Origin of the sequence: Desulfopila inferna (assembly GCF_016919005.1) — a bacterium.
In the GTDB taxonomy this organism is placed as follows: Bacteria; Desulfobacterota; Desulfobulbia; order Desulfobulbales; family Desulfocapsaceae; genus Desulfopila_A; species Desulfopila_A inferna.
The window spans coordinates 807400-865070 of record NZ_JAFFQE010000001.1; the positions used below are offsets into that span (position 1 = coordinate 807400).

42 protein-coding genes (2 of these 42 only partly in view) are annotated in these 57671 nt (G+C 48.0%); 11 read left to right on the forward strand and 31 right to left on the reverse strand.

All coding sequences use genetic code 11. The features are described from left to right. Positions 1-231 carry the 3' portion of a hypothetical protein gene (locus tag JWG88_RS03445; protein ID WP_205232290.1) on the forward strand. Its footprint begins 144 nt before the window's first position, so only the last 231 of its 375 coding nucleotides appear in the window; its start codon lies beyond the left edge, outside the window; the stop codon is at positions 229-231. A gap of 59 nt (positions 232-290) precedes the next feature. Here the strand turns inward: JWG88_RS03445 and JWG88_RS03450 are convergent, their stop codons facing one another. Then, the gene (locus JWG88_RS03450) at positions 291-644 is read right to left on the reverse strand and encodes a YajD family HNH nuclease (protein ID WP_337833100.1); all 354 of its coding nucleotides are present in this window, start codon (positions 642-644) and stop codon (positions 291-293) included. A gap of 677 nt (positions 645-1321) precedes the next feature. On the opposite strand from JWG88_RS03450, the gene acnA reads away from it, so the two are divergent. Next, on the forward strand, positions 1322-4060 hold the full coding sequence (gene acnA, locus JWG88_RS03455) for an aconitate hydratase AcnA (protein WP_205232292.1): 2739 nt from the start codon (positions 1322-1324) through the stop codon (positions 4058-4060). A gap of 90 nt (positions 4061-4150) precedes the next feature. Here acnA and JWG88_RS03460 read toward each other — a convergent pair whose 3' ends face one another. The 5 genes from JWG88_RS03460 to JWG88_RS03480 all read right to left on the reverse strand — a co-directional run bounded on the left by JWG88_RS03460 (position 4151) and on the right by JWG88_RS03480 (position 10607). Next, positions 4151-4801: a PAS domain-containing protein gene (locus JWG88_RS03460; RefSeq protein WP_205232293.1), complete on the reverse strand. Its 651-nt coding sequence runs from the start codon at positions 4799-4801 to the stop codon at positions 4151-4153. Positions 4802-5003: 202 nt separating this feature from the next. Further along, positions 5004-5819, reverse strand: a complete 816-nt coding sequence (locus tag JWG88_RS03465) for a ZIP family metal transporter (RefSeq protein WP_205232294.1) — start codon at positions 5817-5819, stop codon at positions 5004-5006. Positions 5820-6185: 366 nt separating this feature from the next. Further along, positions 6186-8447 carry a nitric oxide reductase activation protein NorD gene (locus JWG88_RS03470; protein WP_205232295.1) on the reverse strand — a complete coding sequence of 754 codons (2262 nt, stop codon included), beginning with the start codon at positions 8445-8447 and terminating at the stop codon, positions 6186-6188. A 222-nt stretch (positions 8448-8669) separates the two neighbouring features. After that, positions 8670-9485, reverse strand: coding sequence for a CbbQ/NirQ/NorQ/GpvN family protein (locus JWG88_RS03475; RefSeq protein WP_205232296.1), 816 nt, complete (start codon positions 9483-9485; stop codon positions 8670-8672). A gap of 297 nt (positions 9486-9782) precedes the next feature. Further along, positions 9783-10607: an aminotransferase class IV gene (locus JWG88_RS03480; RefSeq protein ID WP_205232297.1), complete on the reverse strand. Its 825-nt coding sequence runs from the start codon at positions 10605-10607 to the stop codon at positions 9783-9785. 430 nt (positions 10608-11037) lie between these two features. Here JWG88_RS03480 and rbr point away from each other — a divergent pair, with 430 nt between their 5' ends. Then, positions 11038-11613 (forward strand): rubrerythrin, encoded by a 576-nt coding sequence (gene rbr, locus JWG88_RS03485; RefSeq protein WP_205232298.1) that lies wholly within the window; start codon positions 11038-11040, stop codon positions 11611-11613. 108 nt (positions 11614-11721) lie between these two features. Here rbr and JWG88_RS03490 read toward each other — a convergent pair whose 3' ends face one another. Further along, on the reverse strand, positions 11722-13608 hold the full coding sequence (locus JWG88_RS03490; protein ID WP_205232299.1) for a GNAT family N-acetyltransferase: 1887 nt from the start codon (positions 13606-13608) through the stop codon (positions 11722-11724). Between the two features lie 747 nt (positions 13609-14355). On the opposite strand from JWG88_RS03490, the gene JWG88_RS03495 reads away from it, so the two are divergent. Further along, complete coding sequence (locus JWG88_RS03495) at positions 14356-15051, forward strand: TIGR04211 family SH3 domain-containing protein (RefSeq protein WP_205232300.1); 696 nt, start codon at positions 14356-14358, stop codon at positions 15049-15051. Positions 15052-15274: 223 nt separating this feature from the next. Here JWG88_RS03495 and JWG88_RS03500 read toward each other — a convergent pair whose 3' ends face one another. From JWG88_RS03500 to JWG88_RS03525, 6 genes are all read right to left on the reverse strand, one after another. Next, entirely contained in the window at positions 15275-16552 is a 1278-nt protein-coding gene (locus JWG88_RS03500) for a peptidoglycan -binding protein (protein ID WP_205232301.1), read from the reverse strand. Between the two features lie 10 nt (positions 16553-16562). Then, a complete protein-coding gene (locus tag JWG88_RS03505) occupies positions 16563-17438 on the reverse strand; it encodes a biopolymer transporter ExbB (protein WP_205232302.1) in 876 nt (291 codons plus the stop codon). 347 nt (positions 17439-17785) lie between these two features. Further along, positions 17786-18427 (reverse strand): LysE family translocator, encoded by a 642-nt coding sequence (locus tag JWG88_RS03510; protein WP_240194234.1) that lies wholly within the window; start codon positions 18425-18427, stop codon positions 17786-17788. After that, positions 18424-18894, reverse strand: coding sequence for a GNAT family N-acetyltransferase (locus JWG88_RS03515; protein ID WP_205232303.1), 471 nt, complete (start codon positions 18892-18894; stop codon positions 18424-18426). The genes JWG88_RS03510 and JWG88_RS03515 overlap by 4 nt, the downstream gene beginning before the upstream one ends. A gap of 198 nt (positions 18895-19092) precedes the next feature. Next, positions 19093-19443 (reverse strand): DsrE family protein, encoded by a 351-nt coding sequence (locus JWG88_RS03520; RefSeq protein ID WP_205232304.1) that lies wholly within the window; start codon positions 19441-19443, stop codon positions 19093-19095. A gap of 115 nt (positions 19444-19558) precedes the next feature. After that, positions 19559-19975 (reverse strand): hypothetical protein, encoded by a 417-nt coding sequence (locus JWG88_RS03525; RefSeq protein WP_205232305.1) that lies wholly within the window; start codon positions 19973-19975, stop codon positions 19559-19561. A 350-nt stretch (positions 19976-20325) separates the two neighbouring features. Between JWG88_RS03525 and lon the strand changes: the two genes are divergently transcribed. After that, positions 20326-22764: an endopeptidase La gene (gene lon / locus JWG88_RS03530; protein ID WP_205232306.1), complete on the forward strand. Its 2439-nt coding sequence runs from the start codon at positions 20326-20328 to the stop codon at positions 22762-22764. 390 nt (positions 22765-23154) lie between these two features. Then, the gene (locus JWG88_RS03535) at positions 23155-24276 is read left to right on the forward strand and encodes an AI-2E family transporter (protein WP_205232307.1); all 1122 of its coding nucleotides are present in this window, start codon (positions 23155-23157) and stop codon (positions 24274-24276) included. Between the two features lie 20 nt (positions 24277-24296). Here the strand turns inward: JWG88_RS03535 and JWG88_RS03540 are convergent, their stop codons facing one another. From JWG88_RS03540 to fumC, 3 genes are all read right to left on the reverse strand, one after another. Next, on the reverse strand, positions 24297-24536 hold the full coding sequence (locus JWG88_RS03540) for a hypothetical protein (RefSeq protein ID WP_205232308.1): 240 nt from the start codon (positions 24534-24536) through the stop codon (positions 24297-24299). Positions 24537-25030: 494 nt separating this feature from the next. Then, positions 25031-25192, reverse strand: coding sequence for a rubredoxin (gene rd, locus JWG88_RS03545; protein ID WP_205232309.1), 162 nt, complete (start codon positions 25190-25192; stop codon positions 25031-25033). Positions 25193-25361: 169 nt separating this feature from the next. After that, on the reverse strand, positions 25362-26756 hold the full coding sequence (gene fumC, locus JWG88_RS03550; protein ID WP_205232310.1) for a class II fumarate hydratase: 1395 nt from the start codon (positions 26754-26756) through the stop codon (positions 25362-25364). Between the two features lie 611 nt (positions 26757-27367). Here fumC and JWG88_RS03555 point away from each other — a divergent pair. Then, positions 27368-28171 carry a DUF3786 domain-containing protein gene (locus JWG88_RS03555; protein ID WP_205232311.1) on the forward strand — a complete coding sequence of 268 codons (804 nt, stop codon included), beginning with the start codon at positions 27368-27370 and terminating at the stop codon, positions 28169-28171. 105 nt (positions 28172-28276) lie between these two features. On the opposite strand, the gene JWG88_RS03560 is transcribed toward JWG88_RS03555, so the two are convergent. Next, entirely contained in the window at positions 28277-29521 is a 1245-nt protein-coding gene (locus JWG88_RS03560; protein ID WP_205232312.1) for an aminotransferase class I/II-fold pyridoxal phosphate-dependent enzyme, read from the reverse strand. A gap of 353 nt (positions 29522-29874) precedes the next feature. Between JWG88_RS03560 and pta the strand changes: the two genes are divergently transcribed. Both pta and JWG88_RS03570 read left to right on the forward strand, forming a co-directional pair. Further along, complete coding sequence (gene pta, locus JWG88_RS03565; protein WP_205232313.1) at positions 29875-32037, forward strand: phosphate acetyltransferase; 2163 nt, start codon at positions 29875-29877, stop codon at positions 32035-32037. Next, positions 32034-33242 carry an acetate kinase gene (locus JWG88_RS03570; protein WP_205232314.1) on the forward strand — a complete coding sequence of 403 codons (1209 nt, stop codon included), beginning with the start codon at positions 32034-32036 and terminating at the stop codon, positions 33240-33242. The genes pta and JWG88_RS03570 overlap by 4 nt, the downstream gene beginning before the upstream one ends. Before the next feature lie 28 nt (positions 33243-33270). On the opposite strand, the gene JWG88_RS03575 is transcribed toward JWG88_RS03570, so the two are convergent. The 9 genes from JWG88_RS03575 to JWG88_RS03615 form a co-directional block, all read right to left on the reverse strand. After that, positions 33271-34107, reverse strand: a complete 837-nt coding sequence (locus tag JWG88_RS03575) for a ComEC/Rec2 family competence protein (protein ID WP_205232315.1) — start codon at positions 34105-34107, stop codon at positions 33271-33273. Then, the gene (locus JWG88_RS03580; RefSeq protein ID WP_205232316.1) at positions 34086-34628 is read right to left on the reverse strand and encodes a VanZ family protein; all 543 of its coding nucleotides are present in this window, start codon (positions 34626-34628) and stop codon (positions 34086-34088) included. Before JWG88_RS03580 ends, JWG88_RS03575 begins: the two co-directional genes overlap by 22 nt. Before the next feature lie 355 nt (positions 34629-34983). Further along, positions 34984-37152 (reverse strand): L-lactate dehydrogenase (quinone) large subunit LdhH, encoded by a 2169-nt coding sequence (ldhH, locus tag JWG88_RS03585; RefSeq protein ID WP_205232317.1) that lies wholly within the window; start codon positions 37150-37152, stop codon positions 34984-34986. A 95-nt stretch (positions 37153-37247) separates the two neighbouring features. Next, complete coding sequence (locus JWG88_RS03590; RefSeq protein WP_205232318.1) at positions 37248-37814, reverse strand: LutC/YkgG family protein; 567 nt, start codon at positions 37812-37814, stop codon at positions 37248-37250. Positions 37815-38138: 324 nt separating this feature from the next. Next, complete coding sequence (locus tag JWG88_RS03595; protein ID WP_205232319.1) at positions 38139-39479, reverse strand: TRAP transporter large permease; 1341 nt, start codon at positions 39477-39479, stop codon at positions 38139-38141. A gap of 33 nt (positions 39480-39512) precedes the next feature. Continuing rightward, positions 39513-40004 (reverse strand): TRAP transporter small permease subunit, encoded by a 492-nt coding sequence (locus JWG88_RS03600; RefSeq protein WP_205232320.1) that lies wholly within the window; start codon positions 40002-40004, stop codon positions 39513-39515. Positions 40005-40096: 92 nt separating this feature from the next. Beyond that, positions 40097-41251: a TRAP transporter substrate-binding protein gene (locus JWG88_RS03605; RefSeq protein WP_205232321.1), complete on the reverse strand. Its 1155-nt coding sequence runs from the start codon at positions 41249-41251 to the stop codon at positions 40097-40099. 1041 nt (positions 41252-42292) lie between these two features. Next, positions 42293-43735: a sigma-54-dependent transcriptional regulator gene (locus JWG88_RS03610; protein WP_205232322.1), complete on the reverse strand. Its 1443-nt coding sequence runs from the start codon at positions 43733-43735 to the stop codon at positions 42293-42295. A 2-nt stretch (positions 43736-43737) separates the two neighbouring features. Further along, positions 43738-46365, reverse strand: coding sequence for a hybrid sensor histidine kinase/response regulator (locus tag JWG88_RS03615; protein ID WP_205232323.1), 2628 nt, complete (start codon positions 46363-46365; stop codon positions 43738-43740). Positions 46366-46628: 263 nt separating this feature from the next. On the opposite strand from JWG88_RS03615, the gene JWG88_RS03620 reads away from it, so the two are divergent. Beyond that, positions 46629-47156: a hypothetical protein gene (locus tag JWG88_RS03620; protein ID WP_205232324.1), complete on the forward strand. Its 528-nt coding sequence runs from the start codon at positions 46629-46631 to the stop codon at positions 47154-47156. A gap of 213 nt (positions 47157-47369) precedes the next feature. Here JWG88_RS03620 and JWG88_RS03625 read toward each other — a convergent pair whose 3' ends face one another. The 5 genes from JWG88_RS03625 to JWG88_RS03645 form a co-directional block, all read right to left on the reverse strand. After that, complete coding sequence (locus JWG88_RS03625; protein WP_205232325.1) at positions 47370-48623, reverse strand: cyclic nucleotide-binding domain-containing protein; 1254 nt, start codon at positions 48621-48623, stop codon at positions 47370-47372. A gap of 190 nt (positions 48624-48813) precedes the next feature. Beyond that, positions 48814-50436, reverse strand: coding sequence for an exodeoxyribonuclease V subunit alpha (gene recD / locus JWG88_RS03630; RefSeq protein WP_205232326.1), 1623 nt, complete (start codon positions 50434-50436; stop codon positions 48814-48816). Next, entirely contained in the window at positions 50436-53951 is a 3516-nt protein-coding gene (gene recB, locus JWG88_RS03635; RefSeq protein ID WP_205232327.1) for an exodeoxyribonuclease V subunit beta, read from the reverse strand. The genes recD and recB overlap by 1 nt, the downstream gene beginning before the upstream one ends. Next, positions 53941-57063, reverse strand: coding sequence for an exodeoxyribonuclease V subunit gamma (gene recC / locus JWG88_RS03640; protein ID WP_205232328.1), 3123 nt, complete (start codon positions 57061-57063; stop codon positions 53941-53943). Before recC ends, recB begins: the two co-directional genes overlap by 11 nt. Before the next feature lie 128 nt (positions 57064-57191). Further along, on the reverse strand, positions 57192-57488 hold the full coding sequence (locus JWG88_RS03645; RefSeq protein ID WP_205232329.1) for a hypothetical protein: 297 nt from the start codon (positions 57486-57488) through the stop codon (positions 57192-57194). On the opposite strand from JWG88_RS03645, the gene JWG88_RS03650 reads away from it, so the two are divergent. Continuing rightward, a protein-coding gene (locus tag JWG88_RS03650) for a hypothetical protein (protein ID WP_205232330.1) crosses the window boundary here: on the forward strand, positions 57489-57671 show its start. The gene runs 897 nt beyond the window's last position; only the first 183 of its 1080 coding nucleotides appear in the window; the start codon lies at positions 57489-57491; its stop codon lies beyond the right edge, outside the window. It abuts the gene before it with no gap.

Below are 57671 nucleotides of genomic sequence, written 5' to 3' on the forward strand. Positions count from 1 at the left end.
AGCCAACTGTGGACATCCTACAGCTATAAGGAAATTGAAAATTCGGCAATTCTTTTTTGCACCCACATTCTGAGCATGATGATGTTGCTGGGTACAGTATTTCTGGTCAGTGCAGTCTTAAACACCATATCCGACATCCTTGATCCTGTGGGTGTTTTTATGTTCCATGCGGTCGGCTGGACGGTAATAGCAGCATTGATAATGTATGATATCGTTGATTTTGGGAGATAGAGAATAAAGGCAATTTCCTTGTTGCTCTTCGCAATCCGTTTCTGTCTTCAAGATCTTTCTCAATCCTCTTCTGCATCTTTGCCGGTCTTGGACAACAAATTCTTGAGATCGGCAAACGGAGTATGTGTTGCAGTCTTCCCCTTCTCGGCATCCGGGTTTTCAGTAGCCAGCCATTGGGCATCAAGCAAACGGGAGTGTTCGTTGTCGTGGCAATAAATACACAGGAGTTCCCAATTGCTGCCGTCGGGGGGATTGTTTTTATAATTATGGTCCTTGTGATGTACTGTCAACTCCCGCAATTTCTTGCCGGTAAAATCCCGGCCACAACTCGCACAGACCCAGGGGAGGATCTTCAACGCCTGTTCCCGATATTCTATCTTTTTCATTCTCTTCTTCTCTGCAGTTGTAAACACCTTAAAAGCTCAGTTGCCTCGAACATGACCTGTCAGCATGATAGTCATAGTATCACATTTTCAGATAGCATGAAAATACTTCTGATTAAGGCTTGACCAATCAAAATCAGCTGTGCAGAGCCATAACCCTGGAAATCAGAAAAATCGCAAGCCCCAAACCCGTGCGGCGTCCGGTAAACCTGGCAGATAGGCTTAAAGAGAGGAAGCTTTTTTCCAAAACAATATTGCCTGTGATATAATCAATTTGAGCAGATGAGAATATTAAGGAAGAAGAACTCTTAAAAAGTTAACGAAGTCGAAGAGATGGCCTCTGCAATAAGGACCCATTCGGCCATAAACTCCGACTTCGGGAAAGTTCAACATACCAGGTGGAGTACCAGAGACGCGATTTGGCAATACATCAGTACGGCAAATCGCTGCTTCAGATCTGGAACGGCTTTGATCAAGCTTAATGAATCCATCAAGAATGTGCTTTTTACAGATAACTATTGAAAATAGCTATCGTTACAAGTATTTTTTACTGTTTTTACATATCATCCAAAAAACGCAGCGCCGTCAGAAATTCTTGCTCAAGCGCGTGATTACGTTCGACAGGGCAGAGACTGGGAACGTCTCTGCAGCGTCTACGCTTGTTGTATGCCATTCATGTTATCACACATACCAATAAGGAAAATGCCATGAACAGACAGGATTACCGCCGGACTTTAAAGGTCAACGGAAAGGAATACAGCTATTTCGATATCACACTCCTGCAGAAGAACAAGATCGCTGATATTGACCGACTGCCTTTTTCCATTCGTATACTGGTAGAAAATCTCTTGAGGAAACTTGATGATAATATTGTGAAACACGATGATATCCTGGAGATAGCCAACTGGAAAAAAAGTTATGCTTCCCCTGCGGAAATACCATATCACCCTGCCCGGGTACTCATGCAGGATTTTACCGGAGTACCGGCAGTTGTTGACCTTGCAGCAATGCGTGACGCCGTGAGGGATCTGGGCGGAGATCCGGCCAAGGTAAATCCCCTGGTCCCTGTCGAACTGGTGGTTGATCATTCTGTTCAGGTCGATTACTACGGCACCACGAAAAGCCTCACCCAAAATGTGGCAAAAGAGTATGAGCGCAACCATGAGCGCTATACCCTGCTGAAATGGGCGCAAATCAGCTTCGACAACTTCAATGTGGTTCCACCGAACTCCGGGATATGTCACCAGGTCAATCTTGAATATCTGGGTCGAGTTGTCATAGCCGACGACAAAGATATCGCCTATCCCGATACCGTTGTAGGCCTGGATTCTCATACTCCCATGATCAACGGTATTGGTGTTATGGCCTGGGGAGTCGGCGGCATAGAAGCCGAGGCGGTAATGCTTGGCCAACCATACTATATGTCTATCCCTCAGGTGGTCGGAGTAAGGCTTACCGGCAACCTCAAGGAAGGAACAACGGCCACCGATCTGGTCCTCACCGTTACAGAACTTTTGCGCAAAAATAACGTGGTTGAAAAATTCGTCGAGTTTTTTGGAACGGGTGTTGCCAATCTTTCCATTCCGGATCGTGCAACCATATCCAACATGACCCCGGAATATGGGGCAACCATGGGATTTTTTCCCATCGATGCCAAGACAATAGATTATCTTCGTCAGACAGGCAGAACCGATAAAGCTGAGTTGACGGAAGCATACGCCCGAGCCAACAAGCTCTTTCTGACAGAAGACGAGCAAAGGGAATACAGTCAGATAATCGAGCTTGAGCTTTCAACCGTCACCCCCTCACTTGCCGGGCCGGCCCGTCCCCAGGACCGCATTCCTCTGCCCAGGATAAAGGATAAATTTGAGGAGATTCTCGGCTGTGATTACGACAGGGACACCGGGCTGAAAAACATATCCGAATTTCATCAGGAATCAGGGAATCAAACGGTGCGGCCACGCAAGTGCGCCCCTGCACAAAAGAGAGTATTTACCCTCGATCTTGACGGCAAAAAGGTGGATATGGGTGATGGCAGCGTGGTTATTGCTGCGATTACTTCATGCACCAACACCTCGAATCCTCATGTTCTGATGGGAGCCGGTCTAATGGCTAAAAAGGCGGTAACCCTCGGATTACATGTACCATCCTACGTTAAGACATCTCTGGCGCCCGGTTCCAAGGTGGTCCGTAATTATTTGCAGGAGGCCGGATTGACACCCTATTTTGAGGCGCTCGGCTTTCATCTTGCAGCCTTTGGCTGCACCACCTGTATCGGCAACAGCGGCCCCTTATCGAAGAAAATAGATGACCTGATTGAAGAACATGACCTCAACGTTGCCGCGGTCCTTTCCGGCAACCGGAATTTCGAAGCCCGCATTCACCAGCGTATCAAGTCAAATTTTCTGATGTCTCCCATGTTGGTTATCGCCTTCGCTCTTGCCGGAAGGATCGATATCGACCTCACAGCTTCACCACTGGGACATACGCCTAATGGTGAACCTGTCTACCTTAAAGACCTCTGGCCGGCCAACGCTGAGATTGAAGCCCTGATAGCGGGACATGTCAGCCGGGAAGGTTACGAGAAGGTGTATTCCACCATTTTTGAGGGTGATGATTTCTGGAAAGGACTCGAGGTAACGGAAAGCACGACCTTTGCCTGGGATCCCAATTCCACCTATATCAAAAAGCCACCGTATTTTGATAACTTCACAACCGAAACCACAAAACCGGTGGATATCGAAGGCGCCCGTCCCCTTGCCCTCCTCGGCGATTCGGTAACCACGGATCATATTTCTCCCGCAGGTTCCATTCCCGTTGATTATCCGGCGGGAAAATATTTAATCTCCCAGAATGTTAAACCGGTAAATTTCAATTCCTATGGATCGCGGCGCGGCAATCACGAGATAATGATGCGCGGAACTTTCGGGAATATCAGGATTAAGAACAAGATGGTTTCGCCCAGGGAAGGAAGCTTCACCCTGAAGAAACCTGAAGAGAAGGAAATGTACATATACGATGCCGCCATGGAATATGCAGGGGAAAATATTCCGCTTGTTGTTCTTGGCGGCAAGGAATACGGTACCGGATCTTCACGGGACTGGGCGGCAAAAGGCACCAATCTGCTGGGCATCAAGGCGGTTCTGGCCCAATCCTATGAGCGCATTCACCGCAACAATCTTGTAGGAATGGGTATATTGCCTCTGGTTTTCAAGGCTGGTGACAGCCTCGAGAAATTTAAAATCAAAGGAAATGAGCTCTTCCGTATCGAGGGATTGCAGAATATGCGGCCACAGCAGGAATTAACCGTCCATGTTACTCGGGATGACGGCTTAGAATTTGATTTTAAGGTAAATTCACGACTCGACACCGACATAGATATTACCTATTACCAGCATGGCGGGATTCTTCCTTATGTGTTGAGAAAGATAATGGCACAAAAGTAAGGCTCCGGCATCTCAATCTCTGTGATAAATTTTTGAGAGCAACCGGTAAGCCACGCTTGAGACTCTCTAAGAGTCGGAACCGTTACTTATCTACCCCCCTTTGTGGGATGTTAGATATTGACCATAATGCTTATCCCTGCATTCCGGACAGATGCTATGGCTCAAATCCGCGCCGGAGTATCTGTGGATATAGACTTCAAGCTGATTCCAACAGCCGTTGTCGTCTCGAATCTTCTTGCAGTGAGAACAGATGGGCAGTATGCCTTTGAGGGTTTTAATTTCACTGGCGGCCCTTTGTAAATCCGCAATCAGTGACTCTTTTTCGCTCAGGGTTTTACGCAGTTCGGTAATATTGAAAGCAACCCAGACCACCATGCGCGGCTGATCCGCAATTGCGGCAACCGGCGATATATGGGCTTCAAACCACTGCTTCCCCTCGGGGCCGGCAAGATCCTCGGAACCCTGTATGTCGCCGGCAGACAGCTGGTAGACGTATGTGCGTACCTCATTTCCTTTAATGGCTTTTTGTATTTCGGCCACAAAGGCATCCGCCAGATGTTTCTCAATTACCTCGTGAATGCTCTTACCTATTAAATGCGAGCCCTGGTGATACTTCCTGCGATCAGCTCCACCTATGACCTGAACATAGCATCCATGTTCATCAAAAATAAAAAACGGTTCAGGAATAGCTGCAATAATTGCCGAACCTATATCAGATTCAATCTTTTCATAACATTGCACAACGGAGCCTCATACTCTCTTATCGTTCCATTTCAGGAAAGTTTCATTGCTACCCGGATATCCGGAATCACACACCTCAACGTAAACAAACCCTATAGAAAGAAATAATCAATGAGAATATTAGCAGGAAGAAAGAAACAGAGACCGTGGGCAATTGAATATTCAGTGCCATCCTCCGCCCATGCTCCTCCGGCACAGATTTTCAGCCTAAAGCAACATCAAGTATCATCATGACCGTGAAACCGCCCATGGTGGACATTGTCACAACATCTATATTGTCATAGCGCTTTTGAGACTCCGGAATCAGTTCCTCAACAACCACAAAGATCATGGCGCCGGCGGCGAAGCACAGTGCATACGGCAGAATATTCTGCATCTTTAAAACAAATAGTGCACCGAGAACACCGGCAAAAGGCTCCACCATGCCTGAGAATTGCCCAATGAAAAAACTTTTGCCTTTCGACATTCCTTCCCGTCTCAAGGGCATAGATACGGCAGTGCCCTCGGGAAAATTCTGGATACCAATACCGATGGCCAGTGCTATTGCTCCTCCAATTGTTGCCGAGGGAAGATCTGCCGCCACTGCACCAAAGGCGACTCCCACCGCCAGCCCTTCGGGTATATTATGGATGGTTATGGCCAGGACAAGAAGGGTACTGCGTTGCCATGAAGTTTTCACACCTTCTTTTTTATCCATGCTCAGGCCCGGATGAAGATGAGGCAGAAATTTATCCGTTACCCGCATGAAAATACCACCGCCCAGAAAGCCGACGGCTGCCGTCAGCCAGGGGATATGCCCCAAATTCTCGGCCATGATAATACCGGGAGAGAGAAGAGACCAGAAACTGGCGGCGATCATTACTCCGGCAGCAAAACCGAGCATTGAATCCATGAGCTTTTGCTTAATGTCTCTGGTGAAAAAAACCAGAGAGGCTCCGGCAGCAGTCACTCCCCAGGTAAACAGAGTAGCCATAAAGGCTTGCGTTACCGGACTGAACTGCAGCAAAAAATCAGCCATATTTCCTCCTGACTCCATTGTTCTTTTTGCAAAAACCGGGCGACAGCTTTAGTTTCACTGAACTACCCGAAAAAAAAATCAGTCCCCTCAATAATTCCAAGAAAAATCTAGGGATGCGCAGGCTCCGCTCTCTCTCCCGATTAAAAACATGGCTGCTGAGCTTCAGGGGTGATCAGATTTGCACATTCTTTTCCTGTTGTATTCACATGAGAAATACCCTCCTAAGAATATACCTTATAGTTAGGTGGAAAGGGAATTAGATTTTGTAGGAAATCAAACATGACATGATACGGCATGCAGACTTTAACATGTTGCACTATCCGTGATCCCGGCACATTAACTCCTACAAAGCTCCAGGACATTCTCCTATCTCGTCAGCAAACGGTAAATTTCCGTTAGCCGAGAAGGCAATTGCTCGATATTGTTCACATAGGTATAGTTTCCCCTGCCAAAGAGATGTTCGAGATAATCATGTGATTCCTGGTCGATGGTTATACAGTACGGATGAATACCCTGTCCTCTGGCTTCGGCCAGAGCTTTCCGCGTATCCTCAATGGCGTATTGACCTTTGTAATCGTCATAATCCTCTGGCTTACCATCGGAAATGATCAGAAGCAGCCTGCTTTTTCCCTCAATATCGGCAAAATATTTTATCATATGGCGGATAGGCGGTCCCATCCTGGTGTATTCCTTTGGTCCTATTGCGGCAATTCTCTCCTTGACCACCCGGCTGTAAGGCTCGGCGATATCTTTTATCTTATATACTTCCGAGCGCATCCGACGCATCCCGGAAAAACCGAAGATTCCATATCTGTCGCCCACAGTCTCCATAGCTTCACAGAGCAAGACCAGCGCCTCTTTTATGGCAATACCTATCCACCCTTCCGTTGAGTTGGACATGTCCACCAGGAAGTTGGTCGAGATGCTCCTCTGATTGCGTATCAGCCTGATGAAGACCTTTTCAGAAGGCGGCAATCCGGCGCTTTGATCACCCATTGATTCGACCAGGGCGTCGAGATCCAGATCATCGCCGTATCTTCGCCTCCTGGCGAAACGTTCCTGAGTCCGCATCATTTCAAATTGACGGCGAATCTTCAGAAGTACCTTTTTGTGCTTGACGAGGGTGCGCTCAACGAAATCCGATTTCACGCCTGTGAGAGTCCTTTGCCGCAGGCTGCACCAGTTTTTTCTATAGCCATGTCTGCGGTAATCCCACTCATCATATGGAATAAATCGTTCAACGGATTCTTCTACGATCTCTTCCATCTCTTCCTCACCTGCCGGTCTGCCCTGTCCGGCAATACCGAAAGCGGCAGAGACATAACCATCGGGCATTTTCCCGAGATCTGCCTGGATGCTGCCGATAAGTGCCTGGATCTCTTCGGGCAATTCGATGCTCTTGTTGTCGATGGTTATACTGGCACCGGCCCCGGTGTCATCTGTTCCACCTTCAGCTAATTGAAGACGAGCGCTGTCTCCCTGCTCCACTGTAGCATCAAAATCTAATCGGTCCAGTGAGATCTGCTCACTTTTTATCAGAAAATCTGCAAGCAGAGTTTCAAACTCTTTTTTGTTTTTCTCGATTCGTTTCTCGGTTACCTTCCCTACCTCGGAGAAGTTGAAAGCATCCATAAACGGATAGAAATTGAATGGTGCCCGGTTTTTCTCCCGCTCCGTGACATACTCATACATCTTCTTCAGTATTTCAGGGCCTTGCTGAGGGGTGTGCAGGAGTGACAGCAGTGTTGATTCGGGAGATATGCAACGGTCTTCCGGCAAGACTATGACCCGCAATAGATCTTCAAGAATGGTTTTCCTGCCCCACTGATTCACCTTACGAAGATGCAGCAACTGCCGTCTGATATGGGCGGTTTCCCTAATAAGGCCCGGGAAATCCCGGTACAGCAATTGGAAGGAGCGATACAACTCCTTCAACTGATAGAGTTCTGCGGCACATTGCCGATCATCGAATTTTTCAAAAGAAAAAATGGCCCCGGGGCTCCCCTTAATTTTTTCTTCCGGTCTCTGCGGCGCAGATCTCCACAATTGAAACGATTGACTATGGCCTAGGCTGCCCTGAAGGATAAAGCTTGTCTGCAGGCTTATAATGAGTTTATAGAAGAGCAGATTTTTATTGCTGTTGATGAAGAAATCTACTTCTTCGGGAAGATAGATCGTTTCTGTGTCGGTATAGATAAGCCCCGAACCCTGAAGCTTGATCTCAAGTCCGGATATTCCTCGGGCATAGGCGGTCAGACGGCCGAGATTTTCCGAAAGACGAACAACGGCAGGCTCGACCTCTTCAAGGAGCTGGTCAGGGTGAGACTCTGCCATATAGGCTCTGGCCTTCTTCAGTCCACCTTCCTCGTAATTGAAGAGAATTCTCCTTAGCCATTCTGCAAGGGTCTCGCTGTCAAGCTTTCCGGCGTGGCGAGCTCCCTCCTTGAGAAAAGAAAAAGAGAGACTGTGGCTGATCGGCCAAACCGTTGAAACGGCCTGCAGAAGAAAGCGCTGCTGCTCTTCATTCAGATCTTCCAGATCATAGAGCGCATCCTCGATATCCCATTCATTGGGTTGCGCCGGGTACACCTGCTCATGAAATATTTTCCGTAACTCTATGTAATCCATTTTTTTAACTGAGGAAAAGATCTAGCCTGGCTATTTCACGAGTCTGCCTTGTTTATGGACGAGGCGTCACGAGCGAAGCTGTAGCAATCTACCGCAGCTCGCGATAACGCGTCACATGGGCAGTCCGCCCGAAGGATGAAAAAGCTGATTTCAGCTTATGGTTACACTTTGTGCCACATAATAATTCATTAAATTTTTAAATGGTTTCATGAAATACTTGGGCTAGAAAACTGCTCGTGTCATATCCTCTAATGAGTCTATAAGTTCGCTGTCATCGGTCAGGCTTTCAATGATACCGGCCTTACAGGCGCGGCGGGTGCTGATGCCTGCTTTAACAAGAAAAGCCGTCTGGATAAGCAAACGCGTGGAAGCTCCTTCCGGCAATCCCGAATCCTTGAGGTTGCGTGTCATATGACCGATCTTCACCAGTTTTTCCGCAAGATCATTCTCAATGCCGGCCTCCCTGGCAACTATTTCTCTCTCAATCTCCCTTATCGGGTACTCAAAAGAGATGGAGACAAAACGCTGCCTCGTTGAAATTTTGAGATCCTTGACCACGCTCTGGTAGCCGGGATTATAGGAAACAGCCAGCATAAACTCCGGTGGCGCGGTGAGGATTTCACCGCGCTTCTCGATGGGAAGCTGCCGTCTGTCGTCTCCCAGTGGGTGTATCACCACGGTGGTATCCTTGCGTGCTTCAACGATTTCATCCAGGTAACAGATGGCACCATTTCTCACCGCTAAAGTCAGTGGCCCATCCATCCACACCGCTTCACTGCCTTTGACTAAATACCTGCCGACAAGATCGGAGGTCGACAAATCATCGTGACAGGATACCGTTATGATCGGAAGCTTCAACCGCCAGGCCAAAAAATGCATAAATCTGGTTTTACCGCAGCCTGTCGGTCCTTTCAACAGCAGCGGAAACTGATTTTCATAGGCGGCAAGGGCAATTTCTATTTCATTGCTCTGGGGTATATAAAAAGGTTCCTCGGCAATGACATGTTCTTCAATGCGCTCGCTTAATACTTTCTTCATAGTTCAATCCATTTTCCCGCTAATTTTCTCCGGGACAATCATTGATGATCCCACCAAAAAGTCATCGAAGTTGCCGGAATGGACAAGTCCATCCTCTATCGCTCTGGGAAACTATATGACAATAGTTACCAATATCAAGACAATATATGAGATGGCGATTTTCCTGCAGACTACTTTTAGAGGTAATTGTAAAAGCACCGGAACAGCTGTCGCGCTTCGGAAAATTCAATAACTGGTGAAGGAGTGGGAAAGTGATTCAAAGAAAAACCATCGATTGTCACAGGGCAGACCAGCCTATCACCACGAATCAGTATACTGCCGAAACAGCATAATTATACGTTGTGTGACTCTACCGGGTCTTTCAGAAAATTTAGTGTTATCTATCTGAACAACCGGCACGACTTCCTTGTTCGACGAAGTCAGGAATGCCTCGGTAAAATTTGCCAGATCCTGTCTTTTGATGATGCCTCGTTCTACAGAAAACTCCTTCCCGGCAAGCTGCAGCACGATTTCCCTGGTAACACCCGGTAATATGCCTTTCTCGGGGGTGACAATGCGGTTATCTTTCACAAGAAACAGGTTCGAAGTTGTCCCTTCCAGCAGATCGTCGTTTTCATTAACGTAAAGCGACTCGATGGCTCCGCACTCCCGGGCCCTCTTGAGTGCCAGTACGGCCTGGATATAGTTGGTGCTTTTCGATCCCGGAACATGCCGCGTCACATCGGCGGTAATGGCTTTGACTCCTTTACTGTACCATTCCTGAGGGAATTTTTTCAGCTGCGTTGCCATAATGACCAAGCGCGGTCGGTCCATGGGGGTAATGGAATCATCACTTTCGCCGCCTGTTATCAGAAAGCGGATATTCGCCTCACTGAAATTGTTGCGGTGGAGCAGTGTACCGACAATTTCCTTCAGATATTCATGAGACCAGGGACAGGCAATATTAAGAAGTGCCGCGGAATTGCGCAGTCGCAGCAGGTGATCCTCCAGATGAAAAGGCCTGCCGCCATAGGTCCGCAGATAATCAAATACTGCATAACCGCGCAGGATTGCCATATCATTAAGAGGAAGGACTGCTTCGGCTGCCTCGACATATTTACCATCGACATAGAATATAGACATTGCTCCCAGGCCTCTCAGCTGAAATGAAATGTACGGCAAATCGCCGTTTCAGATATTACAATGATGTAGATCGAGCTTCTAACAAATGCGTCAAACTTTTACTACCAGAAATGAAGGTAATCAGGCAATAATTAACTTTTCACTGCGATTTCCGGTAGTCTTCACCGAAGCAAACCCGCAGATCTGTTTTTCATCGGCAGATTCTTCGGACTACTGCATAAGCATTAGTAATAACGTGAACTATTCTTGACAACTTACCTGAAAGCGAGTATTGTGCATTAGCAACATTCCCTTGAGGAAGAGGACATACGCTTCCGTATTAAAACATTTAGCAATTCATATCAGAAACAGTCTTATTATCGAATTTTTTTTTAAGATTTCCTATCTTATTAATGATTAATCTACAAAATCACTTTAAAAGGAGCATTAAATGGGATCACTTAAAGGAACACAGACAGAACAGAATCTTCTGAAGGCCTTCGCCGGCGAATCACAGGCACGCAGCCGCTACACCTATGCCGCCTCCGTGGCCAAAAAGGAAGGCTATGAGCAGATTTCCGCGATTTTTCTTGAAACCGCGGAAAACGAGAAAGAGCACGCCAAGCGTTTCTTTAAATTTCTCGAAGGAGGAGATGTTGAGATTACGGCAAGCTATCCCGCCGGCACCATTGAAACAACTCTTGAAAATTTGAAGATGGCCGCTGCCGGTGAAAACGAGGAGCACAGCGTGCTCTATCCTGAATTTGCGCGCATTGCCGAAGTGGAAGGATTTCCAGAAATCACCGCCGCCTTCACCATGATTTCCAAGGTTGAAGTTGAACACGAGGCCCGTTATAACAAGCTCATAGCCAATTTAGAGAATGACGAAGTATTCAAAAAAGATAAATCAATCCGCTGGAAATGCAGGAATTGCGGGTATGTCCATGAAGGCGCTGAAGCCCCGAGTCTCTGTCCTGCCTGCGTTCATGAGCAAAAATATTTTGAGATCAAGGAAGAGACTTATTGACGGCTTCGCAGCACCGACACAGTTGCTTTATCACATTGATAAGATGCAGTAGGAATAAAGACAAAAAGGAGGGACTCTATCCCTCCTGTCTATTGGGGGATCTGAAAATTAGAGCAATCCCTCCCTGAGCTCGTTGAACTTGCAGGTCAACACCAGCGCATCATCTTCTATGGTCGTTTTGACCTTATACGGCAAGGTCTTGAAAAGCCCGATCATTGCTTTATTTTCCGGTACGGTATAGGCCATGAGTCCGGATATACCATTGCTCCTGGCAGCTTCCGAAAGTTTTTTCATAAATATTTTACCCAGCCCCATACCCTGATATTTCTTGTCGATAGAGAAGGCCACCTCGGCCATATTCTGCTCGACGATAAGCAAATATTCCGCTACACCGATCACCTCTTCGAAACCTATTTCCCCGACAGTAGCGATCAGTGTGAGATCCTTGATGTAATCTATATGAGACTTATTCTCCAGATCGGAACGGTTGAAGCTCTTTTTATCGTGGAAAAACCTGGAGAAGACATCCTTCTTTTCAAGTTTATAATAATGTTCCTGAATCCGTCTCTCGTCTACAGGCTTTGCCGGCCGGAGAGTGATGCGCTTGTCACCCCTGACGATGCTGTCTTCAAGTCCGACAGGATAGACGGCCCGTACCGCTTCGCCAAGAGTCCTCTCCTTGCCGATCATGCCCATGTCCTTGGCCACATCGAGAAGTTCATCGCGGAAGTCAGGGTGAGCGATGGTGATCATAGCCATTACCCTTTCCTGCATACTTTTTCCAAAAAGATTGGCAATTCCATATTCGGTGGCCACCCAGTGCACATCACCTCGCGGAAGAACAATCGGCACCCCTTCGGTGATGGGTATGATGGTACTCTTTTTGCCGTCCGCAGTGGTGGAAGGCAGGAATATGATCGATTTTCCCCCCTTTGATCTCTTGGCGCCCCTGACAAAATCAGGTATACCGCTGACCCCGGCATACAGGGTCTGGGCAGCGGCTTCCGCAGTTACCTGTCCCATCAGATCGATCGATCGTGCAACATTCATGGAAACCATGCGGTTGTGCTGGGCAATGATGAACGGATCATTGACATAGTCTGATGGATAAAACTCTATACCGGGATTGTCATGAAGAAATTCATAGAGGTTCTGGGTTCCGACGGCGGCAGAGGCCACCAGCTTTCCATCATTGAATCCTTTTTTACGATTGGTTATGACACCCTTGGAGTAGAGATGCATAACATCGACGGTAAGATACTGTGAATGCAGGCCAAGATCATTTTTATTAATCAGTGCCTGGACCGTTGCCTGGGAGGCGGCATCGAGTCCGACCTGCAGGGTGGATCCGTCCTCGATAAGACGTGAAATATTTTTGCCTATCTGAACGGCGACCTCTGACTGTTGCGGAGGTTCAATGGCAAGCAATTCCTCATCGTGCTCCACGATGACATCGACATCATTGACATGAATAAAACTGTGTCCCATGACTCTGGGCATTCGTGTATTGACCTGGGCGATCACATAATCCGCCGAGCTTGCAGCTGCGGAGGTAACATCAACGGAAACCCCCAGGCTCATCCAGCCGAAATCATCGGGCGGGGAGACCTGAATAAGGGCGACGTTGATCGGCATTTTTCTGCTCTTGAAGAGCAACGGAACATCGGACATATTCATCGGGGTGATGAATCTTTTGTTTCTGGCGAGAGTATCGATGCTCGCGGAACCCAGATAGATATTGCGGATGTTCATCGAGGCATCATGAGTTTTGTTGGCTATCTCCGAGAGAGGTACCGACTCCATACTCATCATGCGTACTATTTCCAGTCCCGAAAAGCGTACAGCATTGTCAGCCAGGCTGCGAACCAGCTGCTGTGGCTCACCACAGGCGGACCCGATAAAAACCCGCTGCCCCTGGCGTATCTTTCTTATGGCATCATCTGCACTGCATCGTTTCTCGACATATGAATCCGCCCAATAAATGTTCCTTGCCATCTGTTTTCTCCTTAAATAATTCCAAGTGGGTATTGCCTATACAGAATGTCGAGGCACGACCCTATAAAGCATTTCAATAGTATTTCTCTACCCCAATGCAGCTCTGTTTATTTGTTCGCCAGTTTCAAACACTCTATTATCAATACGTCAGTTGGCAATATTACACATATCAATAAAGATGATCTTGAGAAACGTGTTTCAGAGGGCTGGATAAAAAGTCATTTGAGATTTCCGAGATCCTTTTCTTGTAGATTTTTACACCCTGTTGTCTCTCTTTATTTGTATCAGTTTACTCCTCTTGAATCAATTGTTTTCGTGAACTTTGGAACAGCCCCCTTTTATCTGATATCTTTGAATTTTCCAATTGCAGCAGCATATCTATGACAGGTTAGCGCCTTAGAGACCTTCACGTCTTCATTTCTTTGTGAAAACAATCGACTGCCTTGTTCGAAATGATTCGGCTGGAGCCGCATACACTCCAATCCTGCGGGAAATCATCTTCACGAAAATGATTCGTAATATTTATACGAATGGGCTAAATTAATGAGCAGAACTAAAATCATAGCCGCAACGACGCACAGACGGTTGCCTTTTCTCAACCAATACCTATTAAGAGACTGTCCCCGGGAGTAAAGACCGGGATAAACGCTATTTGCTGATCGGCCGGATTGAGACTGATAATCGAGAGACAGACACTGTTTTTGCACGGCTTCAATTATATACCTCAGATGGAGATTTAAAAAAAAAATGAAGAAAGTAACTTCCAGACTACCTTTACATTTCAGTTTTATATCTGCTCTTTTTTGCTGCGCCCTTATTATGGTTATGTTTACTGAACTGGCAGCCGCACAAACCTGGTACATACGGCCTACAGCTGAAATTCCACTGCGCCGGGGCCAGGGAAGCGACTATAAGATTTTGGCTATTGTCCCTAACGGTACCGCTGTGGATGTCATTAAAGAAGAAGGCTCCTGGACGAATGTTGTCACCAAAGACGGCCAGGAAGGTTGGATTTTAGGGAGATACCTGACCACAGAACCTCCACTGGAAGAGAGCCTTGAGGCCCTGCAGAAGGAAAATGCCATATATAAAGAGAAGTCTGTTGTGCTGCAATCCAGGAATGAAGAGCTGAAAGCTTTAAACACAGCCCTGCAGAATACCCTCGAAAACAACAAAAATCAGCTCGTTGAAACCACGGCAAAATATCGGAAACTCACCGATGATACGGCTGATGTCATCGCCATTAGAAATAACCTCGACCAAAGCAGACAAACCATTACAAAGCTGCAGCAGGAGCTCGATTCCATTACCGCCGAAAACAAACGACTGAAGGCGAGCCAGAACATTAAATGGTTCCTGGCAGGTGTAGGGACTCTTATTTTCGGTGGTATCGTAGGCATGGCCGGCAGCAAATCAAAAAAGCGAAGATCCTCTCTTTATTAGTACCTTACTCCTTAGAAACTGCCAGAAAAAAACAAGAAAAGGAATAAGCATTTGATAACTGCGAATTGCTCTCTATATCCAAGGTACTCTTATCCAGCTCAGCTGGGTTAGTCCTTACAGATTGTTTTCTGAGTTTTTTCGCCAAGAAAACAGTCAGTCTAAGAGTCCAGTTCAGCTGAGTCGACTTCTGGTTCCTTCTCGCGCTGTCCCTAATGCAAAAGGGTCAGCGCGAGGTAAATTTGATTTCAATACGCCGGTTGCGACGATGGGCTTCCGGAGTATCCGCCGGATCAACGGGATGAAACTTACTGAAACCGGCGGCAGCCATGCGATTCTCCGGGATTCCCTGACCCGCAAGATATTGTACAACCGAAAGTGCCCTTGCTGCAGACAGCTCCCAGTTGGACGAGAAATTCGCCGTGGTTATTGGTATCCTGTCGGTATGGCCGTCCACCCGGAGAATCCACTGCAGGTCATCGGGTATTGCCGGAAGTACCCCCCTCAGCACTTCAGCGAGTTCTTCAAGCTCGTTTTTGCCCTGCTCACTCAATTCAGCGCTTCCTGAAGGAAACAGCAACTCGGCCTGAAGGAGAAAACGATCTCCTTCGATGCTTATCATGGGATTATCGGCGATGATGTCTCGCAGTCGTCCAAAAAATTCTGAGCGATATCTCTCCAGATCGGTTACCCGCCTGGCTAACTCGATATTGAGCCGCTCGCCGATATCACGAATTTCTTCTTCCTGCTCGGCTCGCTTTAGCTCGGACAGTCTTAGAGCATTGGCGATTTCATCAAGCTGCTGCCGCAGCTGATCCATTTTCCGATTAAGCAGGGCCACCTCCGCACGCGCATCCGCTGCCAAGCTGCGCTGGTTTTCCAGGGCCTCCCGCTGCTCACCAACCAGGGCAGATAAAGCCTGAATCCTGATATCGCGCTGTTCGATCTCCTCCTGGACAAGCAGGGTTTTCTCTTTTTCTTCAGCCAAACGAGCCCGCAAAGCCTTACTGCGGTCGCGCAGGGTTTCGCTCAACTGCTGTTCGTTCTCCAATGTAGCGGCCAGCTCTCCGATTCGCTCCTCCAGCTCTCGACGCAGGGTTTCAAGGGCCTGAATATCTTCCTGCAGGCTGGCCATGGCACGCAGGTCCTCCTCCATTATTTCACGATCTTCAATCCTCTTTTCTTGCAGATACTCAACTTGTTCCTGAAGCTCCGTGCGCTGAATGGTCAAGGTATCCACCTGAGCGGACAGAGCGGCGATGGTTTCCGTCATCGCCGCATTAGTTTCCTGCTCAAGCCCCAGACGTTTGGTTATTTCTTCGAGCTGCAGATGAAGATCTTCCAGTTCGCTGCTCTGACTGGTGAGAATATGGCTTAGGATAAATTGTGAAAAGGTGAAGATCAGCAAGACAAAAATAACCACCATCAATAAAGCCGAAAGCACATCGACATATCCCGGCCAGATGCTTTCGGATTGCGGGGAGCGGCGTGAGCCCAAGGCCATATTATGCCCCCTACCCTTTATCCGGCTCAGAGAATGAATCAGAAGCTGATCCGGACGGCGATTTCTGAAGCAACTCCTCTATATTACTGTTAGTGCGCTGCATTTCCTGCAACAACTTGTCGAACTGTAAATGAGAAAATTCCGACGGAGGATACTGCTGCTCGTCCTCAAACTGAGTACCTGATGTCCTTCTCACCAGTTGAGTCACACCGGAAAGCCATTCCTCAAGCTCATTGAAAAACCTGTTCTGAGCATGGTTGGCCTGAATATCGAGAAAACCAAGCACCAGGGAGCCGCCCAGTCCAAAGAGTGATGAACTGAAAGCCGTACCCATGCCTTGGAGTGGTTCCTGAAGTCCGGCTTTCAAGGTCTTGAACATTAAATCAAAATCTCTGTCGCCGACATCAAAACCACCAATAACACCGCTGACCGCACCGATAGTGCCCAGTAATCCCCAGAAGGTACCAAGCAGACCGAGAAAAACAAGGAGGCCGACAATATACCGTGATATCTCCCGGGATTCATCCAGTCGGCCGCGGATTCCCTCAAGTACAGTGCGCAGGGACAGGGCCGAGAGGCTGAAGCGATCCCGGTGCATGCCTTCGAGATGCTTGGCCAGGGGCTTGAGCAGTTCCGGGCTTTCGGCAACCGATAATCCGGAGGTTCCGGTGCGGAAGATCTTAATCCAGTTAATTTCCGGTTCAAGGGTGACCACACGGCGGACATTGAGTAGAATACCGATGGCCAGAACTCCGAAGATGACAAGATTGAATCCCCAGTTGGCCATGAACGCCCCTTTGAGCGGCTTGTATAAAAGAGCGCAGACAATAGCGACAATGCCGAGATATACGAACATCATCAAAAGATAGTAGCGCGGCTTACTCATGGAAAAAACCCTCTTTTTACGTTAGAGACATTTGATAGACACCTGATAATCACGAGTTGCCATGCTCTCAGATAACAAAATAAAAAGTTCGATATACAAGACGCAGTGTGAGACAGGGCTTTCTCGAAATCTGAGTTTATGCCCGTACGGGTGCTTATCGCGACACCAGCAATACTTCACAATTTTATCGCGGTAATTTCGCTGCAGAGGTTTTTGCGGCAGAGCGGTGTCCAGACCGTTTATACACGTAGTAATCTTACCATACTCCCTGCTCTCTTTCCTAAGCTTTTGTGGGGTCGCGACCAGGAGGTAATCGACAAACACCGGCAGAAGATTTTCCGGTCAAACTATCTCCTGGAGAACGCCAGAGAAATTCCCAGACCGATAAAAAGAACACCGGTCACTTTATGCAGCATTTTGGAGAAGCCTGTGCTGCCGATAATTTTCTCGGTCAGGCTGGAGGCGAAAAGCGCCAGGAAAAGGCACCAGATGGTTCCGGTTGTTATAAAGGTAATTCCGAGAATAAGGAATGAGAGGACTGCCTGATGATCACCCGGAATGATAAACTGCGGCAAAAAGGCGAGAAAAAAAAGTGCGACCTTGGGGTTGAGTACATTAGTCAGCACCCCGGATATGTAGATCTGGCGGCTGGAGTATCTCCGTGTGCTCAGTGGTTCTCCCGGCTGTGGCGTGCTCCCGGTTTTCAGAGCCTTGATACCCAGGTAGATCAGATAGAGCGCTCCGGCATATTTGACCAGGTTGAAAAGAGTTGCTGAACCGGCAAGCAGCACGCTAAGACCTGCAGCGGCGGCAATTGTGTGCACAAGAGCTCCAGTCGAAATACCCAGAGCCGAGAGGATGCCGGCTCTCTTACCCTGGGAAATTGAGCGTGCCAGGATATAGAGGGTGTCAGAGCCAGGCGTCAGGTTCAGCAGTATTCCAGCCAGGAGGAAGGCAGGAAAATTTATGATTCCAAAATCTTCCATCATCCGTCCTGCTCCAGAAACATATCAATATGGGCAATACCGTCTTCGTCATAGGGAAGTCCTCTGCCTCGAAAACCAAATTCTCCATAAAAGCTTTCAAGATGGAGTTGTGCCGAGATTCTGATCACCTTTCCCGGGTATTCCCTGCGGCTTTTTTTAATGGCAAGACGCAAAGCCATCCTTCCCAAGCCTCTGCCTCGATAAGATGCCGTGGTCAGGAGCCTGCCGATGGAAGGCTCCTGATACCTGCTCCCGGGAAAGCTCAGCCGGGCATAGGCTCCTAATTGTCCATCCTCAGCCCTTCCCAGAAGATGGAAGGAACTGCAGTCAAAACAGTCGGCATCCAGATATACGCATTTCTGCTCGACGACGAAAACCTCCTGCCTGACGGCCAGTATTTCGTGCATCTGAGCTGCTGTGAAATCGGTGAAGCACCGCCACTGCCATTGGATTTTTGAAAGATCTTCCATAGATTCAATTCTGTGCGTTGTTAACAAAAATGCGGAGTTGACGAGACTGACTCTGGAAAATCTGATTACCCCTGAAACTCAGCATCTCCCGGACTTGAGCTGGTGATTGGGGGTAATCAGGCTGAAAAAATAATAAATCCTGCTCCAAAGCAGTAGTCCCGAAGCAGGATGATGCCTGAAAGATTTTTTTTCTGACTGTTAGAAATTAAAGACTTTGGCCTCCGCCGCCATATCAATCAGATGCGGACCGCCATCCAGCAACATATTTGCATGGAAATCCGCTTCATCCAATTTTCTGTTGTTGGCGCATGGTGTGCAGACTCCTGTCTGTACCTCATTTTCCACAAGATAGGGGAGATAATCATCGGGGCAGTCACCGGTCACGGTCCTCTCACTGCCGTCTTTCCCCTTGATTGCCCAGTCAACCCCATTGTCGATGAAAAAAAGGTTTACCGTATGCCCTTTGGAATGAGCGATTTTGGCGAACTGAAAACAACGGGTAGCTTTTTCATTATCAGCGGAACTCAATACAAAAAGAAAATTTGCCATCGTATTCTTCTCCTCTCAGTTATACAACCAGTTTTGATGATCTTGTAAAGTCATCGAAGTTGACGAGATGGATTCGTAAAAATGGAACTCAATAGCAAAACAAAATGAGGGCAGTTTATTGAGCTGCTGCGGCCCTCAGATATGCTTCGTTTAAACGTTCCTCGAGATAACCTGCAAGTTCCTCGCTGAATTCCTCCATATCGAAACAGACGGCATCTTCCCCCAGCAGTCCTTCAGGTACAAAGTCACCTCTCTCTTCAGGATCCGATATCATTTCCGCATAAAAGCAGACGGAAAGCCAACGTGGTTCTCCCTCGATCACATCGACCATGACAAAAAGAGGTCTCTTTGACTGGCTCAGGTGTTTTCCACGCAATGAGTATGTCACTCCCTGACGTGGAATAAAATCAAGAGAAACAGCATCCATGGATTCCAGGACCTGTCGAAGCCTTACAAACCCTTTCTTATTTTGCTCTGTACCATCTTGCCATTGTTCAATAAAATCATTGAGCCGTTGCTGTGCATCACTCATGTTCTCTCACCCGCCACTTGATGTTTATGGTTGGTAACTTTTCAGGATAAACTGTCAGTTTTAGTCCTTGCCGAATAGTTACTATGATTCCTATATTATCTGCACAGAAAAATATAGTATTTGAACCAAATCTACTTTGAGCATATGCCCATAATTAAATTCAGAATAGAACATCAGCTCTGCAGCTGTCAATCTTTTTTCAGTATTTCAATTCATTATCTTTGTTTCCGGTGACCAGAAAAATGTCTTTTCTGGGCTCCGCCTTTGAAATTTTGAGAAAAAGATATATACGTTAAGAAACGTTGAGCTACGAAATTCACTTTACCGGAATATACAGAAAGGAGAGAAATATGGCAGATGATACAACTGTTATAGCAGCGGACGATTCTAATTATTCTGATGAACAAAATAAAAACAGCGAGCATTCACTGGTCGTCGCCAAAGATGTATTCCCCGACAGGCTCCTGCTGTTTCCCCTTCATGATCGGCCGATGTTTCCTAAAATGATGGGCCCTGTCATTGTCGACGACAAGCAGTACCAGAAAGTGATCATGGAAATCGGCGAGAAGTCCAAGCCGATGTACTTCGGACTCCTGCTTGTCAAACCCTCCGAAGACAACCTCCAGCATCGCCCCACCGAACAGGATGATTTTTTTTCCATGGGGGTTGTTGTCAGAGTACAAAGCGTCTCACCCTTCGATCAGGGGGAGCCTCTGCAGCTGGTTGTCCAGGCAGTTGAGCGCTTCAAGGTGCAGCGGATAACCTTCAAAGATAAAGTGCCGTATGCCGATGTGGAATATTTCCGCGAGGAAAGAATTGAAGTTACCGAAGAACTCAAAGCATATTCCGTGGCCATCGTTGATGCCATGAAGGAGTTGGTAACATTAAACCCTTTGTTTAAAGAGGGACTGTCACTGATTATTGAACGGATCAATGTCAGCGATCCCAGCGCGCTGGCTGATTTCGCCGCCTCCATGACCACCTCTTCAGGGCCGGAATTACAGAAAATCCTTGAAACCCTGAATGTACGAGAGCGTATCGAGAAGGTTCTCGTACTTTTGAAGAACGAACTTGAAGTCTCCAAGTTGAAAGCCCAGATCTCCAAGCGCATTGAGGAACAACTCTCCAAACAGCAGCGGGAATTTTTCCTTAAACAACAGCTCCAGGAAATCAAGAAAGAGCTGGGGCTGGCCAAGGATGATACGCAGACCGAGGTCGAGAAGTTTCAGAAACGTCTGAAGGATCTGACTTTGAGCGAAGAGGCCTCCGAGCGCATAAAAGAAGAAATCGACAAGCTCAAACTCCTTAGTCCGTCATCTCCGGAATTTAATGTAACCCGCGGGTATCTCGATTGGCTGACCCTCATGCCGTGGGGGGTGTATACCGAAGATAATTACGACATCAAAAAGGCAACCGATGTCCTGGAAAAAGAGCATCATGGCCTCGACGACGTCAAAAACCGCATCCTTGAGCTGATCTCGGTGGGCATCATCAAAGGTGATCTTTCCGGCTCCATCATCCTTCTCGTCGGCCCTCCGGGTGTAGGAAAGACTTCGATCGGTCAGGCCATCGCCAAGGCCCTCGGCAGAAAATATTACCGGTTTTCACTTGGCGGTATGCGGGATGAAGCTGAAATAAAAGGGCATCGGCGAACCTATATCGGAGCCATGCCCGGTAAATTTATTCAGGCAATCAAAACTTGCAAAACGGCTAATCCCCTGATAATGCTCGACGAGGTAGACAAAATAGGGGCAAGTTTCCGCGGCGATCCTGCATCAGCGCTGCTCGAGGTCCTTGACCCTGAACAAAACCAGGATTTCCTCGACCACTATCTTGATGTGCGTTTTGATCTCTCCAAGGTGCTCTTTATCTGCACAGCCAATCAAATGGAAACCATTCCCCAGCCATTGATCGACAGAATGGAGGTTATACGTCTTCCCGGCTATATAAACAAGGAAAAGGTGGAAATCGCCACCAAGCACCTTATCCCCAAGCAGAGAAAAGCGCATGGCATCAGCGCCAAGCAGGTAATTTTCTCAAAATCGGTACTTCGTGCCATTATAGACGGCTATGCCAGAGAAGCCGGGGTCCGCACCCTGGAAAACTGCATCAAAAAGATTTTGAGGAAAAAGGCCAAGGATTTGGTGGAAAATCCCGATCAGACCATTCGCATAAGAATAGAAGATCTTCACGATCTTTTGGGCAAGAAAAGCTTCACCGAAGATCAGGCCTTCAAAAAACCGCAGATTGGCGTTATCACCGGGCTGGCCTATACCTCCATGGGTGGCGCCACTCTATACATTGAATCCATCCCCATCCCGGCAACGCAACCCGGCTACAAACAAACCGGCCAACTCGGCAAGGTGATGGTGGAATCATCTGAAATTGCCTACAGCTACGTCCGTTCTTTGCTCAGGAACGATAAGAACGCCGTCGATTTTTTTAAAAACAATTTCATTCACCTTCATGTACCAGCCGGGGCAACACCGAAGGACGGTCCCTCGGCAGGAGTGACCATGGCCTGTTCTCTTTATTCATTGGCCAGGAATACACCGATAGCCGATTCCATTGCGATGACCGGTGAACTCACCCTGAGTGGCCTGATTATGCCTATCGGCGGAGTAAAGGAGAAATTGATCGCCGCCAAACGCGCCAAGATCAAACAGGTCATTCTTCCCGCGGAAAACAAGGAAGATTATGATCTTCTGCCTGACCATATCCAGGAAGGAATCAAGCCTCATTTTGTAAGTACTTTCAATGATGTGAAAAAAATTTGCTTCCCTTCCTGATTCTTTCTCTCCGTGCAGCCTTCACTTGCAATGGTGCGGGCTGCATGAATTCCACTTGGCTCCTCGTCCCTTCTTTCTCCGTCCTGCTTTCCTTTAAATAGTTCGACTTTGCCCTCGGAAATACTTAATTACTTTGCTTTACAGTAATTTAGCATTAATATGACTAGGACTAACCATAACGGCATTGTAAAAAGTATCCTGATTACCCCCAATCCTCACCAAGGCCAGAAAATGGATAATCAGAAAAGTTGTTGAAGTTATCGAGAACGGCTCTGTGAATAGCTCGACATTACCAGGTGCCCGCAGTGGAAGTCCGCGTTACATGCAGTACGGATAATCGCCTTTTCGAAGACGTAGACCGAGCTTTTGTCAGCCATAATTGAGGTTCATATGACGGAGAATACCCAAAAAAGAAACGGCTTTTTTATTGCTCTCCTAACGGTGGGACTTATCATAGCTTCTCTCTACATCTTTTCTCCATTTCTCAAATACATCCTCGTTGCCACAGTTCTGGCTTTATCAACCAGCCATGGCTACAATTCTCTTATAACGGCTATAGACAAAAGAGAAACACTGCCCGCCTGGGTACGAAGGTCCCGCCGTGCCCTTGTCGCCACTCTGTTTACTTCCTTTTTCCTGATGATGATTTTTTTGCCTCTGCTGTATTTCATCACAGTTACCATCGACCAGGTGTCCGCTCTCAATATGTCGGAAATCAGGGAAACCGCGCTCTCTATGTGGAATCGGTTAATAGTCTTCATGGAAGGCGTGCCACTGTTGCATGATCTTTTCCAGCGCCTGCAAAGCGAAGGAACCTCGCTTATCAACGGATCATCCATCGAAGCCATTATCAAGGGTGGAGAAAATATGATTTCAGGAGTGAGTGGTCTGATAGTTCAGATTGGCTGGATACTTACCTTTTATTTTCTATTTAATATATACGGCAACAGAATCCTGCATTTTCTGGCGACATTACTGCCCACTTCAATCGAACATGAAAAATATCTCTACCGGGAATGCTCGGGAACCGTTGCCGTGGTTTTTTATGGCGCCCTGTTCAATATGGCGGCGCAGGGGCTTGCCTTTGGTCTGCTGATGGTCTTTATAGGCGGCTATAACAGCATGTATCTTGGAGTGCTGGCCGGTTTCTGTTCAATTATTCCCATAATAGGCGCTGCACTTGTTTATATTCCCATTATCGCCCTGGAACTCTTCGACCGCAACTACATCAATGCACTGGTGATTTTAGTTTTTGCCGTTTCCGTTATGGGATTTTTTATTGACAATATTCTCCGTCTTATCTTTATCGGCTATCTGAAAAGGCTTTTCGGCTTCGAATATACCATGAACGAGATTCTGATTCTGCTGTCGATACTGGCAGGTATCGCAACGATGGGTTTCTGGGGGTTGATTATCGGACCTTCCGTTGTAGCATTGACCATCGCATCGGCAAACATCAGCCGAGACTACCTGGCTGAAGAGGGACATACACCGCAGCTCCCCTCTGATTAGGCATCTCCGGCACCCCTCACTCACCCCTGGACATAATATGCCAGCAGAAGACGATTTCTTGCCGAAATATGATCAAAAAATATTTCTATCTCATAAGGATGAGCGAAGCCACACGCCTCTCTTCTTTCACAACTCACCACGACACCTCGGCACTCAACCCAGATTTCAGCGGCAAATTCCCTGTCGCCCCTCTGGGGTAACTGGAATTTGATATCGAGTAGTGTCATCTCATCAATACGCTTGGATGTTCGACACATCATCCCAGAAAGACTGATATTTTGTGGCAATCCCCAAGCATCGCTCTGTCGCGCAAAAGATGGATACGTATATTTTCTTCCATTTTTGCACCGCTTATTTTCCACTGCAACCTCGCTCTGGCTGGCCTGTAATCTCCCTTCAACAAAATCCTATCAAATGCAGCCCCGAATTTCAAGGTCGGCTACAATATGTCTCAGGAACAAGATGAATATTAAAATCCTGATTCCCCCTAATCCTTAGCTCAAGGTCGGGACTGCTCTTTTCACGGATCTCTGCAGCCCGGATCGCTGTAGCCCCCTGGAATTGATGGGCTTATGGCGTCCCGATGAGAAGAGCAGTACTGGCTTGGGCCAGAAAATTCTGAGCTGCAGGGGGTAATCAGATTAAAACTTTCATCCGCATCAAAAAGCGGAAACAAAGTTGAATTCCAAGGGGAAGATAAGGGGCAAGGAGGTTCCAACCAGCGCTGAAAGGCGCCGGTTGGAATAGTTTTAGGTCAGGCCATTTCGGTAAAGTCGTCTTTTGAGGCACCGCAAAGTGGACAAACCCAGTCTTCCGGCAGATCCGCAAAAGCCGTTCCGGGATCAACACCATTATCAGGATCACCCGCGGCTGGGTCATATACATAATCACATATATCGCATACATACTTTTTCACAATACTCTCCTCCTTTCATGAAATTTAGTGGTACATTAGAGCAGCTGGAATTTAAAAGATCATTTCGAGAAAAAAAACTGTCGCTTCGCACTGAAGATACACATCTTGTCCGGCATATCAGACAATTTCTCAATCTTCAAGAAAAAAATCTGGAAAAAAGCTCTCCAAATCATTCCCGTCCGAGCATTGCCTGAGGATTAAGCCACTGATCGATCTCCTTTTCCTCTACGTCAAGTAATTTAAGAGCTTCTGCCTTTAGCGTGGTATTATTGTGGAAAGCGGCTTTGGCAATATCAGCTGCTTTATCATAGCCGATATGGGGGGTTAACGAAGTCACCAGCATCAGAGAATTTTCCAGATGTTCCTGAATTTTCTCCCTGTTGACCTGAATACCTACAGCACAGTTATCATGGAAGGACTGAACAGCATCCGCCAGAAGATTTGCCGACTGTAGGAAGTTAGAGATAATAAGCGGTCTATAGACATTGAGTTCGAAATGGCCATTGACCGCACCAAAACCAAGAGCGACATCATTACCTATTACCTGGCCGCACACCATGGTCAGTGCTTCAATCTGACTGGGATTCACCTTTCCCGGCATAATAGAGGAACCGGGTTCATTTGCAGGAAGGGATATCTCGCCAAGGCCACAGCGCGGCCCGGAGGCAAGCAGGCGGATATCCTGAGCGATTTTATGAAGGCTCAGCGCCAGCTGCTTTAATGCTCCATGTGCGGCAACCAGACCATCGTGAGCAGACAGTGCTTCAAATTTATTTGGTGCCGTACGAAATGGAAATCCAGTGAATTTAGCTATATATTCAGCTGCCTTTTCGGCATATCCGGAAGGACAGTTCAATCCCGTGCCGACTGCGGTTCCACCTGATGCGAGTTCCTGCAGGCGTATCAGTGAATGGGACAGAGACTTTCTGCCCTGATCAAGCAGATGAACATACCCGGAAAATTCCTGCCCAACAGTTATTGGAGTAGCATCCATAAGGTGGGTTCTGCCAATTTTCGTAATGTCCTTGTACTGCTCAACCTTATTCTTCAGGGCCTGAAGCAATACATCGAGGGACGGCAATGTTTTGTTTTCCAGTACCATGGCAGCTGCGATATGCATGGCACTGGGAAAGGTGTCATTGGATGATTGAGACATATTCACATCATCATTGGGGTGCGCAAAACGAGTGCCATAGCCGAGCTGCTTTCCCTGCAGAATATGAATCCTGTTTGAGATAACCTCATTGATGTTCATGTTGGTATGGGTCCCGGAGCCAGTTTGCCAGATGACCAGAGGGAAATGCTCATCCAGCTCACCGGCTATAATCTCGTGGCAGACCCTGACGATATAATCGGTTTTTTCAGGAGACAGCCTACCGAGATCCCGGTTTGTCAGGGCCGCTGCCTTTTTGAGATAGCCGAGGGCGCGGATTATTTCGATGGGCATTGAAGCCGGCGGACCGATCCCGAAATTTATCAGGGAACGCTGGGTCTGCGCTCCCCATAACTTGTCATTCGCTACTTCGACCTCACCCATTGTGTCTTTTTCTATTCGATATTTCATGCCGGCTCTCCCGAATAACGCCGTATTTAAAGACGGGACGGATATCTTTTTAACCTGAATATCTGATTAATTACTATAGTAATAATTAGTTGCGGTTACGCACTTGTCAATGATGAATGATCTCGTAAAAAAAGTCATAGAAGCTGTCGAGACGGATTCTGCGATAAGCACCAATAAACTCCGACTTCGAGAAAGCTTGATATACTCAAAGGAAGGTGGATTTTAAACCTGGCAGGAACAACATGACAGATATTTTTCATTATATTCATTTCCTTCTAACCAACAAACTATTAACGCATTGTATTAGTGTAATTCTGTTAGTGCTTAAATTTGACACGGAATCGTCCGGGTGGGACGCTGATTACCCAAATCCTCGGCTCAAAGGCCAGGAAAAGCAGAGTTTCAGGGGTAAGCAGATTCATTTTGTTACATATCCTCACATTCTCTATGAAAAATTTGACGAAAAAAAAACTGCCCTCATCGCTCTGCTCACTTTGACACCTTATCTTTTTACGATTATCGTGGTAGGGAAAATGCAATTGCTGACCAATATACCAAGATACTCAAGTTCTTGTGAGGTATTAAGAACTACGTAAGGATGTTTTTACACCATGAAAACCTTTAAAAATGCTTTAGAAATATTTACGTTGCTGAACAGATCCAACTGCAGAGACTGTCAGTTGCCAACCTGCATGGCATTTGCCGGAGCAGTCTATACCGGTAAGAAAAAGCTTAGAGACTGCCCACATATCCCCCCGGAAATTCTACAGGAATACGGAGAGGTCGCTGCCGAAAGCGCCATTGCGGAAAACATCGACAAAGCGATGAGAAAGCTTAAATCAGAAATTACCAAAATTGATCTTCAAAGTGTCGCCAGCAAAATTGGGGGTACATACAATAACGGTAGAATTACCGTGAAAGTCCTCGGCAAGAACTTTTCTGTTGCCGATAACGGTGACATCTACACCGATATCCACATCACTCCATGGGTTACATTACCCGTTTATAATTATATTCTTCGGGGAGGCGATAAGGAAATTACCGGCCGCTGGGTACCGCTGCGCGAACTGCCCAGCGGCCAGGACTGGTTTCGCCTGTTCGGTCAGCGCTGCGAAATACCCTTAAAGAAGATAGCGGACGAATATCCGGATCTATTCGAGGACATGGTACGGCTGTTCAGTGCCAATCTGGTGGAAAATCATTACCAATCCGATGTTTCCGTCGTCCTTCATCCTCTTCCTAAACTGCCCATGCTTATCTGTTACTGGCACCCGGAAGGCGAACTGGAATCAGACCTTAACCTCTTTTTTGATGAAACGGCTGAGGATTATCTTGATCTCAATTCTATAAATTCAATAGGATCCGGATTTGTCACTATGCTGGAGAAGTTTATCATGAGGCACGGTTTTCGCTGAGAGTTAAAGCTCGAGATACCAAGCGTAGTCTCTGAAAAGGCGATTTAGCAAGTGAATCGTCTTTTCAGATCTACAACGAACGTAAATCGAGATTTTTACGAACTCTCAATCTTCGTTTTCTTCCTTCTGCAGCTGAAATACCCCTTTTTCAATTTCGTCGTCTATATCGGAGAGACTTCTTTTCATCTGCTTGAGAGCCTGCTTTATGCGATTTTCATTCTCCACCAGAGCCAAACGCAGATAGCCATCGCCTTCTTCGCCAAAACCGGCGCCGGGCGCCACTGCAACATTCGCCCTGCTCATCATCTCCACGGAAAAACGGATTGATCCCATCTGGGCATATGGTTCGGGAATTTTTACCCAGAGGAACATGCCGGCCTTCGGTTTGTCCACCTGCCAGCCCATTCGCTCAAGACCTTCACAGAGAACGTCTCTTCTTTTCTGGTAAACCTCTACCTGCTCACCGATGCTGTCTTCACAATCCCGCATTGCCACGATGCCTGCAACCTGGATCGCGGAAAAAATGCCGTAGTCATAATAGCCTTTGATTCGCGAGAGTCCTTCAATGATCTGAGGATTGCCAACACAATAACCAAGCCGCCAACCGGCCATATTATAGGATTTGGAAAAAGATCCGAACTCTACGGCAACCTCCTCAGCTCCCGGTATCTCGAGTAAACTTGGAGCGACATACCCGTCGTAGGTTATCCTGGAGTAAGCGAAATCATTAACGACCATAAAGTTATATTTCCTGGCCAGGCGAACAACCTCGGTGAAGAACTCTTTTGAGGCCAGTACTCCAGTGGGATTGTGCGGATAATTAAGCATTACCAGCTTGGGCCTGGGATACAGGGACTGGCAGATATTCTGGATCTGCTGCAGAAAAGATTCTTCTGAATACAATGAAATGCGGATAACAGAGGCACCGGCAATAACGGCGGCATAGACATGTATAGGAAAGGCCGGAGCCGGCACCAATACGGAATCTCCCGGTCCGAGAAGGGCCAGGCAGAGATGTGATATTCCTTCCTTGGAGCCGATAGTGCAAATAACATCATCGGTGCCGCTAAGTTTGACGTCATAATTCCGTTGATAATACAGCGCAATTTCCCGTTTGAGGTTTTTCATGCCGCCGGCGACTGGATAGCGATGACTTTTGGGATCGTTGGCCACATCGATCAATTTCTCCGTCACCTGGCTCGGGGCCGGGTCGATAGGATTCCCCATTCCCAGATCGATGACATCATCACCGTTCCAGCGTTTCTCCATCTTCATCTTATTAATCATCCCAAAAAGATAGGGAGGTAGCTGCTGCATTCTTTCTGCAAACTTAATGTTCAATTTGCTCATTAGTATCCTCTGCGTATGGAAATTACTCTTTCAGTTCAGGAAGTCGAGTCATCATTTTTTCTTGAACCTTTAAGTCAGCTCATCCAGACTTAATATATAAACATAATGTACAGAGATTAGCATATCTCTACAAGGAAAAGCTTGATTCTATTCCCGTATGCAGAGAACGTTTTTCTCAGTTGTTATAGGCTGATGTTGCGGGCAGTTGTTAATCAGGTTCTTACTCATAAAGATGTGCTACAACATAAGAACTATTGAACATGGCGATAATCATGAAGAATTGTATTTCTTCAATTTTATCTGTTAAGCTGGTAAAAATAACCTTATCTTTTTAGGCAATACAAGGAAACAACATGGCAAAAAATCTTTTTATCACCTCAATAAACGCTGAAAGTGGAAAATCGGCAATCGCTCTGGGAGTAATGGAACTCCTTTTGCGCGATATACGCAAAGTGGGTTTTTTCCGACCCATCATTAATCCTTCAGGTCCCGGTGAGAGGGATCATGACATAGACCTTATTCTTTCCCACTTCTATCTTGGTCTGCAATACAATGAGACCTATGCCGTTACGCTTGACCAGGCAAAACACTACATCAACAGCGGCAGGCAAAACGATCTGATGGAGAATATTCTCATCAAATATCAACTTCTAGCAGACAAATGCGATTTCGTTCTCTGTGAAGGTACGGATTTCAAGGCCGGCCACGAGGCCTTCAATATCGATATTGATGCCGCCATTGCGGCAAACTTCGGCAGTCCGGCAATTATTGTGAGTTCCGCTGACGATTCCACGGTTGACGAGGTAGTCAGTCTTTGCCAGCTTGCCATGGATTCTCTCAAGGAAAAGAGCGTCGATACCATGGGAGTAATTGTCAATAAGGCGAAGATCCACGATAAAGAGGCAATTCTATCCGCCTTGAAAAAAAACATATCCATACCGGACAGCCTGTTTTACGTGCTGCCGGAGGAGCCGACACTTGCCAATCCAACCATGAATGACGTCAAAAAATGGCTCAAGGCGGAGGTGCTTTACGGCAGCAAAGAGCTAGGCAAGAGAATAAACGGCTATGTTATCGCCGCCATGCGCATTGAAAATTTTTTAAATTATCTCAAGGACGATAATCTGGTGGTAACAGCCAGTGATCGTTCCGATATCATTTTAGGCTCACTTGCTTCCCGCCTTTCTTCTGCTTATCCAAATATTTCCGGAATCCTACTGACCGGCGGCCAGACACCGCCGCCAAGCATCAAACGCCTTGTCGAGGGTTGGGCAGGCCTGCCAGTCCCGATCCTTCTCGTGCAGGACTCCACCTTCCCAACCGTCAGCGCCCTGAATGAACTGAAAGGTACGATCGATCCGGATAATCCGCAGAAAATAGCCACCGCCCTGGGTCTTTTCGAGGCAAACGTTAAAACGAGCGAATTGAAAGAGAAGCTTATTTCGCGGAAATCCTCCCGTGTCACTCCGCAGATGTTCGAATATAAACTCATCCGTGAAGCCAAGAGAAACAAAATGCATATAGTCCTGCCCGAAGGGACCAGTGAACGCATTCTCAAAGCTGCCGACATCCTTCTTAGACGTGATGTCTGCAATCTCACCCTCCTCGGCAAAGAAGAGGAAATAGGCAACAAAATTTCGAAACTCGGTCTGGAGCTGGACGGCATCAATATCGTTAACCCTGAACGCAGTCCACATTTTGAGGAATATGTCCTTGATTTCTTCGAAATGCGGAAGGAAAAAGGCGTGACCATGGATATGGCCGTTGATTTCATGGCCGATGAAACATACTGGGGAACCATGATGATCCAAAAAGGGGCTGCTGACGGCATGGTCTCCGGATCCGTCAACACAACAGCCCATACCATACGACCGGCTTTTCAGATCATCAAAACCGTTCCCGGAACAACAATAGTATCTTCGGTTTTTCTGATGTGCCTGAAGGACAGAGTCCTGGTTTTTGGCGACTGTGCCATTATCCCCAATCCTACCGCCGAACAACTCGCCGAAATAGCCGTAGTCTCTGCCGATACTGCTAAACTTTTCGGCATCGACCCTCGAGTAGCCATGCTCTCCTATTCCACAGGCGATTCGGGCAAAGGGGCCGAGGTCGAAAAGGTCATCAAAGCCACGAAAATCGCCCAAAAAATGCGCCCTGATCTCCTTTTGGAGGGCCCCATTCAGTATGATGCCGCTATTGATCCGGAGGTTGCCGAAACCAAACTACCCGACAGCAAGGTGGCAGGGAAAGCCACGGTTTTTATTTTTCCGGATCTGAATACCGGCAACAACACCTACAAAGCGGTGCAGCGGGCCACTCCCGACTCACTGGCGATTGGTCCCGTCCTGCAGGGCTTGAAAAAACCTGTCAATGATCTCAGCCGGGGCTGTACCGTACACGACATAGTCAACACCGTCGCCATTACGGCAATTCAGGGATATGCATCGACCTCCAAGGAAAAGAATTCCTTACAAGCCCAAGATCCGGGTATTGCGGAAAAAGGTAAGACGATATGAAGATATTAGTGATAAACGCCGGTAGTTCCTCCATTAAATACCAGCTTCTCGATATGGACGATGAATCCCTGATGGCATCAGGAATTGTAGAGAGAATCGGAGAAGCCCAGGGAGAACTTTCCCATAAGAAGATTGTAAAGGGTAATGAGCAGAAAACCGTCATTGAAAAAAAGATCGGTAATCATCGAGAAGGCATGCACCTGCTGATTGACATGATTACATCCGCTGAAACAGGCGTCATCGCCAGTACGGATGAAATCGATGCCATCGGTCATCGGGTAGTCCAGGGAGGTGAACTTTTTAACAGCGCCACCTTGATTGACAAATCCGTCAAGCAGGCGATTGAGGAAAATAATCCCCTGGCTCCACTTCATAATCCGGCAAATCTGACCGGCATTGCCGTCGCCGAAGAACTCTTCCCCGGCACCCCTAACGTCGCCGTCTTCGATACCGAATTTCACCAGACCATGCCCGCGAGAGCCTACATGTACGCACTGCCTTATGAATTTTATGAGGATCTCAAAGTAAGGAGGTATGGGTTTCACGGTACTTCGCACAAATACGTCGCCAAAAATGTGGCCAGTGCCATGAACAGGAATCCGGAGGATATAAATGTGATTACCATTCATCTCGGCAACGGCGGTTCAATTACTGCCGTAAAAGGCGGTAAGTGCATCGACACCTCCATGGGAATGACACCTCTCGCCGGAGTTATGATGGGATCCCGCTGCGGTGATATAGACCCGGCGATCTCCGGCTATATTGCCGAAGCAAAGAATATCAGCGCCGCGGAAGTTGACTCTATCCTCAATAAAAAAAGCGGCTTCAAGGGAATTTGCGGAATGAACGACATGCGCGATATTCACGAAAGTGCAGCCGGTGGCAACCAGCGTGCCAGACTTGCCGTGGATATGTTCTGCTATCAGGTCAAGAAGTATATTGGAGCCTATTTTGCGGCTTTGGGCACGGTCGATGCCATTGCCTTTACCGCAGGAATCGGTGAGAATGACGATATAGTCAGAGCCGGTGTCTGCAGTGACATGGAGGGACTTGGCCTTGAACTCGATGCTGCAGCTAATGATGGACGAATCTCACATCAGAAAAAGATCAGCAAGGATGGCGGCAAGGTAGATATCTGGGTGATACCGACAAATGAGGAGTTACAAATCGCTCAGGATACCATCGATGTAGTCAGAGGGAACTGAGAAGTGTAGTTTTCGAATTTTCAGGAGGTCAGTCGGACTCTTTCAATTCCGGTGTCCGCCAGACAAAATCCCCATTTTCGGAGGTAAGATGGAGCCGGGCACCGGATTCCAGAATTTTTTTCACCACCATCTCGTCGGGATAGCCGCGCCTGTTGTCTGAATCCACGGAAACGACAGCATACTCAGGAGAGGTCCATTGCAGCAGCGCTGAACCTGTGGCATCAGCAGCACCGTGATGACCGATCACGAGTACATCGACATCTCCGGGCAGCAGCTTGTCCTGAACAAGCTGGTCTTCCTGCTGTTTGCCGACATCTCCCATTATCAGGATGGTCTTTCCGGCAAAGATTACAGAGAGGACCAACGACTGGCTGTTCAGATCCTCTCCAGAGGGTTGCGCCGGCCAGAGGACTTCTATTAGTGCATTTCTCCAGGAAATGGCACTGCCCTGCCGCAGTTGGCGCACCTCCCAGCTTCCCGAATCCAGCTTTTCGATAACCCATCTATAGCTGTCCAGAAAAGGATGGAAGGCAAGACGCTGCCCTGATTCGTATATGACAGCCTGTGGATAATCCGCCATCTGGCCGAAGATTCCGCTGGCATGATCGGGATGAAGGTGGGTGAGGACGACTGCTTCAATTCTTTTAGCCCCATATCTTTGCAGGGCTTCCTGCAATTCCTGTTTTTTTCCAAAATGACCTGTATCTATCAGGATGCCCGCCTCTCCTCTCTGCAGCAAAACCGCCTGACCTTCTCCTACATCAATTACGACACACTGCAGGTATTCTCCGGCAAAAGCAAGGGAACCCGCGGGATACAGCAACAATGCCAATAAGATTATTTTCAATATTGTTTTCTTATCCATTTCACCCGTAGTATCCATCCGGCAAGCCCTGAGATGGCATTGACAACTATATCATGAACATCCCCTACCCTGCTCGGTAAAAAATGCTGCAGAATTTCATCTCCCACGGCGATAGACAACATGGCAGCGGCACCATGGAGCGGTCCGAAAACAGCGGAGGATATCCAGCCAAGCCAGGAAAAAACCAGAAAATGCACTGCCTCAACAGGAAGCATATATCCCGCCCATACAGCAGCAACGGCGGCTATAAGCAAACAGAGGACACCGCCGACAACCCAGAGATTACTACTGTCTCTTTTTCTCCTTAGTATGTTGACAAGGATGAAGAACAGCAGAGCAAAGATCGCACCTGCTATCCATAGAGGATTCAGGTATTCAACGATATAGAGCTGAATGCTCCTGCCGGTAACCGAAAGGAGAATGATAAAAAACAGTGATAACAGCCAGTACCGCAGTCTGTAGGTGTGATGGAGTACAAGGGATGGTTTCAGGTCGGCCAGTAATTGAAAAAAATCAGTCATAGTATCTGCCTACTGTAGCTGACTCATCCACTCATTTCATCAGAATTTTGCCGATTATCAAAGGACCCGGCCGGATTCATTCAAATACATCGAAGTTTGTGTCCATATGGGTGCTTATCGCAGGGTTCATCCAAAATTACTCATGGAAAGGCCCGGGAGCGCAGAGCGCCCCCTCGGAATTGGCAGTATTTCCACAGTTTCCACAAATAAATTTTGGATCTTTTGCAAGCCTCTTAATTTCCTCCGTTTTTCCGGCGGTTTTCAGCTCACACATATGAAACTTATGATTAGCAGGGTTTCTACATAAATTATCAACAATCGGCAGCCGATCACTCATCATATGCTCCCTTGGAAATTATTCGTTATCAATGGCTTCAGCAAGAAGCTCAATAGTATGGACACAACGGATGGACGGCTCGGCTTTGCCCATCCCCCCTTTAAGCATGATCATACAGCCGGGACAGTCCATCGCCACTGTTTCGGCACCGGTCTTGACGATTGTCTCGATTTTATCCCTGGTGATCTGTTTTGATATCTGCGGATGGCTTAAAAATGAATAGGTTCCGCCAAAACCGCAGCATCTGTCACTGTTTTTCATCTCTTCGATGGTATATCCGCTGCTCTTCAGCAAGGCTCTGGGCTCTCGCCAGACATTATTGCCCCGTTTGAGGTGACAGGAATCATGATATGTAACATTCTTATGCGTATCTGATCCTCTTAATCGCTGAGATGCATCAAGGACGTTTTCAAGAAAAGCTGAGGCATCCATAGTTTTTTCCGAAACAATTCTTGCCTTCTCCGCCCACTGCGGATCGTCGGCAAGACGTTCAACAAAATCCCGCTTCACCCCCATGGTGCAGGTAGGGCAGACACTCAGCACATAATCCACATCCGCTTCTGAAAAGGCCTTGACGCTCTGTCTGGCAAGATACACACCCGTTTCCATATCGCCGGAATATAGCACCGGAATGCCGCAACAATTTTGACCCCGTGGGAAAACCACCTCAACACCAAGATGGTTCAACACCTTTACCAGACTGACCCCCACCTCGGGATAAACGAAATCGGCGCCGCATCCTATAAAAAGTCCTACCGTATATTTTGGATTTTCTACCCTCTGTTCAATCGAAGCAAACCGGTCTCTGAAGGATTCTGCCGCGATTGAAGGAAGATCACGCCACTCGGTAAAGTCTTTGGCCATGAAATGCATAGGCAAATGCCGAATGACCCGCACGGAATCTCCTGCCTTTTTCTGCGTCAGAGGCCGCTGCAGCTTTGCAGCTGCTTTTATCATGGTATGAAAAAGATCGCGATTTTTCATTATGCCCTTGAAGGCTATGTTTTTCACCGCTCCCATCCCATATTCTCTGGTAACCTCCCCGCGCAGGTGTAGGATGATCTCTTCGAGATCTATCTTGGAGGGACAAACAGCGGTACATGACCTGCAGCCGATACAGGCCCGGGTAATTTCCTTCGCCTTGTCCAGCCCCTCATAAAAGGCGGCCAGTATGATACCTATGGCAGAAATATAGATGCTGCCGAATACATGACCGCCAACCGTCTGGTATACAGGACAGACATTGGCGCAGGCTCCGCACTGTATGCAGCGAAGTGCATCGCGACATTCCTCAGATTCATATAACGCTTCTCTGCCGCCATCTATAAGAACGATGTGCTGCTCCTTGCGTTCGCCATGGGACGGCACCGCTCCCCGAATCCAGGTAATATACGAAGTCAGCAGCTGGCCTGTGGCATTGCGCGGCAACAACCGGGTAATCTTGATGGCATCCTCCATATTGCGCACAAGCTTATGGATTCCGGCAAAGACCACATGCACCTTGGGAAGGGTGGCACAAAGGCGGGCGTTGCCTTCATTGGTGACCAGCCCTATCCCTCCGGTATCGGCGACAAGGAAATTGGCTCCGGTAAGTCCGATATCGGCATTAAAATATTCTTTTCGCAGCTCTTCCCGGGCGACTTCGACAAGTGATTTTATCTCAGGAGACTGCTTCTTTCCGGTCTCTTTGCTGAAAAGCTCAGCCACCTCTTCCTTAAACATATGGATGGCGGGCATCACCATATGCGAGGGACGCTGCCCGGCCAGCTGCACTATCCATTCACCCAGATCGGTCTCGGAGGCCTTAATGCCTGCCCGCTCCAGCGCTTTATTCAGGTGCGCTTCTTCAGAAACCATGGATTTGGATTTGGCGATATGCTTGGCCTTTTTCTGCTTGGCCAGATTGATAACGTATTCATTGGCTTCTTTGGTATCCTTAGCTATGAAGACACGCGAACCGGCAGCTTCGGCATTTCTGATGAAGTCGGCCAGCAATTCTTTACGCCTGATTCGCACCTCATCCTTAATTTTGGCAAGGTCGGTGCGCATTTCTTCAAAATCAAGACCTCGGAAGGCATTTTCACGGGCAATGAGATAGGCGTCTCCAAAAAGGTGGAGTGCTTCACTGAGTTTGGGATTGTTCAGCGCATCTTCGATACTTTTTTTATATTGGGCAGCGTCGGCCATTTCCGTCTCCTTTTCTGAATGAGCGCTTGAGAGAGGTCACATTCAGCAAACCGAAATCTCAACCGTTTCCTACAATCCATACTGATATTCTTCCGCTACATTTCCATGATATCACTTGAAACAGAGGGAACTACCAGTATGTGAAGCTCACGGGGACCGTGACAGCCTATGGTCAGGACTCTTTCTATGTCGGCCGTTCTGCTTGGTCCGGTAATATAGGCAATAAAGCGCGGTTCTGAGCCGATATGCATCGCACTCATCGGTTGGGCTGCGGCAAGATTGTCTTTCAGTATCTTTTCCGGATCAACGATGACAAAATGAACATCAGGCAATGTTGTAGCAAGCCGTACATCCTCATCAGTGCTTTCCAGAACCACGGTTCCCGTATCGGCCATGGCAAAATTACAAAAGGTTATTCCCGCAGCCGGCACATGGCCGGCTTCACGAAACTTTCCGGCAAACACATCTATGCCGGACTTCATCATAAGATTTTTGAGATCATGCTTTACACTTAGAGCTGTTTCTGGAATCAAGGTTCTGCCATGTACCTTGGAGGCCACATAATCAACTGCCATCTGCAGGCTTTCCAGTTCAATTACTTCAGCGCCAACCCGGCGTGAAGCCTCCATGAATCGTTGTAAATATACCTGTTGTTCACTCATAATTCCTCTCCGGAGAAGTCGTAACAAAGTAGAATTTTGCCCATCTCATTATATCGCAGTTCGGATAGCAACTAAAAGGTTTTTCCTGGACAGCTTTATTGTGTGTTACACCGAATGTGAGGTTGATAAGATAACTTATTTCTCTGCAAAAGGATATACTGCAGAGTATAGAAACAATATCATTTCTCGACAGCAGTCAAGACATATTTCCGCACCATTATCAAGCTCATCACTAAAAGAAAAAGGCCCCGCCATACTCAGCGGGACCTCTGTTGCAGCATTTCTAACAGTGACATCCTATTGAAACGCAACTGCCACTAAAGCCTAACGGCCAAAGAAAAGATCAGGCAGCCAGGTGATGATTGGCGGGAAGGCTATCATCAGTGCCAGCCCGACAATCTGCAGAAGAACAAAGGGAACAATACCGCGATAAATATCTCCCATGGTGTATTCTTCCGGGGCAACTCCTTTAAAATAAAAGAGAGCATACCCGAACGGCGGGGTCAGAAATGACGTCTGCAACATAACACAGACCAGCATGGCGAACCAGAGCGGATCAAAATAGAGATCCATGGCTATAGGAGTGAAAATAGGTACGACTACCAGCAGAATCGCCGCCCAGTCAATGAACATACCGAGAAAAAAGACAACCGCCATCATAATTGCCAGAACGACATAGGGGCTGACATCCATACCAAGAAGCAAATCGGCGACCACATCACCGCCACCCATACTGAGGAATACCACACTGAACAACTTTCCACCAATGAAGAGCGCCATAATCATGGCTGTGGTACGGGCGGTTGCTCCCGCAGCAAGAGTAATAACTTCCCAATTTAACTTACGATAGATAAGGGCGAGTATCATTGCTCCAACGGCGCCGAGAGCTGCGGCTTCCGTGGGAGTGGCCATGCCGGCCAGGATAGTCCCCATAACCACCAGAATCAGACCAAAGGGTGGAACAAAATTCTTTGCGGTCATGGTGATTTTCTGCAGGACTGTGGCGGTACGGTCTTCTCGTGGAATCGGCGGACCGAGCTTCGGATTGATGGAACAGCGTATAAAAACATAGCTCAGATAAAGGCCGGAGAGAAGCAGACCCGGAAAGATAGCAGCGGCAAAGAGATTACCAACCGAGGTTTCCTTCAATCCTGTAAGACCACCATACACCACCAGCATGATACTTGGCGGAATAAGAATACCCAGTGTACCGGAAGAACAGATAATACCGGCGGCCAGACCTCTTTCATAGCCACGCCGCAGAAGAGCAGGGCCTGCCATCAGCCCCATGGCGACCACAGAGGCGCCGATAATTCCGGTTGTGGCGGCAAAGACGGTTGACACAACGATAACAGCAAGCCCAAGCCCGCCTCGCATGCCGCCCAATACGATATACAGGGCATCGAAAAGTCCTTCCGAAACTTTGGAGCGGTCGAGAATCTGCGCCATAAATATAAAAAGTGGAATGGCAACCAGCGTATAGTTTAAGAAAATTCCCCAGGAGTTGTTGACAAAAAGGTCTAGCAGTCCGGGAACATTGAAGCCATTATCAATCAGACCGAAAACGGTGGCAACCACTGCGAGGGTTACCGCCAAAGGGTGTCCAACAATAATGGCAGCCACCAGGGTGGCAAACATCAGGAAAGTCATGAGTTCGGGGGTCATCGTTAACGTCTCCGAAGTGGGCAGTGAGTGGCTCTAATTGCGTAGTGAGCGGAAATCATTAATCAGTTTAGCTACGCCCTGCAGAAAAAATAATAGAAAACCGACGGCCATAATCATCTTATACGGATAAATTATCGGCCCCCAGGAAGAAGAAGCGCGCTCACCCATTCCCCATGAACTAGCCGCATAGATAAAGGACCAGACAGTCAACAAGCCTATCGTCGGCAAAAACATAACCAGATTAGCGATGATATTGACATATCTTCGAGATTTTTCAGGAAGTCGCGCCTGAAAGACATCAATTGCAACATGTCCATCGTGTTTATGGGCATAACTTAACGCGAGCATGTAATGCACTCCGTAGACGAATACCGTCATTTCAAAAGCCCAGGAAGTCGGCGCACCTATAGCGTAGCGCATGAAAACTTCATAGCTGACTATTCCAATCAGCGGCAGGATCAGATAGGCAGAGTAGAACCCGACAAACTCAGTGACAGCGTCAATAATGCGGGCAATCTGTTGCATAAAAAAACCTCAAAATCTGAAGCTGAATATAAAAAAAGGACAACGAGTCGGCGGAGACACTGTCGTATCTCCGCCGTCCGTTGAATCAAAGATTACTGCATACGCTTTCCATCGATGAAATCATCAATCGGCCAGGGTGTAATGCCGCTGCGGATTTCACGCCATTCAGCAAAGTCACGCTTGAACTGTTCCTGAGAATCAAGAGTTTTCTTTACATCAGGATATTTAGCCTTGACTTCATCAAGATACGCTTTGGTAACTTTGGCAAATTCGGTAATAGCCTCATCATCCATTTTAACGAACTCAACACTCTCTTTAAACAGTTTGATGGCCTCGATGTTCAGGTTTTCCTGCCAGGCGTTTGACCAGAGCTGGGTTTCCTTGGCAGCCATTTTTACGATCCACTGGAGGTCGGCAGGGAGCTTGTTCCAGGAGTCCATATTGATGAAGAGGCCACATTGTACGGAAGGCTGATGCACTCCGGGTTCAATGACGTATTTGGTGATCTCATCAAAACCCATCGGATAGTTGATGGCCGGAGAAGAGAACTCTGCCGCATCAATAACACCGCGCTCAAGAGCAAGGTAGACTTCGCCGCCGGGCAGTGGGGTAACAGAAGCACCGAGGTTGTTCAATATATCCATGAACCAGCCTGGTGTACGAACGCGCATACCTTTAAAATCTGCCATTGTAGTGGCTTTTTTATTGGAAAAGAGTCCCATCTCCTGGCCGCCGTTTCCACCGGGCAGGGCATACAGGTTGTACTGAGCATATAATTCCTGCATCTGCTCAAGGCCACCACGCTCATAAAGCCAGATGTTGTATCCTTCATAATCCAATCCAAAGGGGACGGAGGCGAAGGAGTTGAAGTTCTGGTTTTTTCCCATCCAGTAACCCGGCCAGTCATGACCGATATCGGCTGAACCCTTGCTTACAGCATCGAAAGACTCCATGGCGCCGACCAATTCGCCTGCGGAAAACAGTTTGATGTCAAGACGGCCGCCTGAAGCGAGCTTGACGGAATCGGCAAAATGCTGGGCCATATCATAGAACAGCAAACCTTTGCTCCAGGGCATAACCATTTTCCAGCGGAAGGTTTCGGTTGATGGCTTAATTGTCCGCAACTCTTTTTGAACTTCCTGATGGCGCTTGTCTGCACCGAATTTTTCACGCTTGGCAAATGCACTGGGTGCCGCCACCAAGCTTGCGATAAGTGCTAGGCCGATGAACTTTCCAAGTCTTCGCATTGTTGTCTCCTTGCTTGTTTTTGTTTTTGCGACCAGGCAGTCCGGCCGCCGTTTTTATAGTGCATTGAAATACACTTGGTACAACATGATTCATACATTTATTTAACCGGCAAAACATTGAGAGAACGTTATTGTGCTTTTATCCTCCAACCATCTTTCTATCTAAACTCGATATTGAGATTTATCATTTTTAGATGACAGTTTTTTATCGGAACTAAAAACCTTTTGCAGTAATTGTGCCACACAGCTGCCAATATTTTGTAGTACTATTTCAAAGTTATAGCTTCAATAATCATTTTTGCTTCAGTGCGGATTGCTCATTGAAACCAATTGATTGTCCTAAAAATCGGACAAAACAGGAAACAGCCAAAATAATTACCAACGACATAATCCAGGGTTTTCTAAACAAGGGTCACGATAAAATCGAGATAACCATATTTTCCCGGCATTACGAGATGTTGCCAAGCTAGCTTTTTGCTGTTAATTTATGTTATGAACCTGGAAAGTTCACTCTCGGCCAAAGCATCAAAAAGTATCAGTCCGAATTTCCAGACAGCCATTGGACAATGGATATCGTCATCATCGCCGGAATCTTCCTGTCGGTCACTTTCTCACGGATTTGAGGTCATTTAAATGCTCGATTTACGGCAGTGTCTCAGGGAATAAAAAAAACGATATTCAGAATGTTTTCTTGTATCAAAATAAAGACATGTCTATATATTGATACACATTAGAGCTATTCAGGCGGCTTTTTTCCAAAATATTTATTATTGCCACGAACTACTTCTATTGAAAGTAGATCAGCAGAGCTCGGCAATTGCAAATGTTTCGGCAGAAAAGGAGTTTAAGCACTTTGACTGACACATCCACAAAAACCACCGTACGGACAGATTAGGCGAGCACTGCATCAGTAGCAGTAATGATACAAAACAACAGCTATTTATATAGCCCTCCCCTTTGTTTTTGCAACCGAACAGTGCGGTATCATGTATCTTCGGTGAAAACCTTCTAAGTAACAGTACCACTTTGATAGGACATTTATCAAAGATTCAAGCCATACTTTTTCAAAAGGGCGTAAAAATGAGAACGAGATAAACCGGATTTTTGCAGTATTTCGGGCAACTCTCCCCCGCATTGCCTCATAAGCTCACTAAGATAAATTTTTTCCGCAGTATTTTTAAATTCCTTAAGGTGAGGAAGTTCTCGATCGAAAATGTCTTCGAAAATTTTTTGTCCGATTTTTCGGACACCCTCATTGTTAAACATGTCGTCATCGCCGGCCAGTATCTCCCTGCCGGTCATTTTCTCAATCTGACTTTTGGCCACTTGAATCCGTAATTCACGGGAGAGATGCACTGCAAAAAGGGTTTTCTCGTCACCGGCGTCCACCATGGAACGTTCAAGAATATTGAATAATTCCCTGACATTGCCGGGCCATGAGTAACTTGTCAGAGTGGTGATAAAATCGTCCGCCAGCTCTTTTTTCGCAAGACCATATTGGTCGCAGAGATGCGTCATCCTCGAGTTGAGCAGAGGGACTATATCTTCGAGACGATGACGCAGGGCAGGCAAACGTATGCGCATGGTCTTGATCCGGAAAAAAAGATCGCTGCGAAACCGCCCCTTATCCACCATTGCATCGAGATCTCTGTTGGTAGCGGCAATCAGGCGAAAATCACTGGTATCTTCATGGGAACCACCCACCGGCCTGAAGCAGTGTTCCTGCAGAACCCTTAAAAAAACTTTCTGCAGAGACAACGGCATTTCACCTATCTCATCGAGAAAGAGAGTGCCGCCATCTGCTATTTTGACCAGGCCCAGTGTATCTTTTTGAGCACCAGTGAAGGCGCCCTTGACGTGGCCGAATAGAGTTGACTCGACGAGAGAGGCCGGCAAAGAGGCACAGTCGACAACGACAAATTTCTTTTTCGCCCTGCGACTGTTTTCATGGATCGTTCTGGCAAAAAGCTCTTTCCCTGTTCCTGTTTCTCCGGTTATGAGTACATTCACATCTGATCCGGCTGCTTTTTGAGTCAGCCGCAGACTTGCTTCAATGCCCTGGCTGGTTCCCACCACAGGCCTGTAGACAAGATTTTCCCTTTCGTCTTTTATCTCTTTTTCAGCCCTGTATTTCAGCGCTCTGTTCAAGGTGAGAGTAATCTCACGCACGCTTGAGGGTTTAAGAAGATAATCCCATACCCCTCCCTTGATCGCCAATTCTGCACCGTCGGCATCACCTTTGCCGGTGAGTATTATTACTTCGGGCGCATCCTCGATTTTCATGATTTCAGAGAGCATTTCAAGACCGCTGCCATCCGGAAGTCCAACATCAAGAAAGACTACGTCATATCCGTTTTCGGCCAGCATCTTTCTACCGGCAGCAATCGAATGTGCCTTATCGCACAGGTGGGACAATCTCGAAATAAGACTTTCTATGGTCTCACACGCTTCAATGTCATCATCAATAATGAGCATTTTCCCCATATTTACTCCTGATCGAAAATACTATTCAAGATCCCTTGCAGTTCTGCTTTATCATATGGTTTTATCATTACTTTTTTAATGTTCTTAACATGCACCGAAGCGGCAATAGCGTCATTTCTGCCGGAGACGATAATGCACGGGAGATGGGGGAGTTTTTCTGCAAGCGCGGTGCCTCTCATCGCGGGCATATCGTAATCGGAGATAACCAGGTCGAATTTTTTTTCTCTTCCCATGGCTAAATCCACGGCCTTACGCGGATCACGAACCCCCACTACCTTATGGCCGAGGCTTTGCAGAACTCTCGGTACCGAATTCAGCTGGTCCTCGTCATCCTCTACAAAGAGAATAGATAAGCCTTCGGCCTGACTGGTATTCTTGACCTCATCTACTTCAAATTTAATCATGCCGCTCAGGGGAAGATAAATTTCAAATCGTGTGCCTCTACCTGTTTCACTCTCCACCCGTATACCGCCACGGTGGCCCATGACGATACCATGGACAACGGACAATCCCAGTCCGGTTCCTTCGGTGATATCTTTGGTTGAAAAAAATGGATCGAAGATATTTCCTATGATCGTCGCATCTATTCCCGGTCCATCATCGGCCACGGTGAGCTTGAGATACTCCCCCGCAGAGATATTCATGCTTTCTGCAAGTTCTGAGCCAACCAGTGCCTTCTCGACGTACACATAAAGATTGCCGCCACTCTCCTGCAGGGCATGGAAAGCATTGGTGCAGAGATTAAGGATGGCCTGATGCATCTGGGTGGGATCGGCTTCAACCATTACCCCGCTTGAGAGTATTTTGGACTGCACCCTGATATTTGACGGCAGAGAGGCATCCATAAGGCTTAAAACTTCGTGACAAACCAGGCCGAGATCCGTCTGCCTGAACCCTTCTTTTGAAGGTCTGCTGAAAGATAAGATCTGTTTGACGACGCGGCTTCCTCTTCTGGCCGCTTTCAGAACACGCTTCAGATCCCGAGCTGTCTGCGAGTCATCTTCAACGTCACCCAATGCCAGCTCTGTAGAGTTCAGGATCGAAGTCAGAATATTATTGAAATCATGAGCGATTCCCCCTGCCAGTGTACCAATTGCCTCCATTTTCTGGGACTGCATCAGCTGCTTTTCCAGATTCTGCTCCCTGGTTACATTTTCAGCACTGGTCAATACCCCTATTATCCGGCCGCTTTGATTGCGCAATGGTACTTTATTGACCTCCAGCCATCCGATATTGCCACCATGATCGGTAATTTTTTTTCTCAGCTTGCGAAACTCCCGCTGCTGTTGGACCACGGCATTATCCGTCTTAACCGACCATTCAACATATTCATTATCACTAATCACATCCTCGGTGGATTTGCTGATCATGCCTACCGGCGTCCCGATTCCAAAAAATTCAGTAAAACTCTGATTGGCACCCAGATATCTTCCCGTGGTATCTTTCCAGGACACCAGCTGAGGAATGGTATCCATAAGCGTTTCCTGGAAAGAGAGCTGCTCCTGGACCTTGCGTTGAACCTTGCGCCGCTCTGCCATGATGAATGTCAGGAACAACAAGACGATGACCAGCATCAGAAAGCTAACCATGATGGTCCAGAACAGCTCTTTGGGAAGTTCGTAAAAGGCTTTTGGGCTATTGATGATTATAGATCCCTGAGGCAGGGATTTCTGATTTATATTAAGCTTTTGCATGACGTTATAGTCGAACTTATATATTCCGGAAGGCTCTACCACGACTGGAATATCATCGGTGCGCTCGCCATCGAGTATGCGCAGGGCCATCTCTGCCGCCATTTTTCCATGACTCAACCCGGATAAAAGGCTACCGCCCACAGCACCATGACCAAGCAGAAATTCCCAGGTTGTATAAATTGGAACGGAAGAGTGGGCATAAACATCCTCCATCACTTCCTCTGCCGTGTAAAACTTACCTCTGACCGTCTGGTACCACGGAGTAAAGAAAAGAAAGGTGTCATCCGCCAATCTTTCTACTTTTTGCTTGGTTTCTTCAAGCGACAGCTTAAACCAGAACTCCACCTCCAACCGGGAGTCATATTTTCTCAGCATGGTATAAACCTGCTGTTCTATGGATCTTCCGGTCATTGACTGATCCCCGACCACCACCATTTTCGTTTTATCCGGATGCAGCTTTCTGGCAATTTTAAGAGTACGGACTAAATCAAAATTCTCAACAATACCGGTAAGATTACCTGAAGAAACATCGGTCTGCTCATAATTATTCATGCCGCAGAAGACCAGTGGAATGCCTTTGAATAAGGCTTCCCTGTGCTCTATCACAAAATTGTAGGCATGATTGTCGGAGACGATAATTACATCAAAATCCTCATTCTTGAATTTTTCCTGATACAACTTGAACAGGCTGATATTGACAGGGTCGTAGAGGTATTTTTTGGTATCCATATATTCAACCTGCAGATCAACCTTGTATTTTTCACTCCCGGCCAGACCTGAACGGATGCCATGGAAGATTTCATCGGACCATTCATAGCCATGGTGGTAAGAGTTGATGTGAAGCACATTTTTCTTCTCTTTAGCTTCGGTACAATTTACCGATATCAGCAACACAAAAATTAACAGGTGAAAAAGTTTCCGGTATTTATGCATCATATTTCCATTCCTAAGACTGCGGTGTCCCTTTCTCTTGGTATCGTACTGAAATCACTTCCGTCTTCTTTGAAGATTAAGATTAAATTCAATAGGATTACGCCCAGACATCGGCTCGACATGCAAATAAAACCAACCGATTTAGCCCGATGTCTCCTTCATATTTATCGGGTTTCGACTATATAAAATATAAAGAGCAGCAGCTTTCTTTAGAGGTTATATTTTTTATATGAAACATTCACGAATGCAAAATTCAGGAGGGGGTCATGAAACGAGCGGTTTTTTCATTGCTAACGATACTAGTGGTAATATCTGGAACCTCATATGCCGATTCCGGAGCAAGAGGAGCTTATGAAGCAGTCTCAGGGAGTCGTACGCAAACGACCCTGACAGCTTCGCTGATCGGAGCAGCAGGGAGTCTTACCGTTGCACAAGTCGAACGACGCGGAATTTCAGGTCCGATTCCTCCTTTTTACATCAATCCCCCTGGATTTCACCCTAAATATAACAGACATCGGAAAAATTATCGTCCTTATAATCATCGCTTTTATGACCGCGATTGCCGTATAATCGAACAGCACGCCTACAAATACGGCAAACGCTATATCATTAAGAAACGAGTATGCAGGGATGATAGAAATTATCGTAGATACTATTTTGACAGACGCGATTACAGGGACTACGGCAGGTATGATCGATACCGTGACCGGGACCGGTACGACAGGAAGAGGGACCGAAACAGAGACAGAGACCGAGACAGGAACTGGGACAGGGATCATCGCTTCAGACAATAACATCAGCAGGAAGGAGCAGAATTGTCTGCTTCTTCCTCAGCATTTGGAATCTCTGCTCCAATAAGCTGTTGGATCAAAAAATTCAACTTAACCCGCAATTTCAAGATTGGCCAGTTTATTTCATTTACCTATATTAACAATAAGATCTCATCCAGCGGAGCTGGATAAGTGCCTTCTATAGATCCAAAATATTTTCCCCCTTTCTCGTTTCTTCTAATAAGGAAGATCTTCATCACGCCTCTTCTTGGCGAGGCGATAAAACAGGCTCTTTATCACAGGCATTTTTTCAAAATCCTCATTAGAGACTTTCCTGAGAACTACATCCGTCCGGGCAATGACAGTGGCACTCCGTTTCTTTTCCTTATTGTAGTAAGCCATCTCACCAAAGATACTGCCTTCTGTGAAAACCGCGAGGATTTCGCCGTCTGCATCCTGCGCATGGGCGACACCGCTGTCGATATAATAAATACCGTCGGCACTATCGCCTATTGTCACTATGGCCTCATCCTTTCTGCGCCATTCCAACTGGAAAGCATGCTCCCAGTCGGTATTGGCTACCAGAGCCGTGTATAGGTCCGTGTCGATGGCGCGCAGCAACTGTTTGGAGAGATGAAAAAGGCGAAATCCTAGCTCGTTCCCACGTTTTTCCCCGATTTTGATGCCGGTATACTTGAAGTCATCTTCAGGAAAGGGAAATTCCCGGATATATTCAAGTATACGATCGGTAGCCAGATCCCTATACCCCATAAAAGAGTAATAATGATGCTGTGCTCTGGTCAGTTGCTCCCGCACTTTAGGAAAATCCGGCTCCAGCCTGGTAATAAGATTGCCGCAGAACAGATCCATCGCCTCATTTTTCATAGCGATAAATTGCAGCAGCTTGTCCTTGTCAACATCTGCAGGGCATCTGCCTACGCCGGGTTTCAATATGGAAAACAGGTTGAAGGGAGTGGAAAAGTTTTTGGGAGTCACCTTGCCGATCGCGACAATAAACTCTTTTTCATTCTGCTGCTTACGGGCTACCTCCCGGTCCATCAAGATCCTGGTATCGTAATAACCGCACAGCTCTTCCAGCCTGCTGGCCACAGCAAAACTGGAACCGAATTTATGTACCCTCTCCCCTAATCGTGCTTCGATGATATCGCCGAGGAAAAGACCCATACGTGTTGCCGGAATGCATCCATCATCTATTGCCTTGTTGCAGCGAATGGCAGCCTGCAGCGCACGAGTGCATAATTCCTCGGTGGAACCTCCTCTTCTTTTTTCAAAGATGATAATGGCCCCATCGCCGGCAGAAGGATCGATACTCAGCGGCTGAAATTCATCCACCCCGAGAACGTTTTGTAACTCTTCATAATACACAATGATGAAATCCCGGATTTGACCCGGCTCCATATCCTGGGTCAAGCTGGAATACTGCACCATATCGGTCAGCAGAATCACCACTTCTTTTGCACCATTATCCATTTGTTCTTTTTGCCTTTTCCTTATCTATTTTCAGTTGCAATCATCAGAAACAAAAAAAAGAAATCTGTAAGGCACTACCCCAGCAGAACAGGACAAGTCCCTTGGCTATAGAGGCCAATACACGGAGTAAAATCAATTTTTCGATTTCTTGTTTTTTGTAGTAATCTTAGGAGCAAGATCCCAGAATTCTTTACTCCTGCCCTACTCTCAGCATCGCGGCAAGGCCGCTGGAGCGCCGGGTCTTGCGGGATACGGCTGTCATGAACATTTCTTTTCGTGAATGCAGCCATATTTTTTTCCTGGCCCTGGTGATCGCTGTATAGAGCAGTTCTCGGGAGAGAATCAGGTTCTCTTCATCCGGCAGAACAATGACCACATCATCGAACTCCGATCCCTGACTTTTGTGAATGGTCATGGCATAAGCTGTTTGGAATTCGGGCAGCCGGGAGGGTAGATAGGATTTCACTGCGCCATCTCCCTCCTCAAACCAGATTTTCATACTTCCATCCTCGGGGTCCCTTAAACAGATGCCGATATCACCATTGTAGAGATCGAGGGTGTAATCGTTCCGCCGTATTAAAACCGGTTTGCCCGGATACCACTTTTCGGTATAGCCATACCTGGTTACACCATGATTCTCGATGAGTGCGTTTACGGCCTCAACACCCATTCTTCCGGAGCGGGTGGCACAGAGTATCCGAAATTTATTGAATTCCTGAAAAACGGCAGGATATTGCTCCCGGTTCACTTTACCTGCATATTCCAGGTACTGCTCATACCCCTGGTGCAATTTTTCATGCCGCCCTGTTTCAAGGAGGCGGATATTGTCAAATGCTCCCTGCAGCAGCGACCAGGCTTTTTCCGCCTGGTTTAAGTTGACCGTCTCCGCCAGCACTCTGATTGCCTCATTGAAGCGATAGCTCTTCTTCAACACCACGGTATTCTGCGGCAGGCTTTCTATCAAATCGGCAAGCACGGCGCCTGATTCCACCGAGGCCAGCTGGTCTTTATCTCCAAGCAGAATCAGCCGCGTCTCATCATGCAAAGCATCCACCAGTTTGCTCATCAGGGCCAGATCGACCATGGAAGCTTCATCCACAATCACCACATCCCAGGGCAGTGGATTATCCCGGTTGTGCCGAAACTTCGGCGAATATTTTCTGACGCCCAGGAGCCTGTGCAGTGTCATTGCCCTGCCCGGAATCGCCTGCCGGATCTCTTTGCTAAAGGGCAGCAAGTCCACCGCTCCCACAACCGACTGCTGCAGCCTCATGGCCGCCTTACCCGTCGGCGCCGTCAGGGCGACCCTGGTTTGCAGGCCCAGGAGCTGAAAGAGAATGCCGAGAATACGCACCACCGTACTGGTTTTCCCGGTTCCGGGGCCGCCCGAGAGAATGGCCAGGGCTTTGCCGGCAGCAAGCTGTGCTGCCGTTCTCTGCAGATCCTCCCTTTCTTCGGGACCAAAGGCCTCATCGAGGAACCCTCCACATTCCATCATCGCCACTTCACGCCGGGCCAGGTTTTTCATCTGCAGGGCCAGCCGTTTTTCATAGTGATAATATCTGTGCAGATAAAGACTGTTATTATAGAGCACCAGAGGAGTCTCTCCCCCTGAGGAGACCAGATTCGAGGTGCGCAGCAGCAATACCTCCGGCTCGGTGAGAGGCAGGCAACTGTGACCTTCACCGATGAACTCGACCAGGGATTGGACAATATCGGCAAAGCGCTCTTTTTCCGGTAGTGCCAGTCCCGATTTTTTAGCCAGCAGCCGGGCAAGATAAATGCCCAGCAGGTTATCCTGATCCTTAAACATCAGCGGTCTCCGAAACAGCGGTCTAATTGCTCGAGTATGTCTCTATCGGGTTTATGGTGATAGACCCCGTGAGAAGGACGTTCCATGCCCCGCACGAAAAGGTAGAAAACGCCGCCAAAATGGTGGTCATAGTCATAGTCCGGCAGAAAATTGCGAAGATGGTTGTGCAGCACCAGGGAATAAAGCCAGAACTGCAGGCCATAGTTATGGGAGGCCATGGCCTCGATAAGCGACTCGCCCCTATAATTCCCGGGATTATCGCCGAGATGGTTGGTCTTATAGTCGGCAATGTAAAAAACCCCCTCGTGCTCGAAAATCAGATCAACAAAGCCGGTCAGATATCCTTTAAAACTCCTGCCGGTCAAAGGTATTACCGTTTTTTCATGGGCCAGTATAGCATTGACAGTCGCGGTATCACCGTTTCTCAGATGGAAATAGAATCCCATTTCCTTGATACATTTACTCTCATCCAGATCCGCCAGAGAGAAAAAAGTCGCATCTGCCGTCGTGGTTCCCAATGAAAAATCGACTACCGCACAAAGCATCTTTTCGAGCAGTTCCATATCCGGATTCAGGCCATATCGAAGGCATTTCTGCTTAATGAGCTGACGATGCTGTTGGGGATCAAGTAAGCTATGAAAAGGCACGGCTTCCAGAATATCATGAACGGCGTTGCCGAAATTCGCACCAGAGGGGAGAGCGGCAAACTCAAGAGGTGTATATGATTGTTCCGTAAGCCCTGCAGTTACAGGGGGCGGAGAAGAATGATCTCCACCGGAGGCCAGTGCCGAATAGGATGTCATCCGCCAATCGGTGTAGAAGGATTCTCTTTTCAGCGCTCTCAAGGTGAGGTTTTCCAGGGAATCATCCGCAGTGAGATATGGCATGCCGTTATCCTTCTCTTCGATCAGGACATGCTCTACACCTGCCGCGGCGGCAAATTTCTCCAGTCTCTGGCTCTGCCCCTCAAAGTCTGTCCTGCCAGCGGGAAATAGCAGATAGCCCAGACCGGAGTCAAAGGAATCGACCGGACCGTTTTTTCGCCCTCCGACATCGCACCAGGCAGCATAGCATCTGTATTTTGCCCGGGTCAAGGCGACATAGAGCAGACGCATCTCCTCGGCCATTTCTTCATGTCTGGCCTTGCGGCGCCGCTCCTCAAATCGTTCGGAGCCGAGATCGAGTATTCGCCCCTGCCCCTCATGGCAGGAGATGCGCATCTCCTCGCTCTCCAGTCTGTCCTGGCGATACCACAAGCATGGGCAGAAGACCACGGGGAATTCGAGCCCCTTGGAACCATGCATGGTGACTATCCGCACCGCCTCCTCATCGCTTTCCAGGCGCAGCTCGTGCTCGGATTCCGGGGAAGCCATATTACGGTGCAGCCATTGCAGCAGTTGCAGAGGGCCATATCCGTTGTCAGCCTCGGCCTGCCGGGCAAGCTCGAGCAGATGGTATATATTGGCGATTGTCCGCTGCGGCCGTGGCTCCATGCTGATAGTGAGGATTACCTTCTCCTCTCTGATGAAGTATTTCATCATTACCTGCACACCCTTGCTCAACCATGTCTCGGCATATGTCTGAAAGCGGTCGAAATAGCCGTCAAAGAGTTTTTCATCATGCTGAATTCTATAGAGATCATCGCCGCTCAGCCCCAGCCAGGGAATAGTCATGGCCGTTTTCAGCAGTTCGGAATCTCCAGGTTGAGCTATCGCCTTAAGGAGATGATAAAAATTCCTGCACTCCACGGTTTCAAAGACGGAAATTCTGCCGGCTATCACTGCCGGCACTCCCAATCCGGCCAGGCATTGCTGATATTCCTCGGCCTGGCTGTTCTTTCTCACCAGTATAGCGATATCGCCCGGGCGAAGTTTCCTTTCTGCCTTGTCTCCGAGGATGGCAACTTCCGATTCAAGGAGATTTACTATCTCTCCCGCGACATAGCGCATGACTGCCGCAGCTGCCCCGGTGGAACTCCACTGGCCGTTATCTTTTTCAGGGTTTTCAGTCAGCCGGCAATACACCATGTTCCCAAGTTCCGCGCCCCCTCGTTCCAGGCGTCCGTTCTCAGCTGTTTTGGCGGCTTCAACCGGGTAAAAGTCGAGAGCTCCATCATCAAAGAGAAAAGGCTTGTCCCTGCCTAGAAAAAGAGCGTTTATTGCCCCTACGACACCCGGATGGGATCTGAAATTCTTGGTCAGAGTCAGTGTCTTGGCAGCCGCCTCCTTGGCCATAAAATAGCTGTAAATGTCAGCCCCACGAAACCTGTAGATGGCCTGTTTGGGATCGCCTATGAGATAAAGAAAGTGGTCTCCCTCCCCAAAGACACCGCTGAAGATACGCCACTGCAGGGAATCGGTATCCTGGAACTCATCGATCAATGCCGCGCTGAAGCGTTGCCGCAGAATTTGGCGCAGGCCGCTGCCGCCGGTCACCGCCCGATGCAAACGAACAATCAGGTCGTCATAGGACATGATATTTTGTCGAAGCATGCATCTCTCGGTTTCAGTGACCATATAGGCGGCAAAAGCTACCCTCACCGCCAGAATAACCCTATGGACACTGTCGATAAACATATCAGCCAGCCGCTCCGGGAGTCCGAGATACTCCAGGAGTTCTTCTTTTTTGGCCCCCCGCACCCTGGAGCCATTGATGAGTGCGGCACATTCATGACGCTGCAGCCATTTGATATTTTGGGGAAAGGAAATATTCCTCCCCAAAAAATAGGCCGACAGGGATTCCCACCAGGTTAAAAAATCATCGTTAAAACATTTTTTCATTTTCCCGGCGCCATTGACCTCCCCGAGCGATACGGCCAGCTCCTCACCATTGGCCTGCCACCAGAGGGCCATCGCCTCAAAAGCCTGATCGAAGCGCGCAAAGGCCTCGGCCATGGTTTCCGTCTGCGGTTCAATCACACAGGAATTGTCGGTAAGCGGCGCAACCGAGGCGTAGAGTTTAGCCGGTGTATCAAAATGGGCAAGCACAACGCCGCACTGCCGCGGCGCCAGGGAGTAGAGGTTTTTCCGCCAGAAGTCCCGTGCGGCCTGCTGTCTTATGATCTCACTATCGGGCTGCAACTCGACGTCAAACAGCTGGCCGCTTTCCAGGGCCTGCTCCAGCAGCATTCTTTGACAAAAACCATGGATGGTAAATACTGCGGCGCGATCGATATCGGCCAAAGCTTCCCTGATTTTTTTCAGGGCATCGTCGGGATTTTCAAGAGAATCCACCCAGCGCTGCAGGGTCTTGTCATCCGTTGTCCTGCTGCCGCCAAGGAGATCCCGGGCTTCGACCAGCCGCTTGCGGATGCGTTCGGCCAGTTCCTCCGTTGCCGCCCGGGTAAATGTAACCAGAAGAATATCTTCGATTTTTAAAGAAAACTCGGTGACAAAGCGCAAAACCAGCATGGCGATGGCGTAGGTTTTTCCGGTTCCGGCGCTGGCCTCGATCAAATTGACGGCACGCTCCAGCCGGCCTGTTGCCGCATCGAAGATCACAGGTTCAGCAGCCATTGCATTTGCTCCAGAGAGGCATCAGTATCTGTTCGCTGAGTTCGACAAATTCATCATCAAGTATCTGTTCATCCGTAAGATTGCGATAAAGCAGAGCCCAGGCGGGTTCATAGCCTTTATCAAGGCAATTCCTCAGGAAATTCCTCGCCTTCTGGATCGGGGATATCCGTGCTTTCGAGCTCATCTTCTGCCGGCAATAGCACAATCCCGGCTCCAGCAGCAGCTTTGCGGGTCTGCATCCGCCTTCGATGAAAACCTCGACAAGCTCCTCCAACCCCGGTGCACCGCGACCAGCTTCATCGAAGCATATCCGACTGTCCTTCATGACAATTTTCGTAGTAGAGGATACTTTTCCGCAGGCAGCACCAAGCAGGTGATGCAGCCAGGCTCTGAGTATATCCTTGCCGCGAAGGTTGGCATAGCGCGCAAAGAGAAAACCATCTTCAAAGCGGTTAGTCAGACTGCCTGTAATCCGATGATTTCCTATTGTCAGATCGATTTCAAGATCGGGAAGCTGTCGTCCCAAATTTTCTTCTTTGATGCAAGCTGCAAAATGCGCAAGATCTTTCTTTCTTTCCTCAAACAAGATATCGCCGGGTACCCCCAGCGGCCAAAGCCCATCGAGGCTGAGCCGTTTTTTCAGTTGAGCCTCCTCCTTTTCCTCGAGTATTATTTGCAGAATCAACTGATTGACGTGATATGACGGCAGACCATCGAGTTCAAAGGCTTCGCTCTCCTCGGGAACAGCGCGTTCCTCTCCCGGACGGAATCCCAGACATTGCTGGATAAAAAAGAGCTGCGGGTGAGCATAGAACCGCAGTAGATCGTCAAGTGCGATGGATTTCTGTTCCGTGGCAATGCAGCCGCTCCACCACGGAGACAACTGCCGCTGTTCTCCCTTTTTGCAGGCCACCAGATAATCTTCCTCGCTGTAACTGAAAAATCGGCTCTTTTGGCTAAAATATTTGGGACTGAAGCCATGCAGCGGATGTTTTTCCACAAGATCATCCACCGGGTAGTGTGTATCAAGGACTTCCAGCAGTTCACTAATCACCACCGACGGCGGCAGAGTATCGTTGGTGAGCAGGGACTGGCCGATATAGCTGATATAGAGGGACTCCCGGGCAGCCAGCAATACTTCCAGGAACTGGTATCTATCATCGGCGCGCAGGGATCGGTCTCCCATATGCGGCTCGGCCTTCATCAGATCAAATGTAGAATGGCCGTCGCTCCCCGGGAATATACCATAATTCATGCCGATGAGGCAGACGGCAGTGAAAGGAATAGAGCGCATCGGCAGCATGGAGCAGAAAGTGAGATGCCCCTTGAGAAAACCGCTGGCCGACCTCGATTCTGTGGAAGACTGCTCAAACCATTTGGTGATCACCTCAACACCAACCGTGCCCTGGTGAAAGAGACCGCATTCCCCTAACTGCCGCAGAGTCTCCTGCAGCTCGAGAATGTCCCGGTCATCCCCTGCACCGAAGAGCTTTTCCGAGTAACCCAGCAGCAGCAGCGACCATTCCCGCAGCTCCCTGGCCCTGTTGAGATCCGTTGAAGCCCGCTCGAGCAGATGGATGAAGCGGCAGAGGCCGCCCAGCGGCTTGGCCTCGCTCCCCTCTATATCTGTATAGGGCAGAATGCCGGCTACCTCCGAGTCACTGTCGACAGCATAGCCCATCAGCAGTCTCGCCAAGCCTTCCTGCCAGCTGTTCTCCGAAAAATCAAGCCCTTCCTCAGCTCTTGACTGCGTGGAAATGCCCCAGCGGATCCCGGCGCTGACAATCCAGTGCTGGAGTTGTTCAAAATCGTTACGGCTCAGGCCGAAATTGGGATGAATCTGCTCCTTCTCCAGAAGATCGACAACCTCCGACCAGCCGAATCGACCCTTGAGCATCTCGAAAAATTCCAGAAATGCGGCAATATAGCCGTTGCGGCGACGCAGGCTCCTGTCCGCGATTGAATGCTGGATATCTTCAAAAACCGCCGGGATAAAGGGTGCATATTCCTGGATGTCCGGCGCCATCACCACAATGTCCCGGAGCTGCAGCTCCTCATCGTCATCGAGCATCCGCAGGATGTGATCCCTGAGAACATCGAGCTCACGCTGCCTGGAATGACAGGAGACAATCCGGATTGAACCGTCGACCGCTGCTCCGATCCCGGAATCTTTCAGGTTGCCGGCCAGCAGGTCGCTCTGCAGCCGGTGCAGCAGTGTGGCCTTCCCGGCTTGAGCCGGCTCTTCATAGCTGGCAAATTCGCTTTCTATCTCCATCTTTTCCAACAGTAGATTCTGAAAATCCCTGCCCTGCTTTCCCAGGGTGGCCAGAAGCGGATGATCTGCCTGCTCCTCCATGGGGAGAACCTGATTGTTCCTGCGGTTCATATCTCCCCAGTAATTCCGGCATGGACTCAGCAGAAAAAGATGAACATCACAATGTTTTGCCAGCCCCTTTAGATAATCGAGGAAAAAAGGCGGAAGAATATGGACCCCGAAAACAGATACCCGCCGGGGCAGTGAATCGAAAGAGTCCCCTTCATAGAGAGCCCGGGTGACATCGTGGAGGAGCTCTCCTCTGTGGCGGCCGGCCCACTTCTCGGCAACCAGACGGTTCCATAAGTCCATCTGCCACATCTCCGCTTTATGGTTGAGACAGGGCTTCTGCTGTTCCCATGATATGAGCATCCGGGGGCGCAACAGCTGGTACTGGTCGAAAATATTGGCGAGCTGTCCGGCCAGCTGGAATCGCTTCAACTCTGCCTGCTCTCCTTGCAGATAATGCTGCAGCGGAGCGTAGACATCGCTCTCGATGCTGCGCAGCTTTTCTTCAATGCGCCAGCGCAGAAAATTCCGTTCATAGGAGTCTGGAGTTATAGCCATGTCGAGCTTTTCGGCTATATCCTGAAGAAAGGTGACGGGCAGAAGAAAACGATAATTACACCAACTGGTAAAATACTCCGCCATATATTGCGAGATCATCCGCTCCATTCCCTGACTCTGGATGAGGATGTATTCCTTGTCGAAAAGGGACTCAAGCGGTGCCGCTTCGAGAAGACCTGCGAGATGGCGCAGGAGATTTTCGGTCTTGTTGGAGGCGTGCAGATAAAACATGGTTATCCTGTTTTCGACAGCAATGGCGCATTATTGAATATTGTCGACAACGACGTACTCATTTTTCCTCCGGAATCATCAGCAAGCGACTGGGGATCCAACACCATTTCCTCCGGCGGAGATGTTTCTTACTCAACAGGTGCAACTCCGGCATATTCATAGATTCCGAAGAAAAGACCTGCCATGATTCCCAGAGCAAAAAAGATTCTAATCCTTCTATCCCATGGCATTTTTTCTCCGTTTGCCATATATTGGAGAAACATCACAATGATCCAGGTAACACCGATAATAAAGGGCGCTGTCTGCAGGATCTGCCATAAGGTAGCCTTGATGCTTTCCGCAAATGTTGAGCCCAGTCGCAGATTAAACAGAAAATACAACACACCGCTGAGGTAAAAAGAAAAACTTTCTTTGATATTTGACATATGACAACACCCGAAACTCTTTATTTTCCTGATACCGCTCTTCTCTCCGACAGGCAGGCACCGCTTTTTCTGCTCTTTTCCAAAGTAAACATTATTCAAGTGGTGGAAGGAGATGAGCAATCCGACATGCATCCCATCGATACTTATATGGATAGCAGGTTCTGTCAAGCGCTTCCTCTTCAC

Bases quoted from the DNA above. Each gene is read 5' to 3' on its own strand.
- acnA (WP_205232292.1), top strand. From the start codon at position 1,322: ATGAACAGACAGGATTACCGCCGGACTTTAAAGGTCAACGGAAAGGAA.
- JWG88_RS03465 (WP_205232294.1), bottom strand. From the start codon at position 5,819: ATGGCTGATTTTTTGCTGCAGTTCAGTCCGGTAACGCAAGCCTTTATG.
- JWG88_RS03470 (WP_205232295.1), bottom strand. From the start codon at position 8,447: ATGGATTACATAGAGTTACGGAAAATATTTCATGAGCAGGTGTACCCG.
- JWG88_RS03475 (WP_205232296.1), bottom strand. From the start codon at position 9,485: ATGAAGAAAGTATTAAGCGAGCGCATTGAAGAACATGTCATTGCCGAG.
- JWG88_RS03480 (WP_205232297.1), bottom strand. From the start codon at position 10,607: ATGTCTATATTCTATGTCGATGGTAAATATGTCGAGGCAGCCGAAGCA.
- rbr (WP_205232298.1), top strand. From the start codon at position 11,038: ATGGGATCACTTAAAGGAACACAGACAGAACAGAATCTTCTGAAGGCC.
- JWG88_RS03490 (WP_205232299.1), bottom strand. From the start codon at position 13,608: ATGGCAAGGAACATTTATTGGGCGGATTCATATGTCGAGAAACGATGC.
- JWG88_RS03495 (WP_205232300.1), top strand. From the start codon at position 14,356: ATGAAGAAAGTAACTTCCAGACTACCTTTACATTTCAGTTTTATATCT.
- JWG88_RS03500 (WP_205232301.1), bottom strand. From the start codon at position 16,552: ATGGCCTTGGGCTCACGCCGCTCCCCGCAATCCGAAAGCATCTGGCCG.
- JWG88_RS03505 (WP_205232302.1), bottom strand. From the start codon at position 17,438: ATGAGTAAGCCGCGCTACTATCTTTTGATGATGTTCGTATATCTCGGC.
- JWG88_RS03510 (WP_240194234.1), bottom strand. From the start codon at position 18,427: ATGATGGAAGATTTTGGAATCATAAATTTTCCTGCCTTCCTCCTGGCT.
- JWG88_RS03515 (WP_205232303.1), bottom strand. From the start codon at position 18,894: ATGGAAGATCTTTCAAAAATCCAATGGCAGTGGCGGTGCTTCACCGAT.
- JWG88_RS03520 (WP_205232304.1), bottom strand. From the start codon at position 19,443: ATGGCAAATTTTCTTTTTGTATTGAGTTCCGCTGATAATGAAAAAGCT.
- JWG88_RS03525 (WP_205232305.1), bottom strand. From the start codon at position 19,975: ATGAGTGATGCACAGCAACGGCTCAATGATTTTATTGAACAATGGCAA.
- lon (WP_205232306.1), top strand. From the start codon at position 20,326: ATGGCAGATGATACAACTGTTATAGCAGCGGACGATTCTAATTATTCT.
- JWG88_RS03535 (WP_205232307.1), top strand. From the start codon at position 23,155: ATGACGGAGAATACCCAAAAAAGAAACGGCTTTTTTATTGCTCTCCTA.
- JWG88_RS03540 (WP_205232308.1), bottom strand. From the start codon at position 24,536: ATGATGTGTCGAACATCCAAGCGTATTGATGAGATGACACTACTCGAT.
- fumC (WP_205232310.1), bottom strand. From the start codon at position 26,756: ATGAAATATCGAATAGAAAAAGACACAATGGGTGAGGTCGAAGTAGCG.
- JWG88_RS03555 (WP_205232311.1), top strand. From the start codon at position 27,368: ATGAAAACCTTTAAAAATGCTTTAGAAATATTTACGTTGCTGAACAGA.
- JWG88_RS03560 (WP_205232312.1), bottom strand. From the start codon at position 29,521: ATGAGCAAATTGAACATTAAGTTTGCAGAAAGAATGCAGCAGCTACCT.
- pta (WP_205232313.1), top strand. From the start codon at position 29,875: ATGGCAAAAAATCTTTTTATCACCTCAATAAACGCTGAAAGTGGAAAA.
- JWG88_RS03570 (WP_205232314.1), top strand. From the start codon at position 32,034: ATGAAGATATTAGTGATAAACGCCGGTAGTTCCTCCATTAAATACCAG.
- JWG88_RS03575 (WP_205232315.1), bottom strand. From the start codon at position 34,107: ATGGATAAGAAAACAATATTGAAAATAATCTTATTGGCATTGTTGCTG.
- JWG88_RS03580 (WP_205232316.1), bottom strand. From the start codon at position 34,628: ATGACTGATTTTTTTCAATTACTGGCCGACCTGAAACCATCCCTTGTA.
- ldhH (WP_205232317.1), bottom strand. From the start codon at position 37,152: ATGGCCGACGCTGCCCAATATAAAAAAAGTATCGAAGATGCGCTGAAC.
- JWG88_RS03590 (WP_205232318.1), bottom strand. From the start codon at position 37,814: ATGAGTGAACAACAGGTATATTTACAACGATTCATGGAGGCTTCACGC.
- JWG88_RS03595 (WP_205232319.1), bottom strand. From the start codon at position 39,479: ATGACCCCCGAACTCATGACTTTCCTGATGTTTGCCACCCTGGTGGCT.
- JWG88_RS03600 (WP_205232320.1), bottom strand. From the start codon at position 40,004: ATGCAACAGATTGCCCGCATTATTGACGCTGTCACTGAGTTTGTCGGG.
- JWG88_RS03605 (WP_205232321.1), bottom strand. From the start codon at position 41,251: ATGCGAAGACTTGGAAAGTTCATCGGCCTAGCACTTATCGCAAGCTTG.
- JWG88_RS03610 (WP_205232322.1), bottom strand. From the start codon at position 43,735: ATGGGGAAAATGCTCATTATTGATGATGACATTGAAGCGTGTGAGACC.
- JWG88_RS03615 (WP_205232323.1), bottom strand. From the start codon at position 46,365: ATGATGCATAAATACCGGAAACTTTTTCACCTGTTAATTTTTGTGTTG.
- JWG88_RS03620 (WP_205232324.1), top strand. From the start codon at position 46,629: ATGAAACGAGCGGTTTTTTCATTGCTAACGATACTAGTGGTAATATCT.
- JWG88_RS03625 (WP_205232325.1), bottom strand. From the start codon at position 48,623: ATGGATAATGGTGCAAAAGAAGTGGTGATTCTGCTGACCGATATGGTG.
- recD (WP_205232326.1), bottom strand. From the start codon at position 50,436: ATGTTTAAGGATCAGGATAACCTGCTGGGCATTTATCTTGCCCGGCTG.
- recB (WP_205232327.1), bottom strand. From the start codon at position 53,951: ATGGCTGCTGAACCTGTGATCTTCGATGCGGCAACAGGCCGGCTGGAG.
- recC (WP_205232328.1), bottom strand. From the start codon at position 57,063: ATGTTTTATCTGCACGCCTCCAACAAGACCGAAAATCTCCTGCGCCAT.
- JWG88_RS03645 (WP_205232329.1), bottom strand. From the start codon at position 57,488: ATGTCAAATATCAAAGAAAGTTTTTCTTTTTACCTCAGCGGTGTGTTG.